Raw genomic sequence first — 57671 nt, forward strand, 5'->3', positions numbered from 1 at the left:
TGTATGACAAGACTGAGATTCAAATTGAAGGATACAAGCAAAGCAAATAAATATAATATGGAAAAGTTAGATGGAGTAATTACCGTTGTAGAAGGTAACGGCCAATATCAGGTGGTTATAGGTAATGACGTTCCTGCTGTTTATAAAGAAATTATCGCAAATCACCCTATTAAGCCTTCAGGTGAAGCTGCGGAAGATGAAAAGGCTGAAAAGACAGGCAATATCATTTCGAGATTCTTTAACACCATGTCAGGCATTATGACCCCGATTGTACCCGCACTGGCCGGTGCTGGTATGCTGAAGGCTCTGCTAGTTATTCTGAGTACGACTTTGGGTATCTTGTCTGCTGACGACAGCACATATAAAATTTTGGCTGCAGCTGGCAATAGCGTATTTTACTTTCTACCGCTGCTGCTCGCACTTTCAACAGCAAGAATGTTCGGAGCCAATATATTTGTTGCTGTGACGATAATGGGAGCATTACTGGAGCCTAACTTTACCAAGTTAATGGAGAATGTGGGAGATGTCACACATTTCTTAAACATACCTGTCGTATTGATGTCCTATTCGTCCACGTTAATTCCAGCTATGCTGTCCATTTGGGTATTCTCGTATTTAGAAAGATTCTTGAAAAAATATATTCCAGTAAATATTCAGTTGTTTGCCGTACCGTTGATCTCCCTTATTATTATGGTGCCTCTAACTGCTGCGGCAATTGGACCTGTTGGAGTATATCTCGGAAATGGCATTGCTACAGGGGTCAACTATTTAAGCAGCACTAATGGTCTTATTATGGGAGCGATAATCGGTGGGGGCTGGACGTTCCTAGTCATGTTTGGGCTTCATTGGGGGCTTGTACCAGCAATGATCAATAATATCAGTCTTTACGGAGTGGATACGATCAAACCTACTGCCGCTGCTGCGACATTTGCTTCCTCTGGGGCTGCCTTGGGAGTATTCTTAAAAGCTAAAGACAAGAAACTGAAAGCGTATGCGTTGTCTGCACTTTTACCATCCCTCCTGGCAGGGGTGACGGAACCCATCGTTTATGGTATCTCCGTTAAACTGAAAAGACCGCTTATTGCCCAGGTGATTGGCGGAGTGATTGGCGGGGCATTTATTGGAGCAATGCATTCAACTGTGCTAGCATATGTATTTCCTGCAGTGACAACCTTACCAGCTTTTGCAACAGACACATTTGTTTACTTCCTTATAGGTATTGCTCTTTCGTTCTCTATAACAGCAATCCTTACGTATATTCTGGGATTTGAAGAGAATATTGATGAGCAGCAGAACATGCAGCAGTCAGAAACTGTATCATCGACGTTTAGCGAAGCAATAGGCAATACTGGTGTGAAATCCCCGATAAGCGGGAAAGTTATACCACTCGCTGAGGTATCTGATTCTGTATTTGCATCAGAAGCAATGGGCGGGGGAGTTGCCATTCTTCCAGAAGATGACAAGGTTTACTCGCCAGTATCGGGCGTAGTCACTTCTATAGCGAAAAGCAAACATGCCATTGGAATCACTTCAGATGAGGGCTTTGAAATATTAATTCATGTTGGACTCAACACAGTGAAATTAAAGGGAGCACCATTCGAAATGCTGGTTCAAGAGAATCAGCGTGTTAGTGAAGGCGAACTGCTGATGAAATTCGACAGAGAAGCTATCGAACAGGCGGGCTTTGAATTGACTACACCAGTAATTATTACAAATCTAAATGCTTTCAGTTCCGTAAATTCAATTGCAAGTAAACATGTATTATTCCGTGAACCATTATTAGTTTTAACAAGATAAGGAATACTTCAGTGGTTAAAAAACAGCTTGAAGTTGTAATTTGTACCAGAAAAATAATTATTGATGGAGGGTCATATGGAACATCTAAATAAAGTGTCATTCCCTGAAAAATTTCTTTGGGGATCTGCTTCAGCTGCGTATCAAATTGAAGGCGCGTGGAATGAAGGGGGGAAAGGCCCCTCGGTATGGGATATCTTTACTAAAAAAGAAGGAAACACATTTAAAGGGTCCAATGGAGATGTAGCTGTCGATCATTTCCACCGTTTCAAAGAAGATGTTGCTCTAATGGCAGAGCAGGGATTAAAAGCCTATCGCTTCTCCGTCGCCTGGAGCCGGATTTATCCATCAGGTAGCGGGACCGTGAATGAACAGGGATTGCAATTTTATGACGAACTGATTAACGAACTTATTGCAAACGGGATCGAGCCTGTGCTGACACTGTATCATTGGGACATCCCTCAAGCCTTAATGGATCAATACGGCGGGTGGGAGTCCCGGAAGGTTATTGAAGATTTTAACAACTACGCGGTGACTTTATTTAAACGATATGGCGACCGGGTGAAATACTGGGTATCTCTAAATGAGCAGAATTATTTTGTCAGTTATGGCTATGAAACAGCGCTACACCCGCCAGGTGTACGTGACCGGAAACGGATGTATGAGGTCAATCACATCGCCAATCTAGCAAATGCAAAAGTAATTCAATCATTCAGATCGATCGTTTTAGACGGTAAAATAGGACCGAGCTTCGCTTATAAGCCTTACTATCCTATTGATTCGAATCCCGACAATATATTGGCCTTTGAGAACAGCGAAGACCTAAACAATTACTTCTGGATGGATATTTACGCTTTAGGCCACTATCCTAAGACTGCGTGGAAATATCTTGAAGAGAATAATCTTGCCCCCACCATTCTAGATGGGGACATGGAGCTGTTGGCTTCAGCTAAACCGGATTTTATGGGAATTAACTATTATCGAACCACCACAGTGGAAAAGAATTCCCTAAATAGTGATATTGATTTTGGTGAGAAAAATACGACCGGAAAAAAGGGTTCAACAAAGCATTCAGGTATTCCTGGAATGTATAAAACAACAAGCAATCCTTTCTTAGAAACAACAAATTGGGATTGGGAAATTGATCCTCAAGGGCTCCGGATTGGAATGCGAAGAATAATGAATCGCTATCAGCTACCGGTATTTATTACGGAAAATGGTCTTGGTGAATTTGATAAGCTGGAAGAAGGCGATGTCATTAAGGATAGCTATCGGATCGATTATCTACGGCAGCATATCTCTGCCATTCAGGATGCTATCGCAGACGGAGTTGAGGTAATTGGTTACTGCTCCTGGTCGTTCACAGATCTTCTCAGCTGGCTGAATGGATACCAGAAACGTTATGGATTTGTATATGTGGACCGGGATGAAACGGATGCCAAGGAGTTACGCCGGATAAAGAAGGAAAGCTATTACTGGTACAAACAAGTAATCGAAACTAATGGAGAAGAACTCTAATTGATTAAGAAGGAGTCGGCTAAATGAATACTACGAATGCTTTTCCAAAACAATTTTTATGGGGAGGGGCAATCGCTGCTAATCAGGCGGAGGGGGCTTGGAACGAAAATGGCAAAGGACCGGCAATAAACGATGCGCTTAGACATGGCATAGTGAATGGTGTTATGGACGATACTATTGATGAATCTGTACACTACCCCAGTCATGAAGCGATAGATTTTTATCACCGCTATAAAGAAGATATCGCTTTATTTGCAGAGATGGGTCTAAAATGTTTTCGAACCTCAATTGCTTGGTCTCGTATCTTTCCTAATGGTGATGATGATCAGCCAAATGAACAGGGCCTGAGATTTTACGACGATCTGTTTGATGAATTGTTAAAGTATGGAATTGAACCGGTAATTACCATTTCGCATTTTGAAACGCCGCTACATTTGGTGCGGGAATACGGTGGCTGGACAAATCGAAAATTAATATCCTTTTTTACAAAGTATTGTGAGGTTGTTCTTACCCGTTATCGTCATAAAGTGAAATATTGGATGGGCTTTAACGAAATCAACCACATGCATACGATTCCTTTGGCTGCCGGTGCACTTGAACTGACAAATGAGGGGACAAAACTTCAGGAGATCTATCAGGCGAGTCATCACATTTTTGTAGCCAGCGCAATTGCCACGAAAATGTGTCATGAAATCATTCCAGGCTCCCAGATGGGATGTATGCTGTCATTAAGCATCATATACCCGAATTCCTGTCATCCAGATGATGTGTTCGATACCTATGAGTTAAGACGACGCTCTCTATTCTACTCGGATGTACTTGTGAGGGGGGCATATCCTTCTTACGCCAACAGAATTTTCGAGGAAAACAAGATTTTCATTAAAATGGAGCCTGGTGATTTAGAACTATTAAAAGAGCATACGGCTGATTATGTCGGCTTCAGTTATTATCGCAGTACTACTCATAAGGCCGGCATGCCGATATTAGGTAATACTGGAGGTATCATGGGGCTCGATAACCCATACTTAGAGAAAACGGCATGGGGCTGGCCAATCGATCCCAAAGGACTGCGTTATGTGTGCAATGAAATTTATGACCGTTACCAAAAGCCGCTGTTTATTGTTGAGAATGGATTTGGGGGCTATGATGAAATCACTAAGGATGGCTCCATCAACGACGATGATCGCATTGAATATTTGAATAAGCATTTGCGGGAATTATATGAAGCTGTCAAAGATGGCTGTGAAGTTATTGGCTATACTTGGTGGGGGCCGGTTGACATTGTCAGTGCGGGAACAGGAGAAATGAATAAACGTTATGGTTTTATATATGTAGACAAAGACAATCAGGGAAAGGGGACTCTGCAAAGACGTAAAAAGAAAAGTTTTCATTGGTATCGCCAAATTATCGAGACGGATGGCAGTATTCTCTTTGATAATTCAGATACCGGTCAGTAAGAGTTCGGCTGTATTGAATGGGAACAAAACCTGATTAGTCCAGTTAAGTGGACTAATCAGGTTTTGTGTTTTATTATTTTTCAGCAAAGGAAGATTCCAATGCGTATAGAGAGAGTGCTCAATAATAATGTCATTACTGTGTTGAATGAACAGCGTAAAGAGTCTGTGATTATGGGTAAAGGGATAGCCTTTAAGAAAAAAGAAGGGGATTTGGTAGACACAGAAAGAATTGAAAAAATGTTTACCTTGGACAATAAAGGACTCTCCGAGAAATTGCAAAATTTGTTGTCTGAAATACCCATGGAACATATGGAGGTCTCGGATAAAATAATTAATTACGCCAAGCTCCATTTGGGCAGAAAAATTCATGACAGTATTTATGTTACGCTTACAGATCATGTCAGTTTTGCTATTCAACGTTCTTTAAAAGGGATAAATATGAAGAATGCGTTGTTATGGGAAATCAAACAATTTTATCAAGAAGAATTTGAAGTCGGATTAGAGGCTCTGAAGATCTTACGTCATGATTATGGAATTGTCTTGCCTGAAGATGAGGCAGCCCAAATTGCCCTGCATCTTGTGAACGCGGAGATGAACGAAAATATCGGCAATATGGTAGATATAACTAAAATTATGCATGATATTCTCAGCATCGTGAAGAAACATTTCAACTTCGAATATGATGAAGATTCTCTAATGTATTTCCGTTTCATAACGCATTTGAAATTCTTTGCTCAAAGATTACTTAAGGACAGGGATATTAGAAGTACAGACAATAGTTTATATTCCATGGTTAAAGAACAATATCAAGAGGCTTTTGCTTGCGTGGAACGCATTAAAATATATATTAGTAAGACATATAACCGGGGAATAACAAAAGATGAGATGCTTTATCTTACAATTCATATACAAAGAGTTGTGAATAATAATTTGAATTAAATGAGACCTGCTATCGGGGATGTGTTATCACGATGAAGTATACCAGACAACTATTTAATATTTTCGCCGTTACATTTATTGGAGAAGTACTCAGATATATTCTACCGTTTCCTATACCGGCTAGTATTTATGGGCTTGTTTTGATGCTGATTTTATTAAAAGTAAAAATAATTCCAGTCGAACAGGTCAAAGAGGCAGGATTTTTTCTTATAGAAATAATGCCTCTAATGTTTATACCGGCAACTGTTGGGCTGCTCATATCCTGGCCGGCTCTAAAGAGCATATTTATACCTGTTATTATTATTACAATATTCTCTACAATTATCGTCATGATCGTTACAGGAAAGACTACTCAATTTATGATCAGAATGGAAAAGAGGAGAAGTAGTGAGAGACCTGCTGAGTAATTCTATCTTCTTTGGGGTTGCTGTTAGTATTTTCGGATATGAAGCAGGCTTATTTCTGAAGAGAAGATTTAATAAAGCGATTTTTAATCCATTATTGATTTCTATTGTATTTGTAATGTTGGTATTAACGATGTTCAGAGTGGATTATGACAGTTACAATAATGGAGCGAAGTATCTAAGCTATTTACTAACCCCAGCAACCGTTTGTTTGGCAATTCCGCTTTATCTCCAATTTAACCTTCTAAGAAAGAATATGAAAGCCATTATTATAGGCATATTGTCCGGGGTGTTTGCAAGTCTCAGCAGTGTCTTTGTAATGTCCTTGCTCTTTAAATTTACACATGAGCAATATGTTACATTGCTGCCAAAATCAATTACTACTGCAATCGGAATCGGATTATCGGAAGAAATGGGCGGTATGGTTACGATTACGGTCGCAGTGATTATTATAACAGGTATACTTGGCTCCATCATTGCAGAGACGATTTGTAGATTCTTCCTGATTGAGGAGCCTATTGCGAAGGGGCTTGCTATTGGTACATCTTCGCATGCTATCGGAACCGTGAAAGCGATAGAACTGGGAGAAATCGAAGGTGCGATGAGTAGCTTGGCAATTGCAGTATCCGGATTGATGACTGTTGTTGCAGCGTCTGTTTTTGCGAATTTTATATAAAGTGAAGAAGCTTTCCGTTCAAGTTTAGTTTAAAGTTTGGGTGCGCCTGCAAACTCCGGAATGGAAAGGCCAACATGCTCAATCTCCAAAAAGGAGGATTAGGCAAAAATTTCAAAGAATCTTGCTACCGTTCCATTTGTGCAGATGCCGGATAATAAACCCGCGAAACCAAATATAAAACAGTGGTAGAAAGGATAGATATTAATGAAAAATAAAAATAATTCTCTTATTGTTGGATCATATTCAGGATTTGATCCATCTCGAATTGGAGTCGCAGGGACAAGTACGGGGGTCTCCGGAGAAGCTTCAATTACTTGTCCGGTAATCAGGTGCACGGAGGTGACCAGGTAGCTGCCGGGATCATAAAAATAGCTTCTTGTCCCAGCAGTACTTTTTTGGTACCTTTAGCAACCACGCACAAGGATGGCTTGTCCGATTTGGAAATTAGAAGATTTGAGCAGACAAATAAATGGTTTCACCCTAACCTACGAGTTGGAGGCGACTAGATTAATTTGCAAATTGATTATTGTCTCTTTATTATTCGTAATACTGTGTTACCTTGTTTTAAAGAAGCTAAAGTGCAGAAATAAAGATACATACGTACTAAGTATGCTCCAAATAAGAGTCGCCATAGATGGCTCTTAATTTTATGGTACGCCCTGCTGAGCGTCAACTCTAGGGTGAAAGTCACTAATCCAATTTGAGGCGGTTGCAGCCAGGTAGGCAAAAAACTTGTAACCGTAGCCGAGCCGTTTGAATTGTTTTCATTCTGAATTCTTCTGTTTACACTTGATAGATATCCCTTTTTAGATCCAAAGGTCTCCTCTAAGTTCACTTGTCTCCCCTAAAATCCTTATTAAAACGAATTGTAAGAATGAGGGATTCCAGCAAATTATCTGACGCTGTAATCCCTTTTTGTGTACCCCGACTTTCTGTAATTCAACCTGCTGCAGGCACTCTTTGCTCTGACAGTGTGAGTTAATGTAACGCTCATAATAGGGAGATAAAAAAAGAAAATAAAATAACAATTGCATATATGTTTACTGGGAATATATTAAAGGTATAAGGTCTAGACCATTTATATTGGGGTGAAGGATATGTCGGTAGGATTCCATTTGTGGTTCGAGAAAGTATCCGCCAAGAAGGTTAGTGAATTCATCCTGGAGCAGCTGGAGGAAGCGATCATTCTGAAGGAACTGCTCAGTGAAGAACAGCTTCCCACCGAGCGGGAGCTGGCCGAAATCTTCAATGCCAGCCGGATTACCGTGCGCGAAGCGCTCTCGGAGCTGGAGAATAGAGGTTTGATCGAGAAGTGTGTGGGAGCGAAGGGCGGCACCTTCGTTCTGCCGGTAACAGCCAACTCCCACAAGCGTACACGAGCGGAGATCAAGCGGGACTGGGATCAGATGCTGAAGGTGTTCGAATACCGGACGATTATTGAGCCTGAGGGCACTTTTCTGGCTGCTGAGCGGATCACCGCAGGCGAGCTTGCGCTTCTTCAGAGCTATCTGGACAAGAGCATGGAGCCGGAATGCACACGGGAATGGTTCCGGGCTCTCGATGTGAAGTTCCACCTGGCAATTGCGAAGGCATCGGGCAATCCGTATTGTGAAGCAGCCGTCCGGCAGATACGCACCAAAATTAACCTGGCGCTGGATCTGATGCTTTACGACGAAGAGATCCGAACGCTGATTTACGGAATACATATGGAGATTCTTGCAGCACTGCAAGCACATGACCGGGAGCTGTCGCGGGACATGATGAAACGCCATATCGGCAATTCGGCAAATGCAATCTATGCCAGATTAGCAGCTGCTGATGAGGGAGGAGACAGTCATTCATGAACATCAGCGAACTACTCGCAGCAGCACGGCCGCTTCAAGAGCAGCTTATTGTGTGGCGAAGGGACTTCCACCGTCATCCCGAGCTTGGGTATGAGGAAGAACGGACTTCAGCCATTGTAGCGGCTCATCTCAGAAGTCTGGGACTGGAAGTGATCACCGGTGTAGGACGCACCGGTGACTCAAAGCCCGTCCGTTCGCAAAAGAAGAGATGTAGAGAATACTCTATATGCCAGACAGAAACCGGGGAGCCTAGAAGCGCTTAGAGCCGAAGTCGAACATTCGAGTAGGCCGTCTGGGGCGAGTACTAAGCAAAAACCGAAGATGCCGAGAGGCTACCAAATCGGGGAGGCTCAAAGGAAAAACGAATATGGAGGAAAATGAGCAACATGCACATCCACTTGGAGGTGTAGAGAACTTGGCAAGATGGAAGTGGTATATCCATCGACAAGATTTAGGCGAGGCCGAACCAGGAGGAGGCATGTTGATCTGAACTGGCTATTTAAGGATGAAGTTTAAATTCATCAAAAATATATACAAACATTTATAGTTGTGAAGCGATCATTAAAGTTATGAAGTTGTCTGATAATAAAAAAGTGTGGAAACAATAAAAAGTCTGAAACCGACATGTTAGATGATTAATGCATCTAGAGGGGAACCCTAGGGAACAAATCGGGGTCCCCTCTTTATTTTGAATGAAAAGTGATTTTTATGAAACCTGATATATGTGCTGGATTTATACAACCCTCTCAAGCAATACCCCAACTTGGTTCGCCATGACATGAGGTGGATGCGGCATTCCGTTTGTAATCCACCATTCTACTATTCCTACGAAAGCTGTTCCCATAAAGGAACCCACAATCAATTCATCCAATCCCTGATTTCTTTCTTCGTTCATATTTACTTCACCTTTATATTCTTCAATAAGAAACTCAAGGAACCGTGCACGAAACGAAGGAGCTCCTTTACTCGCTAACATCGTTGAAAAGAATAAATAATTACGTTCAAAATATTCGAAATAGACCAGATTTGCTTCACTCCACTCCATTTCACATGCATATTGGTTGATGTCCTTCATGTTGTTAATATGTTCTTCGATCAGTTTATCCAGCAGATCAAATTTATCAGTGTAATGAAGATAAATGGTTGCCCGGTGGACATTTGCCCTGTCGGAAATATCCTGGATAGTAATAGCATCAAAATTCTTTTCAGACATCAATTCAATGACGGCTTTTTTTATCGCTTCCTGTGATTTCAGTATTCTTCTATCAATTTTAGACATATTTGATATCACCCAACTCCCTAAGTTAATAGTCAATTCAGTCGAATTTGTAAAATAATCGACAGATACAGATTATTTAACGATTGTAAGATGCTCGATTCTATATATTATTATACACATGTCGTCTAATCGATCAATATCGATTTATATTGTATTTACGAAAGATGGGGTGTAGGGAGAAAATGTCTGTTTAAGATTTTGCACCAAAACTTACCGAACAAACCGATGCTTTTTTTGAGAGATGATTATGAACGTAGATAATGTCGCCACATGACAAAATGGTCTTACGGAAGAAGAAATCATTGAAATGATTATCGAGCTTACTGTTTTTGCCGGTTGGCCGCGAGACTATTAATAAATTTCCTGCCGATTACGATACGGTTGTAGATTTGGGCCAGGAACAGCAAAAGGAGAAGGCACGGCCAGAGCTGAGCGCTCATGTGGAAAACATGGATGATTACAACACCATCTTTATAGGTTTCCCGAACTGGTGGTACGACCTGCCAATGGCAGTGTATACCTTTTTGGAGGCGTACGACTTTTCAGATAAAACCGTGATTCCTTTTACTACCCATGAAGGCAGCCGGTTTTCAAACAATGACCAAACAATAAAAAAACATGTTGACCGCCGCAACCGTAGTGGACGGGCTTGCCGTCAGAGGCGGAGATGCCATCGATGCCGAGCAAGAGGTGAACGAGTGGCTGGACCAGCTTGGAATGACTAACTCAAGTGAATAAGTGGGGGGAACGATGAAGCCCAAATCTATGATTAAAATAGTCATTGATCTGGTCATGAGTGTATTGCTACCCGTTTTGATGGCTTTCATATTGACCGGACAGAAGGCGCATGAATGGATCGGCTCCGCCATGTTTGTAATGTTTATTACCCACAACTTACTGAACTTCAGATGATACAAAAATTTGCAGAAAGGGAAGTATACAGCGTTCCGCATCTTTCAAACCGTGGTGAATCTGTCGGTATTTATATGCATGATCGGTCTGATGGTCAGCGGCATTATGATGTCCCGTTATCCCTTTGCTTTTCTGTCCATTCACGGGGGGATGTCTTTTGCAAGGGAATTGCATATGCTTGCTTCCTATTGGGGGTTTATCTTCATGTCCGTGCATGTCGGATTACATTGGAACATGATTATGATGATGATGCGCAAAGCGGTTAGAATTGCTAGGCCGTCTGCCCGTAAGGTTATACTGCGGGTCATCGCGGCAGGAATTGCCGCATACGGTGTCTATGCCTTTATCTTGCACGATATTGCTTCATATCTTTTTTTGAAAATAATGTTCATTTCCTTTGAATTTGAACAGTACCCGGTATTATTTTTTGCGGACCATTTGGCCATGATGGGGCTTTGCATCTGTGTCGCCTATTATGCAGCAAAAGGCATGCAGCGGATTCCGTCGCCCAAAAGGGGAAAGCTAAAAAAATAGCTTTATCCTCATTTTGTATGGCTTGCTTATATTTTTTTCGGATTGGAAAGAAAAGATTGGTGAATTTAATGAGAAAAATTTTAGCGGTTCCATTTGCAGTACTGTTGATTGTTATGCTTGTAGCCTGCAGTAACGGAAATGGCGTTATTGGCGAGGCCGCACAGTCTACAGCCGGCATACCTTCAGAAACCTCTGAGGGAACTCCGGTACATGATGATAATCCGATGCGTGTGGCCTCAGACGGCGCCTGGATGCAGACAGAAGTCCCTTCCATGGCCACTCGTGTCCTGGAGGGCGGCACTAAAATCAATATGCATTTCGGTTGGCAAAATGGTGATATTGATTTTGCCACGGATGCAAATTATTTTACCATCCTTTTTGAAGATGAAGAGAAATCAGAACAATATGGTTATCAGGTGAACATTGGAAAAATAGACAGTAAATTGTCAGTAATCAGTGAACTGACGGGCAGCTATGATGTGCTGATCGAATTGGCAGATGAAGCGGATTAATCAGTATCACGCGAAAATATAGCTTGAAACGGTTCGTATGGGCTATGATTTCTTAAATCAGGAGGTAAACATGCGTAAAATCTTAGGCTTGCTGTTCTGCCTTTCTATTATATTTATGCTAGCAGCCTGCAGCTCGGCAAATAATAGGCCAAGTTCTGGAGCTGCCGCAGAGCAAGGGGAAGGCCCTAATCTGGACATTCCCCTCCCGGGCAGTAAACCCGCAGAAGCAACAAAGCAGCCCGCTGAATCGGCCAAGCAAAACAACGTGATTGAAACAGAAGATAACGTGACGGAGGAAAACAGCATGATTGCCATCCATATTACTGTAGGCGGAAGCACCTTTACTGCGACATTAAATAACAATGAAACGACGCAGGCGCTAGTCGCGAAATTTCCTTTGACCATCCAAATGGACGAGCTGAACGGGCTGGAAAAACACAATGACTTGGCGGAGGATCTTCCTGCTGCAGCTACCGAACGCCCTGCAACTATTCAAGCCGGTGACATCATGTGCTGGTCCGGAAACACGCTGGTCCTTTTTTATCAAACCTTCTCCAATTCTTATGGGGGGTATGTACCGCTCGGAAGAGTTGACGATCCTTCAAATCTGGCAGCTGCACTCGGTTCAGGAAATGTGCAAGTTACCTGGTCGCTTGCCGAGTAAACCGGCGAGTTTATTTTGAAGTAAAGTTATCTAGAGACAGGAGATGATTTTGTGAGGAAAAATCAAGTATCAAGGCTGATTAGTTTGCTGTTGGGACTTGTTCTGACTATTTGTACGGCGAATCCTGCTTTTGCGGCAGATTATAATGATGTATCGGACAACGCTTGGTATCGCAGCGCGGTAGAATTTGTGACTGAGAAAAATTTGATGGCCGGCACCGGAAAAGGGGATTTCGAGCCGGAAACGCCGATGAGCCGGGCAATGCTTGTCACAGTGCTGCACCGCATCGGAGGTTCTCCGGCAGTAGCGGGCAACGGTGGTTTTTCCGATGTTCCGGGTGGCAGCTACTACGCTTCGGCTGTGGCCTGGGCGCAAGCCAACCGGATTGTTACCGGTACGGGCGTGGGGAGATTTTCACCGCATAGCTTGATTACCCGTGAGCAATTCGCAACGATCCTGTACCGTTACGCCGAAGCGAAGAGTTATGACATCTCTGCGTATACCACTTTGGATGGTTATACCGATGCATCAGAGGTCAGCGCTTATGCGAAGCCAGCCTTGCAGTGGATGGTGGGCATACAGAATATACAGGGTAGCGGCGGCAAGATGTTGCCCGCAGGCTCTGCAACCCGGGCCCAGGCTGCAACCATGCTGACGCGGTTTTTAGCAAACCTGCCAATAGAAGAATCTGCCGAACCGACACCGACTGCTCCGGCACAATCCACAGCACCTGGACAGCTGGCCGTTACTGCTCCGGTACAATCCGAGGAGGGTAAAATGAGCACCATGAATATTACTGTCGGGAATAGGACTTTTAAAGCAAAGATGTATGATAATGAAACAACACGGGCATTGATTACACAGATGCCGATGACCGTGAACATGTCAGAATTGAATGGTCAAGAGAAATACTATCATTTTCCAAGTGGTTTGCCTGTTGAATCAACAGAAGCACCGGCAACCATTCATGCAGGAGAAATCATGGTGTGGTCCTCCAACAGCCTGGTGCTTTTCTACAATACGTTTTCCAATTCATATGGTGGATACACTAAACTCGGATATATTGAAGACATCTCCGGACTCACAGCAGCACTTGGGACGGGGGCTGTTCAAGTTACATTTTCCATCAATGACTAATACAGAAGGAGGGGAAGAATGATATGTTTCCCGTAATGTCTGAAGTATTAGCATAGTTGCTACTCTAATGGGCAAAATCAATCTTAAATACTTTATATGGAAAGGAGTATGTCAAATGAATCCGAAAGACATTCTTGGGCGAGATAAAAATGGCGAGTTAATTTCTTTGAATGATCCGGAGTATTATAAAATTCGCGATCTTATTGTTGAAGCACAGAAAATTACAATGGAATTAAACAACTCATACCATGAAGCGGAAGAAGTCAGGACATTATTTTCGAGGTTAACGGGAGCAGAGGTTGATGCTTCGTTTGGACTTCTTCCCCCTTTTTACACGGATTTCGGCAAAAATATCAGAGTTGGGAAAAATGTGTTTATCAATCACGCTTGTACCTTTATGGACAGAGGCGGTATAACCATCGGAGATAACGTATTAGTTGGGCCTAAAGTTAACCTGATTACAATTAACCACCCATTGGATCCAGCTAAAAGACAATCCACAATATCTACTCCTATTGTTATCAAGAAGAACGCTTGGCTGGGAGCAGGCGCGATGATCATGCCAGGTGTTACGATTGGAGAAAATTCTATCGTATCCGCTGGTGCAGTTGTCACCAAGGATGTTCCACCCAATACGGTTGCAGCAGGTGTTCCTGCGAAAATTATAAAGAAGATTGAATAAAATGAGAGGTTCTACCTGGGAGCCGTACAAACGGGCGGCGTAATCAGACGCGTTGGCGTTCCGCAACCCTTACAGGAGGTCCAGCTCCGATTCGCGCCTATATGGAGAAGTTACTTCCGGATATCCTGAACGGAACGGATGAGCCGGGCCGGGTTTTTGACTTGATGACTGATCTGGATGGCGTTCCGGAAGGCTATATTGTGTAAACTCTCAAACCCAATGAAACTCCCTGCAGCAAGCTGCGGGGAGTTTCATTGGGTTTGTTAAACGACAATAAGGGGGTGAAATCAAGGATGGTGAAAATCCGGGGAATTATATAGCACTGGTAGTTGGTGCTACTCGAAGTGCGGGTCGATCGATTGCAATTGAACTCGTCCGAGCCGGAGCCTTTGTTAATGTCATAGGGAGAAAAGATAATTACGCTCAAAATATTTGAAATAATCCATATTAGCATCTCTCCATGTAATGAAGATATATGGTTGCACGGTCAACATTTGCCCTGTCGGAAATATCCTGTAAGGTAATGCCATCAAAATTTTTCAGACATCAGTCCAATAACGCTTTTTTAATCGCTTCTTGAGATCAGCACTTATTGATCATTTGTACAATAATCGACAAATAACGTTAATTTAACGATTGCAAGCAGCTTGTTTCTATTTATTATTATACATATGTTGTCGCCTAATCGATCAATAAAGATTATATGCAAGGGAGATAGAAATGGTCGTAAATGATGAACTATGCATATCCGCAAGAGTGTATCGATTCTTGGAACAAAGTAACCGTGTCCGGATATTTGCACAAAACAGCGTGGAAGTAGGAGCTTTAAGGTATGGGAATTTAATGCCAACTCTTTAATGTACATTAGCATAAGTGAGGAAGGTTGAGTAACAATGAGTTCATCTGCGAAAATAACAATTCATGCCGGTCATAAGCGATTCCCCGTAAGTAGAAACTTATACGGCCTGTTCTTCGAGGAAATTAATCGATCTGGGGATGGAGGATTATATGCGGAACTGATCCGCAACCGTTCGTTCGAAGATACTTTGATACCTGAACGGTGCCATGTCGATGGTTGTACATTACACACACCTGCTGGATGGAGTGCCCCGTTTGAACATTTGGGCCTGATTCCGGGATGGGATTTGTTCTGTCCTGACGGTACGGATGCAGAGATGGCACTCGACGAGTCAAAACCCTTAAATTCCGCGAATCCTATGTCCCTACGAATAGATATTGTGAACGCTGCGGGGGGACCTGTGGCTGTGACGAATAACGGCTTTTGGGGAATTCCCGTTCAAGCCGGCTGTAGATATGAATTATCCTTCTTTGCAAGAAAAAGCCTTGAATTCGATGGAGTGCTGGAGATTACCCTAAAAGATACTTCTCAATCCTCCGTATACTCGATGCAAAAGATGCAAATCGATTCGTCAGAATGGCAGAAATATGAGTTGTTGATTGAGAGCAACAGCACGGATCCCAACGCAATACTTATCATTTCCGCAAAAGGGGAAGGAACGTTCTGGCTCGAGTTCGTTTCCTTGTTCCCGAAAGATACGTTCAAAGGCCGTAAGAATGGTCTACGAACCGACCTTGTAAACATGCTGCAAGGGCTCAGTCCGAGTTTCCTTCGCTTCCCTGGAGGTTGCTTTGTTGAAGGGTTTTCGATCGAGACTGCGTACAGATGGAAAAAAACGGTCGGCGACCCGACTGAACGGATTTCCCATTGGACACTTTGGAATTACCGCACCACCAATGGACTTGGGTTCCATGAGTATTTGCAAATGGCTGAAGACATGGGGATGGAGCTGATGTTCGTCGTCAATTGCGGATTAACTTGCCAAGGAAGGCCTGGTGAGCTCGTGTCGATGGATGAACTTGAGGAATGGGTGCAGGACATGCTGGATGCAGTTGAATATGCGAATGGCCCGGTAACGAGCAAGTGGGGCGCCATGCGGGCGGAGAACGGTCACCCGGAGCCGTTCGGACTGAAGTATATTGAAATCGGAAACGAAAATTTTGGCCCGGAGTATAATGTGCGTTACAAAGTATTCTACGATGCCCTTAAATCTGCTTACCCGGATATTATTACGATTTGGAACACGCACTGGGAAGTAGGAACGGAGACCAAGGGGTTGCCTGTTGAAATCGTAGACGAACACTTTTACGCTGATAATGAGTTTTATCAGTTATATCATGACATGTACGATCATTATGACCGCAGCGGCCCGAAAATTTATGTAGGCGAATATGCAATGACCGTGAACAATCAAAATGGAACATTGCAAGGCGCGTTAAGTGAAGCGGCATTCATGGTGGGGATGGAGCGAAATCAGGATTTAGTCGTAATGTCCTCATATGCACCCTTGTTTGCGAATATTCATCATACGGTATGGGAACCGAATTTAATCTATTTTGACGGGACGCGGACGTACGGGACACCTTCCTACTATGTCCAGAAGATGTTCGGCCAGAATAGAGGCGACGTAGTGGTTGATTGTCAGGTAGAAACAGAGTGCTTCTTACCGGAAATTCATGGGGGGCTTGGAGTGAGTCTGAGTCAGCTCGGACAGGTCGAGGGCATCTCGGTCATTTCCGGAAAAGATACGTTACTGCTGTTAGATGAGCTTACAAGCAATTCGCTTTCCTGCGAAGTTACCGAAGATGCTCTTTGGATCGGCAAGGCTTATTGGCAAACTTATGAAGTGAAATTGAACGTAACGACGGGCGAAGCCGGGTTTAAACTGCGCTTTCTCGATCGACACAAGAAGGGGAACGAACAAAACTATTTCTTGTGGGAGTTAGACCCCGACGGAGAAAGCCGACTCGTTCGCATTGTTGGGTGGTCGCGTGTGAAACTCGCTCCGAATGCAAAGGTAGACTTCTCGCCCGGAAAGACAAGACAGTTGCACATTGTTGTGGAAGCTAAAAGTATCAGATGTTTCATTGACGGGCAACTCATACACGAGCATGCTTACGGTGCCATTCCTTTCATGACTGCGGTGACGACTCTTGACGAATCTGCGAACGAGCTCATCGTGAAGTTGGTCAATCCATCGCCGTTCGATATTTACACAGAACTAGAGGTAAAAGGGGCGGCGATGGAACGTATCGTAGGCGAGCAATGTATTTTAACCGCCGACGAGCCGGATGCGTTCAATTCGATGGAACAGCCTGCGCGCGTTTTACCGGTTTCTTTGCCGCTCGAGTTGGATGGAAGTCTGTATAATGTTCCTGCGCGCGCTGTAGTGATCTTGAAAATAAAGTTATAGCAATTACGAACAACCAAAACCGTCATTGCAGTTGAACAAGAGGAATGGAACGAAGACAAAAGTCTCCGTGATCGATTTATCCGTGGAAAGCGCTCCCCTCCCAAATGAAGGCGCACCGGCTGAATATTGGCAACTGGATAAGTATGGGTTGATTAGTGAAAGTTCTTATCCCGGTATTGGCCTGCCTAGAAGTGATAATCTGCTGCTGGCGTTCCAGTGTTGGTGTGTGTGAGAGGGGATGTATAAACATGGATTTTCAAAAAGCTTTATCAAGCTAAAGGACACACAAGGGGCTAAGTTCTTGTCCTCCAACAACAATGAAATAAAGTCGGTGGACAAGAACATAATCCCATAAGTGCCTGCGCCCAGCGCGGGTTTTCTGTTTTAAGGGACAAGAACAAGGTACTATTGCTGATTGTTGCCATATCTGAAGCAGATTGCTTCGCGCCACTTCTAATCCAATTTAGCAGCTACACTGTAGATAGTACGAGGATATCGCGACGAGAAGAAGTCGAGGACAACCTACCAATGTATCAGTTCTCAGATAACTAACTTCAGTTGAACGGCAGGATAGCTGAAAAAAAGGGGGTTATTCAGGCTGTTTGTTAGTTTTATATGCTGAATTTTCCCTGAATTTCTTTTAAAAACATTTCGGCAACTGCCGAAAAGACCTGATGCTTTTTCCATACCATATTTAAGCCGGATTCAAGTCTTGGCTCCAGGGGTCTAAAGCAAAGGTTACTATCACTAGACGTATTCACGATTTTATCAAGAGTTATTGCATAACCAATGCTTTCTTCAACCATAATGGCAGCGTTATATGCAAGATTGTAGGTAGCCACGACATTTAATCTATCAAAGTCTTCACCAAACCAATCCGCAAATTCATTTTTAGAGAATGTCTGCTTCATAGCCTGTCGTGAACAAATAAGCGGAACTTTAATTAAATCTGCCGTTCTAATGGTGTCTCTGCAAGCAAGAGGGCTGTCTTTCCTCATAACAACGCCCCAAATATTTTTGGCGGGAATGTTAACATAATTATATTTTGATACATCAGCCGGTTGTATTAAAATACCAAAATCAAGCAATCCTTTGTCAAGTTGTGCAGTTACATCATCTTCGTTTCCGCTGTAAAGATGATACCGGATATTTGGATATCTTAACTGTAAGTCTCTTGCTACCCGTGCAATCAGTTTCATGGCGTCCGTTTCCCCACCGCCTATATAAATATCACCACTTATTGTTTCTTCCATGGATTTAAATTCCGCTTCTATTTTATCGACCATATCAACAATTTCTTCCGCTCTCTTTCTTAGTAGCATTCCTTCATCTGTGAGAATGACACTGTGACTACTGCGGATAAATAGTTTTTTTCCTAACTCTTGTTCAAGATCTTTTAATTGTCTTGACAAAGTTGGCTGTGTAAGATGCAAAAAATCAGCAGCACCCGTAATGCTTCCTTCTCTTGCAACAGTAAGAAAATAACGCAAAACTCTAACTTCCATCTGTACTCCTCCTTTATGAATACTTTACACAATTATGAAATGCCCATCAAGCATATCATGGTATAAGATATAAGTATTATCTATGCACAAAAAAACACGTTAAAATAAAAAGTAAAGGTAATAGGTTTGCTAATTTCGCAGAAAATTCGATGTGGCGAATGTATCTTATAAAAGGAGTATTAGCCATTCTGTATCAATGGCCCGTTTAAAGGAGGATGTAATTTATGGACACATGGTCGAAAGAAGTACTAGAGAAGATTTCTAAAGCTGATGACCTGCATATTTCCCCGTTCCGAGAAGACGGAATAACCTACGGCACCCCGACTTGGATTTGGTCCGTCGTGGTTGACGGCTCAGTTTATGTACGCGCCTACTACGGACAGAACTCCCGTTGGTACCAGGCAGTACTACGACAGAGGGCGGGGCGAATCACTGTGGCTGGCATGACGAAGGATGTCTCTTTTGAACCGATCAAGGGGGAGATCAATGATCACATCGACAATGCGTACCGCGCGAAATACACCGGCGACGCATACCTAAACTCGATGATCAGCTCGCGAGCTCGTTCTGCGACAGTCAAAGTAGAGCCGCGCAAATCTAATTCTGATTAGAACGTGGGTTCGTGGGAATTCCTAATATATATGAATCCAATTGCACGTAGAAAGGAACTGTGAATCTCCTATGTCAAATATTCAAGGGAAAGTTGTCGTTATATTAGGCGCATCAAGTGGGATTGGTGAAGCAACGACCAAGAAACTTGCGGAAGAGGGATCAAAATTAGTCATTGCAGCTCGCCGTGAAGATCGCTTGAAGGCTCTTGTTGAAGCATTGCCGGACGCTGAAATTTCATATGCTGTTGCTGATGTAACAAAAAAAAGAAGTTCAAGCAGTTGTTGATTTGGCAGTCAAAAAATATGGTCGCGTAGATGTGCTATATAATAACGCTGGGATTATGCCAACTGCGTCTCTTTCGGAAGCACGCTTTGATGAATGGCGACAAGTGGTAGATCTCAATATCATGGGTGTATTAAATGGCATTGCTGCGGTATTACCTATTATGAAAAAACAGCAATCCGGTCAAATTATTGCGACTGACTCTATTTTAGGACACGTCGTGAGTCCTGGTTATGCTGTTTACTGTGGAACAAAATTTGCTGTGCGGGCGATCATGGAGGGGCTTCGCCAAGAGGAAAGAGAGAATAATATTCGTTCAACTATTATATCTCCCGGAATGGTGGATACGGAACTTTACACAACGGTCAACGACCCCGCAACTAGCAAGTGGATACAAGAGAACGCGAAAATACCAGGTGTGGGATTGAAACCGAGTGACATTGCCGAAGCGGTAGCATATGCGATTAGCACACCGGATACTGTTGCTGTAAGTGAAATAATGATTCGCCCAACAAAGCAAGTTATTTAATCGCTGCGGGGAATTAAACCCGTAGCGATTAAAATGGTAGAGGAGCCATTGAGAAAAAACATGAAACGCAACAGTGTTATAACCATATTTATAGCTTGCGCAATACTTATCACAGGATGCTTTTACTTTATTTATCAGCAACGAAATTCATCAGAACTTCCTCAAGAATCTGATAATAATCAAACTTCAGAAGTTGAACAAAACCCAGAAGAAATTCCGATTTCTTCTGAAACTGAAAACTCGGCTACACTTCGAATCGTGGTAGGCAATCAAACACTTACCGCTGTCTTATGGGACAATCCTGCTTCAGAGTCACTCCTTGTACAGTTGCCACTAACACTAGAGTTTGAAGACTATGGAGGTCGTGAGCTTATCGCAGAACCACCACAATTGATTACAATGGATGGTATGCCTGAACGAGATTCACCAAAAGCTGGAGATTTGAGTTACTATGCACCGAGCAATGCACTCTCACTAACATATACTGATCTTGGAGAATGGGCGGGTGCTGTACGATTAGGACGGATTGAGGGTGACTTATCTATTTTGAGAGGTAATACTGAATCAGTAATGGTGACAATAGAACGAGTAGAATAGATTTTTCAAAAAAATAAAATCCAAGTGAAATAAGGGAAGTGAAACTAGAATAAAGAATTTTAGTGAATATATGGAGGCAAAATAATGAGATATAAACGATTAATAGCAGGATTGGTTGTTGTGATTGTTGGAGGACTACTTATAAATACACTTATTCAATCTAATCAGCCTAATCAAAATCCTAGCGTAACTGTAAATAATGAAACTCCTGATAACGGAGATAGTGAAAATAACAGCAGCCAAAATGAAGGGACTGAAGGGAGATTCGGTTTGGGAACATACAATACAGAAGAAGTGGTTGAAGAACTTCTATATATAGAAGAAAACACCGAACCAGTTGATAAAGCCTATCGAAAGAAAATTTTTATTACTGGATCAACAGGTGGGTTAGGAGAACTGGCTGCTAAGTATCTTATAGAGAGAGGTCATGAGGTTGTCGTTCATGCTCGAAATGAAAGTCGTGCAGAAGATGTTCGAAGAGACTTACCAGAAGCACTTGGTGTAGTTATTGGGGATTTCTCTGACCTAGAACAAACAAGGCAGTTGGCGGATCAAATTAATGCATTTGGTACGTTCGATGTCATTATTCATAATGCAGGTGTATACGGTGCTCCATCAGAAGAAATGTTAAATGTTAATTCTCTATCCCCGTATATTCTGACTAGTTTAGTAAATAAACCACAGCATCTGATTTACATTTCGTCAGATCAACATTTAGGAGGAAACCTTAAAGTTGAAGAAATCGTAAATGATGCCCCTAATATTAACTACAATGATACTAAACTTCAAATTCTCACTTTAGCAATGACCGTATCTCGTTATTGGCCAGACATTCAAGTGAATGCAATTCAACCAGGATGGGTTCCGACTTTAATGGGATTCCATAATGGTAATACTACTACACCTGATGACTTACGTGCTGGATACATGACTTATGTTTGGCTGGCTGAAGGTATCGAAGAAGGCACGGATGTTACAGGAAAATACTTTTTTCAAAGTAAGGAAGATCCAAGGGTTAATTCAGTTATTTATGATGCAACTGCTCAGGATCAGTTAATTGAAGCATATGAAACTAAGACAGGAACTTCTTTCCCAAGAGATTAAATAGTTAGTTTAGTCTCATTTCGTGCGTTCCTCTCATTTGCTTTAACACACCCAGAAAAACAGTTCCGATCACCGTTATAGGCGGGACATCGGCGACGATCCGGGTTTTGCCTCGGAGCAGCCGATAATCGGCGTAATTTAAATATATTCATCACATGATTGGAGGCTGGAGGGAATGAATTACATGAATACAACAAAGGTTTGGTTTATCACGGGAGCAGGTCGAGGTATGGGTGCCCATTTCGTGAAAGCAGCTTTAAACGCCGGGCACAAGGTTGTGGCTACCGGCCGTAATCCGGATGCGGTGACTAAGGCAATCGGCGAAGCCGAGAATCTATTGGTCGTCCAATTGGACGTTACCCGACCTGCCGATGCAGAGTCTGCAGTCAAGGCGGCAATCGACCGGTTCGGGACTGTCGATGTGCTGGTCAATAATGCCGCACACTTCTATGGAGGCTTCTTCGAGGAACTGACCCCGGACCAAATCGAAGATCAGCTACAGGTGGCTTTGATTGGCCCGATGAACGTTACCCGGGCGGTGTTACCTGGAATGCGCAAGCAGCGTTCCGGCCATATCATCTCGATTTCTTCGGGCGCCGGCATTTCCGGATTCGAATTTAATTCCGCCTATTGTGCTTCGAAATTTGCGCTTGAGGGGTGGATGGAGTCGTTAGCGCCTGAAACAGCTCCATTCAGCATTCATACGACCATTGTCAACCCGGGATTTTTCCGTACGGAACTTCTTACAGAGTCGTCGTCGACTTACGCCAAACCGTCGATCGAGGACTACGCTGACGGCAGGGCTAGCTACATGACATTTTTTAAAAGCCAGAACGGGCAACAGTCCGGCGACCCGAACAAGCTCGCCAAAGCACTCCTCATGATTACAAGCGAAGTTAAGCCGCCGCGACGCTTTATTGCAGGCGCCGACGCGATCGGCATTGCAGAGCAGAAGATTGCCGACCTCCGGTCGCAGATCGATGCCTACCGTGATCTCTCGACGTCTATGGCCTATGAAGACTAATCGAAATCATTTAATTGTCTATATATTGACTTTGGGTGTATTCGGTATCTTGAATACCGAGATGGGCGTGATTGGAATCTTGCCGTTGATTGCGGAACACTACCAGGTCAGCATCTCCACCGCAGGGCTCCTCGTGAGTCTATTTGCGCTTGCGGTTGCCATATCCGGTCCCATTTTGCCTTTGTTGTTTTCACGAATGAACCGCAAGCATGTCATGTTGCTTGTGCTTGGTATTTTTATTGTGGGCAGCCTTGTCTCCGTCTTTACAACAAACTTTACCGTATTATTGATTGTTCGTGTCGTCCCAGCTTTTTTCCATCCTGTTTATTGTTCATTGGCATTTACCGTCGCGGCGGCGTGGGTCCGCAAGGAAGAAGCTTCGAAGGCAGTGGCCAAAGTATTCATTGGCGTGTCTGCAGGGATGGTGCTTGGCGTACCGGTCTCGAGCTTGATTGGCACCTACACTTCGCTTGCCTATGCGATGTTGTTCTTTGCTGCCGTAACGACAGTCGCATTCGTCGCGACCCTCCTGTTCGTACCATCAATGCCTGTTGCAGAAAGGCTCTCTTATGGCACTCAATTGCGTATATTAAGAAGATCCGTTACCTGGCTTTCCATTGCAGGTGTCATCTTCATGAACGGAGCTGTATTCGGAGTGTACAGTTACCTTGCTGAGTATCTGAAAACCGTGACGAATTATGCCTGGAACACAATCAGTTTGATGTTATTCCTATACGGTTCAGCCAATATTGTTGGAAACATGATTGCAGGGAAGCTGCTTGCTAATCATGCATTAAGAACGGTAAAATCTTATCCATTTGCAATGGGAGCAGTTTACATCATGCTTTTTCTCATGGGACAGTTCAGCGTACCGATGGCCTTTATTATTTTGATGTGGGGATTCTTGGGCGGCATAGGAGGCAACATCACTCAATATTGGATTGTGTCTGCAGCGCCGGAGGCTCCCGAATTCGCGAACGGCGTCTTTCTGACATCTGCCAACTTGGGTACAACGATTGGCGCAGCTGTATGCGGAATATTCGTATCGGGAATAAGTACGCAATACGTCGTAATGGGGGGGATTTTGTTCTTAGTATTAAGCATAGCAACGATATATCCAAGGGTTTATTTGTACAGACGAATGGAGGATTCCAATGTTGTAGGATAATCAAATAGCTCTTAGGTAATCCCTTACCTTCTTGTCATTCATATTATCACAGGTGATTCGGATTCATGCCCTAACTAGCCTAATCATGGTTGGACAAGGAGTGGGATGAGCGTAATAGCCCTCTAGGTCCGAGTCCAACGGCAGAAACATTCCCACTTGATTTGCCATGACATGAGGTGGATAAGGCATACCTTTCCTTATCCACCATTCCACTATCCCTACAAAAGCTGTTCCTATAAAGCAACCCATAACATCTTCATTCAATCCGTGATTTCTTTCTTCATTTATATTTACTCCATTTCACATGCATATTCGTTGATTATCAATGTAATGAAGATATATAGTTGCACGGTTAAAATTCGCCCTGTTAGGCTCACAATATTTTCTTAAATAATCAACACTTACTGATGATTTGTATAATAATCGACAAATATCGTTAATTTAACGATTGCAATTAGCTTGATTCTATATAATATTATATACATATGTCGCCTAAACGATCAATATCGATTATATACCGAAAAGATGGAATTGGGAGAAGCCCACATATTATGTTCAAAATTTTTAGTTTTACACGAAAGTAACGTGTTAGCTCTTTACGATCGATTTGGCATCTAATCTTTTCGTCTGGGTAGCAGAATGTAGTTTGGCTGCTTACAGAAAACGGGGAGGTGGTTATTTATAAATGACAAAGTATCCAATTATCATCAGGGAAAACGATAAGTTGCACAGCAAACGGGCGATTAGACATATTGAGATGGGATTCATACACGAGGGAAACAGAGTTACTCGCATTCATACGGTTTGGAAATTGGAACATGGCCCTATCATGGTTCATGAATATACCACAAATAACCAACCTTCGAGCACTATATGCTTTTTCGATACCATTGATGATTACATCGAAGTATTTGAAGATGTTGATTGGATTATGGGAGCTCCCTTGATAATGTAATAGAGGAACTCGTTACCAAGAGTCCTGGAAGGATACAACCATTCAACAATAAATAGAATTCCATCAGCCACAGGTATCATGGTTTAGTCTGTTCGATTCCGTCTTGCAATTAAGCATTTCTCGTTTCGTTTCAAAACAATCACGTGCTAAAATATTGTACTTTTTTTAAGTTGAAAACGATTTACTTTTTTGTTATACTGACCTCACAACAATTAGGATTGTTACTGTGTGTACAGGCAAAACCTAAATTGAGTCAGAGCATTTAGTTCTGAATCGATTTAGGTTTATTTTTTATTAAATGTTAAAGGGCGAATGTTACGAATGATTATCAAACGGATTTTCAATAATAACGTCGTTTTGGTGGAAAAAGAAAACCGCACTGAGATGGTAATCATGGGCAAAGGAGTTGCTTTTCAGAAAAAAGCAGGCGAAGTTCTCGATGAAACCCTGATCGAAAAAACATTCGTACTTGAGACCAGGGAACTTGCGGCAAAGCTGTCGGAGCTGCTCAGCGAGATTCCCACCAGGTATTTGGAATTGACGGACCAAATTGTAACACTTGCTGAACAGCAACTTCAGCATAAGCTGAGCAATAATATCTACTTAACGTTAACAGATCATATCAGCTACTCTATTACCCGGATCGGCGAAGGGATGCAGATCAAGAATGCCCTGCTCTGGGAAATCCAAAGATTCTACAAAAAGGAATTTGCGGTTGGATTGAAGGCACTTCATATCATTGAATCTGTTACTGGGGTAACGCTACCTGAAGATGAGGCGGGATTTATTGCTCTTCATTTTGTGAATGCAGCTCAGGGCGGTCATGAAATGCAAGAAACAATAGCTGTGACCAAAATTGTCAAGGATGTGTTGAACATCGTCAAATATGATTACGGGATCGAGTTCAACGAGGATTCTTTAAGCTATACGCGATTTGTGACGCACCTGAAATATTTTGTGTACCGGTCCTTGCGCAATGAGTTGTTGCATGAAGAAGAAGACTTCCTATTTGAACAGTTGAAGGGGAAATTCCCTAAGACCTACCATACCACCAGAAAGATCCAAGAATACTTGCATAAAAGCCACCACATCGAGCTTACCAAAGAAGAGATGGTCTACTGTATGCTTCATATCCGGCGGGTCACCAGCCGCGAGGAAGCCAAAACTGAAGAGTAGTCAGGATTGTTACTGCTTAGGCAGGCTAAACCTGATCCAATATTGTCAAAGGGGGATTTCTCTCCGCAGGCAATGTTGGTTCGGGTTTTTTCTATTTCTATAAATGTTCTTATCAAGATGTGCTGTTAATTCTAAAAGAGGAGTGAGTAAGATGAACAATCGTGAATTGGCCAATTATATTCTGGAAAATGTGGGTGGAGAGAAGAATGTGTCTTCCGTAATACACTGTACCACACGACTTCGCTTCAGGTTGAATGATGTCTCCTTAGCGCAAAAGGCAGCGCTGCAAAACACAAAGGAAATTATTAGTGTGGTAGAAAGCGGTGGGGAATTTCAGGTGGTCATTGGCAGCCATGTATCTGAGGTATATAAAGAATTACCGGCTATAGGAGCTGTGAAAGCTTCAGGGGCAAAAGCTGATTCCAACAAAGAAAAATGGAGTGCACGAATATTCGGGATTATCTCTGGCACATTTACTCCACTATTGTCAGCCCTGATTGGATCAGGATTGGTAAAAGCCATGCTGGTCGTATTTACAAGTCTGGGGTGGATGTCTACAGAAAGCGGCGCTTACCATATCTGGTCTGCCGCAGGGAATGCCGTCTTCTATTTCATGCCGGTACTGGTTGCGATTACGCTCGCCCTCAAGTTGGGGGCTAACCCGTATGTCAGCGCGATTATTGGTGTAGCGTTGCTGGAGCCGAACTTTACTGGGCTGCTGTCAGCGCAGGGTCCCGTTGACTTTTTGGGTATTCCTGTTCTGACTGCGGACTACTCAGGCCAAATCTTCCCGGTGTTTATCTCAATTGGCATTTATGCCGCGCTGGAACGGTTCCTGCTAAGAATTGTTCCTAAAAATCTGCAGTTGATTATTGTCCCAACGGTATCCATAGCCATTGTCGTGCCATTGACTGCTCTATTACTTGGGCCATTCGGAGTATATGTCGGGGACGGGATCGCTGCAGGAATTGACTTTCTCATGAATACCAGCGGCTTGCTGACCGGAGCCGTGATCGGGGCAAGCTTCACTTTTCTGGTTGTGCTGGGATTGCACTGGGGTTTGTTCCCGGTAGTAATGGCTGACATCGCTTCCACAGGACATACGAAGATCCTGGTTATGACCGCCGCAGCTAATATGGCGCAGATTGGCATTGCACTGGGGATATACTTGAAAACAAAAAATAAAGAACTCAAACAAGCTTCAGGTCCAGCTGCTCTGGCGGGAATCGTGGCAGGTGTTACTGAACCTATCGTTTACGGGCTCGTCTTGCGTTACAGACGGACAATTCCCATGATTATTATTGCGGGAGCTATCGGCGGTGCCATAAGTGGTGCAGCTAATGTAGAGATGACCGGTTTTGTATTTGCAAATATTTTTTCACTAGGCGCGTTCTCACCGCTCGTTCCATTATTGATTTCTTTTATTGTAACGATTGCCATTTCAGCTATTCTTGTCGTAGTCTTCGGCTATGAGAGCAAAACAGATGCCGCACAGACAGAAGAGCTAGCGGATGCTGCTTCGGCGCTTGTACAACAACCCATTTATACAGAAGCAGAGGAAATTGTGGGCAGTCCATTAAGTGGACAGGTTAAGCCGCTAAGTGCAGTGAATGATGAGGTTTTCTCATCAGGAGCAATGGGTAAAGGGATTGCGGTTGAGCCAGGTGAAGGAAAGATATACTCTCCGGTAGATGGTGTTATCTCAAGAATGTTCCCTACGAAGCACGCTGTTCTAATTACTACAGAAGCAGGGGCTGAGCTCCTAATTCATGTCGGAATTAACACTGTGAAACTGAAAGGTGAGCATTATCAGGCCCATGTTATGGAGAATGCAAGGGTCCAAAAAGGGGACCTGCTGTTGGAATTCGATATAGACAAAATTAAAGCGGCAGGCTTTGAGCTTACGACGCCGATCATTGTAACGAATACGGATCAGTTTATAGATGTAGTTGTTTTAAGCATGAACGAAACTATCCAGCCTGGAGCTGATTTAATGTCGATACTTATAAAATAACCATAGTGGGACACACAAAATGGAGGTGGGCTGGTATGCAATATATGAATCCGGTCATTCCGGGCTTTCACCCTGACCCGAGCATATGTAGAGTAGGTGAAGATTACTATCTGGTGTCCAGTTCCTTTCATTATTTTCCGGGCGTGCCCATCTTCCATAGCCGGGACCTTATTCACTGGCAGCAGATCGGGCATTGTCTGGACCGGAAAGAACAAATCAATCTCGCCCGTATTCCCAGCTCCTATGGAATATTCGCACCTACTCTGCGACACATTAAGGGATATTTCTATATGATTACCACGAATGTAAGAAGAATAGAGGGCGGGAATTTCTACGTACGTGCACTCAAACCTAGTGGTCCCTGGTCTGAACCTGTTTGGCTGGATTGGCCCGGAATTGATCCTTCCCTATTCTGTGATGAAGATGGAAAGGTGTATATTACTGGCACCAATGACTTCGAAGGTGAAGAAGCGGGAATCTATCAGGCGGAAATTGATCTGGAATCAGGCAGATTACTGTCGACTCGCCGTTTAATCTGGAAGGGGACGGGAGGGAAGTCTCCTGAAGGCCCCCACCTCTATGTCATTCAAGGGGAATACTATCTTATGATTTCCGAAGGGGGCACGGAATATGGCCATATGGTAACGATTGCCCGCAGTTCGCAGCCATATGGCCCCTTTGAAGCTGACCCGGAGAATCCCATTCTCAGTCACCGCAGCTTAAGCTGTTCGGTTCAGGCTACAGGACATGCTGATCTTGTACAGGCTCATGATGGAAGCTGGTGGGCTGTGTGTCTAGGGATACGCACAGTGTCAAGGAAGCATCATTTGGGGCGAGAGACCTTTCTCGCACCTGTCCAGTGGTCTGAAGAAGGGTGGCCTGTAATCGGGACGAAAGGCAGTATTGACTTACAGATGGCCGCACCAGCCTTTATGTCCGCCGAATCAGCGATACCTGTTACACGTGAACACTTTTCTGAACAGAAGCTGTCAGACAACTGGAATTTCATACGGAATCCATACTCAGCAGATTGGTCACTTACCGAACGTCCAGGCTGGCTGACACTCAGGGGTTCTCGCTTAACTCTAGATGACCCGGATTCCCCGGCGTTTGTAGGCCGTAGACAGCAGCATATGGAGTGCACTGTTTCGTCTCTGATCGAGTTTGATCCTGCTCTTGAAGGCGATGAAGCAGGCTTGACGGTCATCATGGATGAAAGATTTCACTATGAAATCGCTTTGGCATTTAAGAATGGACGAAAGGTTGTCCTGCTGCGCAGAAGACTCGGAACGCTGTCGAACATCGAAGCGGAAGTAGAATACACAAGTCAGAGTATAATCCTGGAAGTCGAGGCTGATCCGAAACTGTATACCTTTGCCTTCTATGTTCCGAACGGGGAAAGAATAATACTTGGACAAGGGGAATGTGGCTTGCTCTCTAGTGAAGTTGCAGGGGGTTTTACAGGAGTATATTTCGGATTATACGCCACTGGTAACGGCAAGAATGCCGGAAGTCCTGCATACATTGATTGGTTTGATTACAATGCAAGATGACTTTCTATAAGTTAAACAGGATCGGCCTCATCCAGTACCGGTAACGGAAGCAAGTCGTGGACGTACAACAGCGTGACGGCTGAATATGAGCTTAGGCTAATATTTAATAAAAGTTATGTTGAAAATTCTACGTGTTATAATACCCGTATGGGTATATCCGTATTTTGCGAAATAGGGGGAACGCGAGGGAAACAGAGTTACTCGCATTCATACGGTTTGGAAATTGGAACATGGTCCTATCATGGTCCATGAATATACCACAAATAACCAACCTTCGAGCACTATATGCTTTTTCGATACCTTTGATGATTACATCGAAGTATTTGAAGATATTGATTGGATTATGGGAGCTCCCTTGATAATGTAATAATGGAACTCTTTACAAAGAGTCTTGGAAGGATACACGACAATTCAACAAAGAATAGAATTCCAGAAGCCACAGGTATCATGGTTTAGTCTGTTCGGTTCCGCCATGCAGTTAAGCATATCTCGTTTCGTTTCAAAAATAATGATCTGCCGGAGGATCTTCCTGCTGCAACTACGGAGCGCCCTTTATATGGCTATAAAAACAACAACCGAAATAACCGGTTGTTGTTTTATTGTTTGATTAATAATTCGGCTGCTGCTAAGGGTAAGGGAAAAACGAACTCTTCCGAGAAGCCGATTTTTCAACGCAAATATGAATCCAAATCTGCGCCACGCATTGCGTTTAGGGTATGTCGCATTTTCTCAAAAAGGACGTCATTTAATTGGACAATTTCAATCTGACCTTAAAAGGATTAATTCATTTTATCAAGTGAAAGAGGGCAAGAGGCACCTGGGGTGCTTCTTGCCCTCTTTTGCAAACGATGCCCTTTTTTGCGTATTTGGCTGACTTTTTGTTGCTCGGAACAGCGTCAATTCCTCCCTTCACATCTCAAAGAGCTTTTTTAACATTTCATTTTCCGCCTCGAGGCGTTTGATCTTGACCTCTGGATCTTCGGGACGTGTTCGGGGTCTGCCTATTCCTGGTCCTTTCGCTTTACCCCGTTTTTCTTCAAGACCCTTTAATCCCTCCACCTTAAAGTGCTTCACCCATCGGCGAACCAAGGAATCATTAATCCCCATTTCACGTGCTACACGTTTATATCCCAACCCCTTTTTGAGGTAGAGGTCTACTGTCTTTTTCTTAAATTTCTCATCGTACGTTTTCCTCATTTCGCCCATAAAAAATCCCCTCCATAGTAGACAGAATAATCGGCTTGCTTTTTTCTGTCTACAATAGGTGGATCATATCAATGTGGGATCGTCCTTTTATTGAACCCCCTCGGGCAGTTTGGCGCAACAAATCCGTATGAATAAGTGCTTAATGATCGAAAATCTTTAAGAAGGGCTGTCCCAAAAGCCAAGAAATGGCTGGGACGCCCCTTGTTTTTAGAGTCGGATAGACACTTGCGCTAGGTGAGGACGCTGCGCGAACGGACCGTTGTTCCAATCGCTGTGCTCTCCAGATTTTTTTCATTCCCCTTAGCGGTGAAAATCCGGAGACCAAGGCGACCGCTACCGCTTTTCCACAATCAGTCCGTCCTTTCCGCTGTTTAAGCGGGGGAACATTCCTACAATTCTTACAAAAATCACAAAAAGAAAACGCCCTTTGGTAAAATGGAAGTGTCGAGCAACCATTTCAAAAAAGGAGCGATTTCTTTGTACATTCAATAGTCCATGGACCAACTTTGCTTGCCAATGGATCTGGAAGAAGATATTCCAGAACATCACCTCGTTCGTGTCGTGAATGCAGCCGTCAACCGGCTGGACGACACCATCTTTGACGCGGCTTATCCCGGCGGCGGCCGCGACAGCTACCATCCTAAAATGCTCACCAAAGTTATTATCTACGCTTACACTCAGCGAATCTATTCGTCCCGCCAAATCGCTAAAGCGGTACGGGAGAACATTCCCTTCATGTGGCTGGCGGGACGACAACGCCCGGATTTCCGCACGCTTAACCGCTTTCGTTCTCAGCGGATGAAGGACGTCCTTGAAACCGTATTTACCGCCGTGCTTCAGTTTCTGGCTGACGAAAAATACGTTTCCCTGGAGCATTACATTGTGGACGGAACCAAAATCGAGGCGAACGCCAATCGTTACACTTTCGTGTGGAGCAAAGCGGTGAGTAAGCATAAGGCCAAACTCCAAGAAAAGGTACAGGTGTTGTTTGCCGACATTGAGGCCGCAGAGAACCAAGAAGAACAGGAACACCGTGGCCAGGACCTGAAGGAACTTGGCTAGTCCACCGAGATCGACAGTAAAAAACTTGAACAAATGACTCAGGCGCTAGAGTCGCAACTGCTGGAGAAGCCCAAGGACAAACCACTGAAAAAAGCCGTTCGGAAGCTTCAGAAGGATTTGCTACCCCGATTACTGAAGTACGAACAGTACCAAAAGCTGCTTGGCGACTGAAACAGTTTTAGCAAGATCGACCCGGATGCGACTTTCATGAGGATGAAGGGAGACCACATGCGAAATGGCCAGCTCAAACCGGGATACAATGTGCAAATCGGGACCGAAAACCAGTTTATTTTAGCCTACAGTTTACACCAAAGACCGACCGACACCCGCTGCTTAGAACCGCATATGGAAAAAGCGCAGCAGATCCTCGGAAAACTGCCAAAGACAGTCATTGCGGATCCGGCTACGGCAGCGAAGAAAACTACGCCTATCTGGAAAAGAAAGAGATTCAGGCAGTGGTTAAGTACGGCAGCTACCACATGGAAAAGAGCAAAGCCTGGAAAGCGAATGTTGGTAAAATCGAGAACTGGACCTACAATACAGCCGAGGATAACTGGACGTGCCCCGCCGGGAAGATGCTGCATTTCCGCAGAGAAAGCAAGGAAATCTCACAGAGTGGATATGAAATTCACAAACGTCATTACCGAAGTCAGAGCTGCGAGGGCTGTCCGCTGAAGGAACGCTGCACGAAGGCAGCCGGAGATCGGGAAGTGGTTGTTAGATTGGAACGACTGCGATACCAAAAGCAGGCTCATGAGATCTTGCGAAGTGAGGAAGGTTACACCCTGGCCGTACGCCGAATGACGGAACCGGAAAGTGTATTTGGACAACTGAAAAATAACCGGGGCTTCCGGCGCTTTCTGCTTCGCGGCATGGAATAAGTAATGCTTGAGGTCGGATGGCTTTCCCTTGCCCACAATCTATTGAAGCAAGCTGCAAATGACCAAAAACAAAGAGCAAAAATTCTCGAGTGACGGGAGAATTGTTGCTCTTTTGACCTTTTTGCCGTTTTGAAAATGAGAAGGATTTGCCTCTACTCGTAGAAAAACTACTTTTGGGACAGCCCCTTACTTTGGAAAAGATTCAACAACAATCAAGAACCACCGATCAACCCTGATAATGAGCATCCAGCGCGAGTTGCACGAGGCCCCCAACTTCAAGCCTCTACACTATTCTTTCTAACAAAACCCCTACTTGTTTTGCCAGTTCTGCTGGTGGACAGAGCATTCCCTTATTGATCCACCATTCGACTATCCCAACATATGCTGTACCCATAAATCTTAGCATGACTTCTCCGGATAACTCATGATTTCTCTCTTCGGATGGATCTACCTCGTCTTTGAATTCTTCAATAATAAATTCAAGAAAATAACTTCGAAATGAAGGGGCGCCTTTGCTCGCCAGCATTGTCGAGAAAAATAAGTAGTTTCGTTCGAAATAGTCAAAGAATGCTTGTGTTGCTGTTCCCAAATCCATCTCACATGCCCAATCGCTAATTTCTCGCAAGGCCTGAATATGTTCCTCGATAAGCTTGTTTAAAAGGTCGAACTTGTCTTGGTAATGGAGATAAATCGTAGCGCGGTGTACATTCGCCTTATCAGAAATATCCTGTATGGTAATGTCATCGAAGCTCTTTTTCGACATAAGTTCGATTACCGCTTTCTTAATGGCATCTTGCGACTTGAGAATTCTTCTGTCTATTTTAGGCATTCTAGATGTATCTACCTTTTCCTGAATAATTGACACATTTAAACGGTATGTCGATTAATCGACGAACCAAGGGGTTTTAACGATTGAATCCAATTGAATTTGGTTTATTATATACACATGTCGATTAATCAATCAACATCGATTAATTTATTATGATACGAGGTGAGTATAGTATAAAAAATCATACGATGAAAATATACATGCTTGCTTTCATCAGTTTTATTTGTGTGTACCTCGGAGTATGTAATCGCAGGTATTTTGGACAACATTTCTCAGTGGGCTCATATTTCAGTGGCTGCGGCTGGACAGTTGATTACTGTATTTGCGGTAGCCAATGCCATCGGATCACCACTATTCGTCATAGCGACAGCAAAATTAGACCGGCGAAAACTTATGATTTTAGCGCTCTGGATCGTTGTGATTATAAGCGTCATGACGATTATGCTCCCTGGTTTTGACTTTCTGATCGTTTCACGAATCGTTCTGGCTATCGGCGCAGGTGTTTTTGTCATTGCCGCCAAAACGATAGCTGCAAAGCTCGCGGCGCCAGGCAAGCAAGCCGGAGCGATCGGCACGGTCATCCTCGGATTCAGTGCAGCCTTAATCGTCGGTGTCCCGATCGGCCGGGTTGTGGCTGCGGCATTCAATAGGAAATTTATTTTTGTGGGCATTGGCATTCTTAGCATATTGGCCGTTTTTGCGGTGTGCCTAATGATCCCGGCTACAGAAGGAGAAGCTGCTGTTCCGCTTCGGAAGCAGATTGCCCTTATGAAAAGCCCGATGATATTGACGGGTTTCGGAATCACTTTTTTCTGGCAATTGGGTTATGCCATTCTTTGTGCCTATATCGTTCCTTTCCTGCTTAATGTCACCATGATGGGAGGGCATTAGATTAGTCTGGCGCTGTTCATCTTCGGCATCGCGACTTTAGTCGGTTCGAAGTTCGGCGGCTTTATGACGGATCGAATCGGGATACCACGATCGCTATTGGGCGGAATGACTCTTCATGTCGTTGCGCTCATCCTGCTCTCAACGCTAGTCCATTCGGCTGTCCTCGCCATGCCTCTTCTTATCGTGTGGGGGTTTTCGGCTTGGTCATCTGGACCGGAGCTCCAATTTAACTTAGTGGAGTTGGCGCCAGAAGCTTCGGGCATCATGCTGAGCTTATACGGCTCGGTTTTGCAACTTAGCATTGCGGCTGCCGGCGGATTAGGCGGCCTCGTAGTCGATCGCTATTCCGTGCATACGGTGAGCTGGACTGCCGCAGTGTCCGTCACGATTGCCGTTATATTAGCAGTCATTAGCTTTGGTCAAAAACGCGAAAGGAGGTTTATGCATGAACAGAGTGAAGAAAAGCAATGAAAAGTACAAGCAGCTTTTTGGAGACGCAGTCCCGGCTGGGTATGAGACAGATCCGGATTTCCAGGACATCCTGCGCCGTTTTATCTTCGGAGATGTTTTTGATCAGGGTTATCTGGATGATAAACGGCGCGAGTTGATCACGCTGGTGGTGCTGACGACGAACCAAACCCTGCCGCAGCTAAAAGCTCATGTCCATGCCGCACTGAACGATGGACTCACGCCTGTGGTGATCAAAGAGGCGGTCTACCAATGTGCGCCGTACCTGGGATTCCCTAAAACGTTGAATGCGCTCCATGAGGTTAACCAAGTTTTCAAAACTGCCGATGTCGCATTGCCGCTCGAGAGCCAGACACAGGTCGAAGAAGACACGCGGTTCGAGCAAGGACTTGCCGTGTAAATCAAGATATTCGGCGATGTCATTCCTAAAATGCGCGAAAATGCGCCGGCAAATCAAAAACACATACAGGACTATCTTTCGTCCTTTTGTTTTGGCGACTTCTATACCCGCAGCGGACTAGATTTGATGACAAGGGAGCTATTGACGCTTTGCATCCTGTGTGCGCTTGGAGGCGCCGATGGACAAGTCAAGGCACATTTACAGGGAAATGTAAATGTAGGCCATGACAAGCAAACCTTGATTGCTGCGATTACCCACTGCCTTCCCTATATAGGCTTTCCGCGCACACTAAATGCATTAGCCTGCGTGAATGAAATCATTCCTGAAGTTTAAGTTTAATAAACCAACCATTCAAAGGAGTCAAAAACATATGTTTAACGAAACGTACGAACTATCTAACGGTGTAGTCATTCCCAAATTAGGACTTGGCACCTGGCTGCTTAACGATGAACAGGCTGAACAGGCTGTACGCGATGCGATATCGATCGGATATCGCCATATCGATACGGCTCAGGCTTATGCGAATGAAGTTAGCGTGGGTAAGGGAATCCGTTCCTGCGGCGTCGACCGAAAAGAACTTTTCATTACGACAAAGGTTGCCGCAGAAGCAAAGAGCTATGATGCAGCCACGCAGTCCATTAATGAGTCTCTAACTAAATTGGGTCTGGATTACATTGATCTATTGATTATTCACAGCCCACAGCCATGGAGCGAGTTCCGTGAGGGGAACCGTTATTTCAATGAAAATAAAGAAGTATGGAAAGCCATGGAGGATGCTTATAAAGCAGGCAAAGTTAAGTCCATCGGTCTTTCTAACTTCCTTCAAGACGATGTGGAGAATATACTTGCGAACTGTGAGATCAAGCCTATGGTCAATCAGATCTTGGCACATGTGAGCAGCACACCATTCAAGTTAATTCAATTTTGCCAGAAGAATGACATCTTGGTCGAAGCATATTCACCAATCGCACACGGTGCAATCCTTGATCATGCAGAGGTTAAGGCAATAGCTGAGAAGTATGGTGTATCTGTTGCTCAGCTTAGCTTGCGATACGATATCCAGCTTGGTCTTGTAGTCATCCCAAAGACGGCAAATCCGGACCATATGAGAAACAATGCAGAGCTTGATTTTGTGATCAGCGTTGAGGACATGAAGACTTTGAAGCAGATCGAGGCTATTCAGAACTACGGCGAGCACAGCTTCTTTCCGGTCTTTGGGGAGAAAAATAAAGTAAATTAATCAGCAGATACTCATTTTGATTGAAAGTGGAGGATGCGAAATGGCTAAACATGAAGAGGTCCAAAATGGCGTGATTTTTTCCGTGGGAGAGAAGAACGAAGCTTTTGCAAAATATTTTGTTGGACAGAGTTACCTGAAATCGTTGGTTGCCGATCCTAAAGTTAATGTTGGCGTTGGGAATGTGACCTTTGAACCCGGCTGCAGAAATAACTGGCATATCCATCGAAATGGGTTTCAGCTTTTATTGATAACTGGTGGTGAAGGCTGGTACCAGGAAGATGGGAAAACTCCCCAATTCCTGAAAGCCGGCGATGTTATTGTTACCCATGATGGCGTGAAACACTGGCATGGCGCTACAAAAGATAGCTGGTTTGAACATATTGCAATTACTGCGGGCACACCAGAATGGTTAGAGCCCGTATCAGATGAGGAATACAACAAACTTTAAGTGAAGAAAGCACCAGGAAACCCAAGCTGCCGTTTCCTGGTGCTTAACAAATTATGTTAGGACTAATATAGCAAAAATGGAGTGGATTAGACAGTATGAGGCAAGTAATCGATCAACAAATGCAAACCGGGGAAAGGGCTCTTTTTAAAAGTAAAGGTCTTAATATCACGAATTCTGTTTTTGCTGATGGCGAGTCTCCCCTAAAGGAAAGTAACGATATTTTGATTCAAAATAGCATTTTTAAATGGAAGTATCCCTTATGGTATTGCAACGACATCCAAATAGACAACACGACCTTTTTGGAAATGGCCCGATCAGGAATTTGGTATACGCATCACATTTCTATTAACGATAGCGTCATCGAGGCACCAAAGACATTTCGGCGTTCGACCGGAATCCGTTTGACGAAAGTCGATTTACCCAATGCACACGAGAGCTTATGGAACTGCTCAGATATACAGTTAAATCATGTAAGCGCAAAGGGCGACTACTTTGGAATGAATAGCAAAAATATCGCCATCGAAAATTTCACATTGGTAGGAAACTATGCTTTCGATGGAGCGAGAAATATGACGATCCGTCATGCGAAACTGATCTCGAAAGACGCATTCTGGAATTGTGAGAATATCACTGTCTATGATTCCTTAATCATCGGAGAATATCTGGGTTGGAATTCAAAAAACATTACATTCATTAATTGTACAATTGAAAGCAATCAGGGAATGTGTTATGTGGATAATCTAGTAATTGAGAGCGGAACGATTCTTAATACCGACCTCGCATTCGAATATTCAACCATTGAGGTGGAAGCCAAGACCGCCATCGACAGCGTAAAGAACCCCATCTCCGGTAAGATTAAAGCAAAAGGTATCGGCGAGATCATTATTGACGACGATGAAATTATTGCCTCAAAAACCAGGTATGAGCTGCAACAAGCAGGTGAACGCTTTGTCATTTAACTTTAATAAGATGACAAACCGTTTAGACACGAATTCGTATAAATGGGATGTTGGCGCTGGAGAACTGCCGATGTGGGTAGCGGATATGGACTTTGAGACCGCGCCAGCTGTCGTTGCCGCCCTGCAAGAGAGATTAAACCACCATATATATGGTTATACAACGGTGCCGGATCATTACTTTGATGCGGTTGTCGGGTGGTGGGAAAGGCGACATCAGTATTCCATTCAAAAAGAATGGGTTATGTTTTCCACGGGTGTCGTGCCGGCAATTTCCTCAATCGTGCGTAAAATGACCAATCCGGGCGACAAAGTTCTCGTACTTTCGCCAGTTTATAATATTTTTTATAACTCTATCAAGAATAATCAACGGGAAGTTCTCGCTAGTGAGTTGGTATACCAGGACCAACGCTATTCAATTGACTTTGATGATGTGGAGAAGAAGCTCTCAGATCCGGGTACAACGCTGATGATTTTCTGCAACCCGCACAATCCAATCGGTAAAGTGTGGAACAGACAAGATCTTGAGAAGCTGGGCAAGCTCTGCGTCAAGTATCAAGTACTTATCCTTTCTGATGAAATTCATTGTGATTTAACGCATCCAGGAAATAAGTATGTTCCATTCGCTTCCGTATCGGAGGAGATCGCTCATAACTGCATCACCTGCGTAGCGCCGACGAAAACATTCAATCTTGCGGGAATCCAAACGTCGAGCATTATTGTTCCAAACCCGGAGATCCGAAAACTCGTGAATCGTGGTATTAATACCGATGAAGTCGCCGAGCCTAATGTTTTTGCGATTGAAGCGGCTATCTCTGCCTACACGGATGGCGAGCCTTGGCTGCAAGGTTTATTAGATTATCTCAGGACGAATAAGCAGTTTCTTGAGCAATTTTTGGCTAGTGAGCTGCCACAACTTCAAGCTATCCCTTCGGAAGCCACCTATTTGGCTTGGATCAATTGCCAGGCCGTAACCGATAACGCAGGTCAATTGTGCAAGTTCATTAGGGAAAAGACAGGGTTGTATGTTTCTGAGGGCGCTATTTATGGCGGGAATGGACATGGATTCATTCGCATGAATTACGCTTGCTCTAAAGAACGACTTATCGATGGATTACAGCGTTTGAAAAAAGGAATCGAATTATTTCAAAAAATGAAACGATTGAGTTAGTAACTATCTGAAGAGGATGAAATGAGAAATGAAGATAAAATTGGCGGTTGGAAACGACGAATATAAAGCCGTTTTGAATGACAGTCCAGCTGCCGCGGATTTTTTGGCTATGCTTCCAATGACACTAACGTTGAAGGATTATGCAGATATGGAAAAGATCAGCGACCTCCGGTTGACGGTTTTTGGCTTCTGGGAGTGTTTATTTGTCTCCTTTCCCGGAAAAGGTACCGGATATTGTCTAAATGAAATTAGTTTCAATAACCTCCATATGTATCAAGGAATCGGGCGAATAGTTGCAATAGCACCCTATTCAGGAGGGTATAAGGTAAACTAAGAATGGCAGGCGGAATGACCAAGGTGTAGCGGAATCACACGGACAATACATCTCAGCGATTTATCGGCATATACAGGTTTTGATCTTGGCCGAGTTGGCACCGTACAGAATCGGAAGCGGCCAGTGCTTATTGTATTTGGTCGTGTTAACGCAAATATTACGGCAAAGGATATAAGTTCTTGTCCTTTAGTGAATTGGTGCCAGAGAAAGCCAAATGATTGCTGGCAATTTGGTATTTAGAGAGTATGTGAAAATAGTCCATATAACGCCAAAAAAACAGCACATAAGATTAATTATGCGCTGTTTCTTGTATGTTGATAGATCGATTTGTGAGTATTTACTTATTAATGATTATTTATAGAAAAATAGAATATATGAAGATTGCTGTTAGGATCAGAACGGTCTTGGTATTTATATTCCTTTGCACCAAAAAAAGATAAAATTATAATTAATATAAAAAAAGTTTTTTATGGGATAACTTAACATTAAGGCGGATAAACCATTAAATTTCGTCTGAATTCTTCATAAAATAGTTGAATATTAGGATTATAAGACTAGTTTTTGTTGAATTTTGGAAGGTTTAACTATGAGAATGTAGAACTACTAATTATAGTGATGTTTTATTCTGAGGAGATGAGAATAGCTATAATGTAATGTAATGTAATGGTTCTGTTAATCAAAAAGTATTTTATTTTAAAGATCAGGTGGGTAAACTATGGATGATAAAGAATTAGAGCAAGGCCTTTTAGATAAAGTAAGCAGATATAGTGAAAAGAATTTGAACGTTATACCTTCTGAAGAAGAAGCTCGTTGTGCGGTAAGGTATCTACTTCATGAAGATCCGGATGATTTAGGGGGCCTTACCGCACTGCGAGGATTTGTATATCAGTACTATGTAGCAATTCATTATATAGTTGAAATGTTGCATGAGGAGAACGTTTGGTGGAGTGAAGTAATCTTTGAATTTTTGGACGATGTTGCTCTCTTAAGTAATGAAAAGATTCGATTTGTGCAGGTGAAGACGGTAAGGGAAGACGGGCAAGATAGACATCTAACAGCCAGCACTTTACTGAAAAGAGATAGCGGGTTAGATAGTTGGCTTGATACACTTTTCTTGAATTTACCAAGTTTTGAATTACGTCTCAATACTATCCCTACAGAGTGCGATATCGCTAAAGAATTCGGAGTGCAATTCGAGATTGCCACGAATGCGTCATATGATAATAAAGGGTTAAAGTGTTATGCCCAAAATGATACCTATCAACTTTCTGATATTGGTAACATTAAAGATGAAAATTTAGCAGCGAATTTAAACAAACCATTTATAAAAACGATAAAAGAAAAAGGAAAAGTTGTTTCTACTGAAACAATTCAATTTCATGAATTAGCTAAACATGATCCAGAATGGTTCTTACAGCGTTTTTATTTGAATCATTTAGGGTGTATGACAAATTTGAAAGAAAAAATTATTGGAAAACTATCAGATTACTGTAAGAGAGGTCTAGGAAGTGCAAATAAACTATTACATACTGAATCACAAGCAAAAAAACGTTTATCTGGAGATGGCCTATTTTATGATTATGTAGCACGTAAAGTTTTCAAGCAATTATTGTTGCGTGTTATTGAACGAACACATAACGATGACCTCCCTGACAAGATGCTCTTAGTATTTAACAAGAATGAAATTACTGAATGGATTCATGATTGGCAACAAAACGCCCTGATGGATATTCAAAGAGATGTTGAACAAGCCGTACAACGGGGGCAATTCGTAAAATGCTTTGAAGAGTTGCGTGAGGAAATTGATGCTTCATGGAATACATCGTTGAAAGTTGATCTAATGAATACAATAGGTTGGATGTATGACAATCTGGAGCATGAAGTTTTAAATGGTAATCCATATGTATATGAACAGTTTTTAAATAGGTTATTTTACTTAAACAATTCCCAATTACCTTCTTTGCAAAGAATGAGTGATGAGTTTTATTTAAAGGAATCGCTAAAATATATGATGATTTGCTTAGCGTTTTATCCTGATCGGAATTTCCTTTTTCATGATGCTCAACTTCTTTTTAAGCAAGGTAAGCAAGGCGATGAAGCCTGGAGTATTTTTACTATGTATAACGCACGCGAGAAAGAAAACTACTCACATGCATTAAGGAAAATTATATCTAGATCTAGAGACTGTATGTTTACTCAAAGTTTACAACAAACTTATTATTGTTTTGTAACAAATGAAGATAAAACACCCTCTGTTTTAGTAGAAAATGATCCATTCGCTGCTTTGATTCCTATAACTCATAACCATGATGCGGATGAAGGTCAAATTATTGATCAACCCCAACACATCAAATTTCAAAAGCAAGACAAAATCAACCTTATTATTAATCGTTTTAATGATCCAGCCAATTTTCGCACATTTTCTGATCATCAAATGAGGGAAGCGTGGCATAAATTAATTAATACAAAAGATGAATAGCAGGGAGATGAAAGCATGAATCCCAATCAATTAAGACAACGCCTTGATCAGGCTCAGTTTCAAAATGATGTAAAGGCTTTACCTTTTGATGATGATGCTGTTTATTCTATGCATCTCAACGCTGACTTAGAAATCTGGATCTCGGAAGATCGTGTAGCTGTTCTAAAAACATATACTAGTAACCATCATTTTCTTTTAAATTGGCGTGAAGATCAGTTTGTTATTTCGCATTTGTTAGATATTTTGCCACCTGTTTATAAAAATAATTTATATTTTCTTCTTGTATTAGATTGGGAATCAGCATTATTACCTGATATGCCAATGGAAATGAACAGGGTGGAAAAAAACTCTAAAATCTGTCGGAAGTATGTACTACATAATCCTGAAGACTTAGAAAGAGTTCCCTTTCTTCAAGGAGATAATTACCGTATGGAAAAAGAATATGATTTTTTGGAAAAATTCAAGAAAGAATTACTTGCCGAACAGAAATTAGATCCTAAAATACGTCGTGTGGTGGAAGGATACTTTCAGTTGGATCAGTTAGAACATGGAGATAAGAAGCTCGAAACAAAACAGTATATCCGACAATTACTTAGAGGTGATGAGGCAAAATGAGAATTTCTCGCCTGATTATTAATAATTTCAGAGTATTCCCAGGAAAGTACGAGTTTGATTTCTCTGATAAGCAGTTGATATTAGTGGGAGGGCCGAATGGACATGGAAAAAGCTCATTGTTCGATTCTATACAATGGTGTCTCACTGGTGAAATAAAGAGGTATCGGGGAACCAGTGAATATCTAAATTTCAATTATTTAATTAATGAGAATGTATTAAACAGTCAAAATGGAAGAATTAATGCTTCTGTTGAAGTTTGGCTTGAAACAGATACAGTTATTCACAAGATAACTCGAACTGTACAAAAGAGTAGAACAGCACAATCTACAAAAGTTAAAGTCAACGGAGAGAACTATGGAGTAAAAGAGGGCAACCTGAAGATATGCGGAATTTTATTTCGAAGTGGAAATGATGAGCTACAGGCAAATATCGAAAAAACTAAACTCCTAGCAAGTTATTTTTCAACTACTCAACTTTTATCCCAGGATCAATTACATGAGTTCATTCTTACCAGTAATCCTCAAGAGCGCTTCACACTTATGGAAAAGGTATTAGGATTGGATAAATATGGAAGTGACTTTGGCAAATACCTACTGGAATCTATACAAGTTATTAAAGAAGAAAAGGGGCGTGTTTCTACTGAGCGTCAAGAAATTAGAGATTCTTGGCTCGAGGTATCAACTCAACTTAATGAAAAGGAAACTCTTCAGAATAAACTGGGAGGAACTACAGAAAAAGAAATAGTTGAACATCTAGCTGATTTACATAATAATATCAAACAATTCGGAGTGAAAACTCCTGACACAATGGCGTCACTTTCCCCAAAACTAAACAAGGATATTTTATTAATATATAGTGCATTGAGAAGAAATGTAACGACTCGTCTGGATGAATTTGATCGAATTCTACTAACATTGCAAAATGCTAAATCACTTTTTGATTTAACAGAGGGACAATTCAACCGCGAGCAACAAGATCTGAAAGATAAGATTCTAGTACTTGATTTAAAGAAAAGTCGTAGAAATACAGGTGTTTTTCTGGGTAGCAAGAACAGAACAGAGTTAGATGCTATGATCCAAAAGAATAGAGATTATGTAGCCAAGCAAAGAGAAATACAAGAGCTAAACGAAAAAATTAAACAAGTTGAAGATAAAATTATAGCAATTGAGCAAAATCCTAACGTACTAGCTGCAAAAGACAGATTCGGTGATATTGATAAATTTATTGATGAATATAATAAACTGAAAAAAAATCTTTGGGAAATGGAAATTAAGAGTAATCTACATGTGCAAAAACGTAATTTGTTAGAACTTGGAAAGAAAATGGATGAGAAAAAACAGCAAAAGGATCAATTGCAAATTCTTCAAGATCAGACTCTAAAGAGCTTGGATGCAATCCGATTAGAGCTTTCTGAACTTACAGGAAAAATTAATTCTGAAAAAGAGAATACCATATCTCAAATGATTCACGATATTCAGCACTCTATTTTAGAACAATTGGAAGATTCTTGTCCAGTTTGTGGTACTAAATTCATAAGTCCTGATAATCTTCACATTGCAGTACGTTCAAAGTGGGAAGAAGCAAGCCAAGAGCTGACAGTTCTTGAACAGGATGTAATGAAATTAACTGGAAAGAAAAATGAGTTAGACAGAAAACTTAATCAAATAGAATTAGATACAAAATTAACAGTTGAACAAATGGACGAAATAAAGAATATACAAGATGAACTTCAAATGCAAATTGAACAACAGAAATCATTAGTTGTCAATTGGAATGAAGAAGACTCAGAAGTTGAAATCCACCGATTAAAACATGCTCTGATGATAGAACTGGATAATTATCTTACTTCCTTTAATTTGGTAAATAGCCTTGATCAAGATCGAACTGATTTATCGAAAAGTATAAACGAACGAAACATTGCTATTAACTGGTGTATCGAACAAGAAAAAGTTGTTGGTAGACGAGCTGATTATCTTAATAATGAAGAACAACTTGTGAATAAAATAAAGAAAATAGATCGATATTTGGTGCAAGCCAATTTCGAATATGAATCCATTATTACTCATCTTAAAGATCAAACAGGCCAACTAATGGCATTAGAACAGAAATGGAATGATCAGGCATCAAAAACTCAGGAGATTAAGATAATGATCCCTGAATTTAATCAATTCGATCCAAAGCTTGAAGATTGGATCGGGAAATTAAAGCAACAAAAAGCTGAATTAGGAATTCTAGACATCACGATGAAACAGGTTCTTGAGAAAGCGGAAGCATTTTTATCAAAAGGAGATTTATCAAAGATAAAGAAAGAAGAGTTTTCCCTAAGGGAACGGGTTAAAGCAAAAGACGAAGAAAACACATACTTTGAAACATTAGAAGTAGATGTGGAAAATTTGAGGACTCGTCATAATGAAATACGTAGCACAATTATGACAGATTATTTAGTTAACTATAGCGAAATAATTGATCAGTTGTTCATGCAAATTAGTCCTCATGCTATTTATAAGCACGTACATTTAATACCTAGGGATGGTAAGTTATATGTATTAATGAGTGAAAGCAGTAGTAAGAGTGCAAGCTGGACTGAATTATCGGAAGATGAATTAGCAAAGAAGTTCAACGCTAGTTTGACATTTAGCTCCGCACAAGCCAATGTGCTGGCCATATGCATATTTCTTTCTTTGGCTTTATCGCAACAATGGACGCCACTTGAAATGATCGGAATTGATGATCCTTTTCAGAATATGGATGATATCAACGTGTTCTCATTCATTGATGTAATTAGCCAAGTGGTTACACAAAAACAAGTTTTAATCAGCAGCCACAATGAAGATTTTGTAAGCCTAATAAAAAATAAATCAGGATTAGAATCGGAAAAAATTGGCTATGTTCATTTCCAATCTTATAGTAGGGGAAATATTGATTTGGAAACGAATTGTAGGGTGGCTGAGATTGAGAAATGATTTTTACATGTCAAAGACTTTTCAGGGATTTTTTTGAGGGGAAATTAATTCTGTGGTGTTAGGTCACGCGCATTAATCAAGTGTTTCTGGGATGGAGGCTTCTTATCCCAGAAACATGTCAAATTATATATAAAGGTTAATCCTGATACTTATTTTAATGAATTTTGTTATAGCAATATAAGTTTACTCTAATAGTTATAATTAAAAATTTCTTTCAGTTGATAATGGCTAGATTTAGACTAGGAGGTTAAATCCTTGGCAAACATCAATGTTAATCGTGGTAGATTTATTAGTCAAACATCTGAAATAATTGGCTACAAATCGGGGTTAGCACTTACTTTATCAGAGTTTTCCGAGATAATTCCAAAGCGTTTTATTGCTTTATGGGAAGGCTCGCGGAATGAAAGTATCCGCTTCAGGGCTGAAGAATATGAGGAGCTAATTGCACATTTGCTCTATGAATTAGGAAACACCAGAACCCCAGATTTCTTACCACATACATCATTGTCAGTACATTACCTTCGTAAAGAGCCAGAAAAGCTTGAACTTTATATGGAAATATCTAAGGCATGGACTGATTTTCTAACTCAATTCTTAAAGAATCCAGAAAATCATAAAACTAAAATTATTGATCCCGAACCCTTTATAGTTGAAATGAAAGTCGAATATGGGTGGGATGGCTTTGAAATCGCTTGTAAGCTTGCGTTCTCTACGAGCGATCAGTTACACCGAAGTCCTTGGGCTAAGGTCCGTCATGTTGAGTGGAGTGACACAACAGCACTTCAATCACTTTTTAAAAGCCGATCTCTTGAAACTCAGCACGGTGTATATTTCGATCAGCGTTTTATTGATTATTTATCTCAGCACTCAGAAAGAATAGGTCAAATTCATTGGCGTAAATTTGAAGGATTGACTTGTGAGTTTTTTGAAAAACAAGGTTATTTCGTGGAAATAGGACCTGGATCAAATGACGGAGGAATTGACGCACGAGCGTGGCGTAAAGATCCAAAAGGCGGGTCTTCGCCGACCTTTTTAATCCAGTGTAAGCGTCGAAAAGAAAAGATTGATCAAATGGTTATCAAGGCACTTTATTATGATGTTGAAGTTGAGAATGCAGAAGCAGGTTTAATTGTTACTTCAAATATGCTATCTCCTAGTGCGGAGCAGTTACTTACCGCTAGGGAGCATCCGATCGAAAAAGCTGATCGGGAGACGCTTAAGAAATGGCTTCATATTATGCGTACACCATGGAAAGGTACATTTATGTACTAGAGTATACGTTTACTAGGATAAATCTCAGAGATCCGACAATAGTAAATGATAGGTTAACAGTACTTTAATAATTATTTAGGAAAATCTACTAAGAACATTTGAATGATGTATATTATAAATAATACCTGAATATACTTGATAATAGATCTATCTAATAGAGGAAGCTGCTGCTTGAACAAAGATTGTATGCTCGTTACAGAGTTGCAGTCTTTTTTTTTTGCAGCTTAGATCACAAAAACTTACTGTAAAATTGTCTGACGAGAGAAACTAATTTTGAAAGAAGGTTAAGTAAATTAACACGAAAAGTTGTTCATCTTTATTCAACCGAAATGAATTGATTTTTTGAAAATCCTGTTAATATTCATTATATTATCTGAAGCAAGCGAAATATGAGACAGCTATTCAAAATAAAACCGAACATGGTAAACTAAAGGAAAATATAGGGAGTGGTATTAATGATTTCTATAGATACGCAACTAGAAAAGTATATACAAGATTCCAAGAAAAGAGAGAGAATTAAATCTTATTTAGATAGAAAATTTGATAGAATCTTATAAGGAAGACAATAAAAATGAAAAGATGCCAGCCTTAATCGCACCAAGTATTTTAATAGCTGCTATTGCTCCGAATTTAAATTATTTATTGAAGCATTTTTATGAGTTGAAAAATTATCAAAACAATGAAGGCCAAATCTTTATTTTTATAGTGGTCATTATTATTTCTATTCTTATTGTTGGAGCTATTAGCTACTGGAAACAAATTTTTCATGACATGAGTGAGTTTTTTATATACAAAAAAATTATCCTGAGAAAAAATTTAAATGTTATTTTAAATGATATTTTGCTAACTCTGAACGAATGATTATAGGTAGGTACTGATATAAAAGATTATAATGAATCTACCTAACTATAGATATATAAATTAAAGCTCTTAATAATAGCGGATAAATATCAATATAACCAAATTTAATGCTAAGGAGTATTTATAATGGTTGATCAGGCTGGTAAGAAAAAATGCTTGATCTGTGGTGCAGACAGCTCAAATGAAAGAATAGTGTACATGCATTTAACACCTAAACAATTTAGAGAGAGAAATGATAGAAGTGATTTAGTAACAATTTGTCTCAACTGTGATCGTGCTCTTGACTTTGGTTTAAGAGAGAGTGCATTCACAAATTTTCTTTTTGAATTAATCTCAATGAGCGAAAAATATGATCAAGTAGAATATGATTATAAAGTTAGTAAAATTGACAATCTTATTGTTGATCTATTTCTAAAGTCTGATGAGAAAATTAGTATATTGGATTGTAAATCGGTGATGACTTTGTCTAAAACCCAAAACAATGAAATTATTAACTTTTTTGATACGCTGAGTAATAAGATTCAATTAAATGAACGAGTACTTGCAATACCTACAAGAATTCCTTTAGAAGCTAAAAATAATTACGAAAATCAACAGATTCAAGTCTGGGATATAGATTATATAGCAACTAATTTTAGTAGAGAGTTATATCGAATGCCCGATAGTATAATAAAATCTTATTTTCTTGTATTTAGTAATGTACACGTATCTTCATTTGAACAAAGGCTAATCACAGATTTAGAGCAGTGTAAGCCTGGGAAAGATGATTGGTCAAAATATCAAAGATTAATTGGTAAAGTTTTAGAGGAGTACTTTTGCCCTCCACTTAGTAAGCCAATTTGTGAATCCAGAGATGCAACTAATTCAAATAGAAGAGATTACATCTTGCCTAATTATTCTAATGAAGGTTTTTGGAAATTTATCAGGGATAAATACAATGCAGACTACATTGTTATAGATGCAAAAAACTATTCTAAAAAAGTAAGTAAAAAAGATATTTTACAAATTGCAAATTATCTTAAGCCTTTTGGTGCAGGTTTATTTGGAATTATCTTTTCAAGAAATGGTGGAGATAGTAACGGTTGTTTTCATACTGCTAGAGAGCAGTGGATGCTACATGGGAAAATGATAATTATACTAGATGATTATGATATGAAATCAATTTTAAAATCGCCTAATAAGAGAGGTGTAGAAGAAGTTATAAGTGCTAAAATTCAAGATTTTAGACTTAGAATGTAATGTGTTACCCTTAGTTTTAATCATTTCTCGAGTTATTTAACAAACAGTACGGAGTTTGTAAACTTTTTCGTTAATTGATATAAAAATAGTGATTAGTCAAAGTCAAAAATGCAATTCAGTTGCTGCACAGAGTATCTAGAACCCAATGTTATCTAATGACTTGGGGTTATTGATGAGAGTTGGGAGGATGTGATCTCTTCCCAACCTGTTCTGGTATGGAAATGAGTAATCGTTGAGTCAGAGGTTCACAGCTCAGTAATGTAAGAAGCAAGCAGTTTTTCGTACAATTTCATATTAGAAATCGGATCAAATAAATCATGAGAAGTGTCTCTAAAAACAATGCGGGCATCAATTGTTTCAAGCATATAAGTCTTCAGATCATGAGGAACAAACATTCCACATGGCTGCACGGGAAGGTTTCTACACCGTTCTATAGCTCGATAAAATCGTGCCAAATCATAAGGCATTGCAGATCCGCACAAAAGCTGAATGTCCGCCGCAGAAAAACTCTCTTGAATGCGTTCACCCAGCACTCCACAATCCATAACAATGACGTTGTATCTTTGGTTCAATTCCTCTGTCATGTAAAGATCATTACATTTCAGACTATAAGCATTACCTGTCTTTTCTGGTTCATATAAATGAATAATATGAGCCAAATGGTTATTTGAATTAGCCTCCACATAACATGCCGTTCCACCGTGAGCATTGATCCAACAAACTAAATTCATTGCAGTTATCGTTGTTCCCACACGCCGATCAGAACCAGCGATGGCAACTTTTAAGTTGGTGCATTTAAAATGATACTGTATTTGCTCAGGAATAAGTAAAGTTGACTGGTTTTCTTTATCAACCTGAGGTGGTGCTGCGGGTTTGAACCGCTGCATACCATCATCCGAAAAACACTCTTTTAATTCTTCATGGAGTTGCTCAATTTCTGAACCCGTTACAATTTCAAAGATGCCGATTCGGATTAATTTTTGAACCAGGGAGCTGCTGGCTGGCAGCCCCTCAGCTATGATAATTACGCGCATTCCATAAATCGTCTGATACGAGAGAAGTGCTTGAACCAAATCCTCGTCAGATTCGCTTATTGCTATCCGATCCAGTACAACAAAGTTGGCATGAGAGAAATTCCGCATGTCCTTTACGACAAAGGACAGAAGACTAAAATTTCCGGTTAGCTTCTTAATGGGAAACTCCTGCTCCAAGAAATCAAGTAAATTGACACGAGCCTCGCTTGTTAAATATAAGATCATACATTACCCCTCATTTCAACAGTAAGAGAATGACTCCAACGATCACCAGACCGATGTAAAAGAATAGCTCAATAATCTGTTTGTGTTTATTCATCGTTAACGTCCTCCCGCGGAGCCCATATAAGCAAATTTATAATCGGGAATCTCAAAATGGGCATGGATACGCTTGGAGCCAATCATCAGCAGAGCATGTTCGCGCTTCTTGCTGGCCAGCAGTTCTTCCTCAGCATCCGTCAGATTGTAGATTTCTTTAGTCTCCTGAAGATTCTTGCCATCTGTCCCCATCAGTATCTTAATGCAGGGGATGTCCAGAAGAGCTTGCCCGTACATCTTAATTTCTGGAGCGAGAAAATCAACGACACTGTGCGAAACGATAGCTAGAGCAGCCTCATATTTCCGGGCACGCTTTTCGACGTTGCGAAGGAATACCAAGCTTTGAGGAACCTTCGGGTCGATCATCAAATAGGTTTCGTCGCAAATCAGCAGAACTCGTTCCATCCGATCCTGCGACATTTGCTCCCAACACCAGGAAAGTAGATTAAAATATTGGGTTCGTTTGATGTTTTCACTGGTGTTTTGTAGGGAATGCGTATCTAAGCAAATGCAGCGGCTACGGGTCTGGATGGTACTGTGACCATTCCAGAGGAAAGAGTCTCCACCATTAGCGATGTCAAACAGTAAAAGCACTAGCTCCTTGTAAATCTGATCGCCTAAAGCTTGCTCTTTCAATTGAATGAGAGTGTACAAATCGCTGAAGGTAGGGAAATCGGTGTTGTGAAGCGTAGTAATATTGGTTGTCCAGGTTATGTTAAATTGGTTATAAAGTTCGATTAGGCATTGCTTGAGCACAGCGAGCTGCATCATATTCAAATCGGGGAGGTACAAATTGAAGAAAATCTCCAAGTTTTTAAGATGCAGAGCCATGTCGGACATGCCATTTCCTTCATCTTTGTAGAGGGGGTGTTCTTCACCATCCTCATCCCGCGGAGCTGGCCGGATCTGAAGCGGATTAATTTTGCCTAGGGAACCGCCCCCAGCATTAATCCAGTCCCCGCCTAGCTGCTGACAAAGCTCCTTGTACTCTGATTCCGGATCGATAAAGATGATCTTGGTGCCTTTCATATATTCGCTCAGTGCAACATGTTTTACAGCAGTGGACTTACCAACTCCAGCTACACCCATAACGACAATGTTAGAATTGGTGCGATCGCCACCGCGTTTCCAGGGATCGATGATAATGAGGCCACCACTGGAGTCTTTAGCCAGATAATAGCCGGTGCCATCATTAAACCCGCTACTGGCGAACGGAAATCCCCCAACGAAGGTGCTCATGGGCATGATCTTGTTCAAGATATTTTCAATGGTTTCCTGCGCCGGATACATGGGGGATAGCTGCTGCAAACTCTCTTTCTGCAAATGGGCCAGAGTACGAATCTTACAGCGCATTAGGCTGAAGGTATTCTCAACTCGCCGGCAAGTCCGAGAAAATAGCTTGTCATCATTAGCAAAGGGCATGACCAGTACATTCATGAGCCCGACGGTTTCTCCGTTTTGGTCAATTTGAAGCATAATGCTTTCTCCATCTATTGCAGCTTTTTCTGCTCGTTGTCGGGTGAGCGCATCTTTGGCGTTATCCGCTGTGCTGCGGTTTTGAGTAATGGATTTGGAAATAGATGATATTAGTGCGCTATTGTCGATGGGTTGAAATCCGATGGAAACCATGGTGGAAGGTAAATTAGTGAGAGCGGATAGCCAACCTACATTAGCCTTTGGCGGGTATTGAATGACACCGTACAGCTTCGCAGCTTGCTCGCCAATGATCAAGCTGTTACGCGAAAACTCCAACCCCATAGGTGTTATTACATTAAGTAGCGAAATGTTCACGCTCGCATCTTTTTGTTCATGCCACATTTGCTGTCCTCCTTCAACCGATAATCCAGAACGGGCCACCTGCGGAAGCGTTCTTCCGGGCTTCATTCAAGATGATCGAGAAATCCCATGCTTGTTGGCTACGTTTACGGCTGGCTGGATCAGCAACCAATATTTTTCCATCTGAGGTGACACCTCGCAGCACCATGAAATGACCTGATGATGTAAAGTGACCTTTGCTCATAATGGCGACTACAAGCTTTCCTTGAGCTAAGGCATCTATTACCTTTTGTGCTTCGTTGATAGAGGAACCAGTTACATTGAGGCCAAAATGTTTGGCACCATCGGGAATCAAGCTGTGGTAGCTGCCAACTCCTTCAGCCAAGTAGCCATGTTCGTAAGCCCATTTCGACATCGTCACGGGATCGACGGTGTTCCCCGTCAAAGTAGAAACTACGATAGACAATGAAGTTGGCCCGCAGCCAGCAACGCCAATGGTGTCATGAGGACCATAGGGCAGATTCGCCCAGCGTGTATCGAGTTGATTGAAGTAAACAACTTCTCGGCTTCCATCTTGAAAAGTGACGCCTTCATATTGCTGTCCAAGGCTTTCTACATATCCATCGTCAGAGGCCTGGAGTGCTTGAGTGAAGCCGTAGTCCACTCTTAGTTCATCAACCACCGGAGTTTCTTTCGTGTTCAGCATGAGTTTGAGTGACTCAATGGGTGAGGTGAGAATCTGGAGTACCAAAGATACGAGGAGTAGAAAGGCAATGATGGGAGCAACGATGAGCAGGACTATTCGTTTACGCGATTCTTTATCGGCCGCAATTCTTGCCGAAAGTTTAAGTAATAGTTTAGCTGTAGCCGGATCCAAAGTTTAAACCTCCTTTAACACTGGAATGTTCGCGCTGAAGATTGAGTCTTCTAAATGAATGAAAGAAGGATTGTTGACTAAATTGCACAGTTGAACAATTTCATGCTGCTTTAATACATGAGCTTGTACTTGTCCGTCTTCAAAATGCTGAACAAGCCGTTTGGCCTTCTCCAACAAATCCCGTTCTCCGTTTTCTTGCTGCTGCCATAGAATCAAATAAAATTGCCGCTCCACCACTTCTCCGGACAAAGCCAAGGTGTTCATTTCTGCAATTTCTTGCCGCAAAAGCTCTTTTTGTTTGGAGTCTGCAGTGGGGATTGCCGTGACAAGTTCAGAGATAAGTGGGGAAATATCTACTGGGCGACTAACCGCCAAAAACTTGAAGGGAAAGCGGATGGAGGATAATTCGGCTGTTAGTTTATTGATAAGGAGCTTTTTCTCAGAGTTACTGAGTAAATCCAGGCTGATAGGGAAAATGCGAAGATAGCAGAGAAGCCAACCATCTTGGGTATACAGAAAGTTGTCTTGGATATCTTGGACGTTTACGAATTGCTGGGCTGTCTGTTCACTTGAGTTGAGGGGAGTTTTGGAGCCAGGCTTGCTTGTTTTTAAGTAAAATAAAACAGCTCCTCCACCGATTAGGCAGAGAAGCAGCATGACAATAGGGAGCAGCATTAATGCGGCACCATCTTTCTATTTAGGATTCTCCGGGGCAACATGCCAATCCGAGAACAAATTTCCGGAGATGGTGATGGATTTTTGCAGTTGGATCGTAAGCATTCCTTCGGGCGTCCAAGCGTCTAGAATTCGAGTCATTGGTGTATAGGACCCGTTAGGGAACCAGATGGGGGTAAAATGTACGCGGCTTTGATAAGTGGAATATTCGTTAGGCTTAAGCCAGAAGCTGGCGCTATATCCTGAGGTCTTTATATCATGCAACCGCCAGTAGTTTTGGTAAGCATATTCGGGGAAATAGGAAACGGCATGTTGTGCTCCTGTAATGTGACTGCTTGGAGCATTAGAAGATAGAGCGGTAGTAGTGTTGATTTCAATTCCGTATCCTGATTTCATTTGATTCGATAAGAGAGAAGGAGACTTTGGATCAGGCAAGAGGGATTGAGTTCCGTAGAGGGTGGACATATAGCTTGCGCGTGTATAATCCCACCATCCGTCGTCCCGCCAATGCCCATTATCTTGCCAGTAGCCGGTATCTTTTCCCGTGGTGTACCAATGACAGTTGGATATCCATACCCAATACTCATGCCAGCTGGCGGACCACACTCCCCAAGATGCTGATGTTCGATTGGAGTAAGATGGAACACTGGGTGGAACATAGCTGGTATTTTGATCGGTTGCTTTGGGGTCAGGTGGTGGATTTTGATTTATATAGACAATGGAGGCCGTAATTGTACTTTCGCTAAGGCAGCCATTAGAGGATGTAATATGGATGGTAGTAGTTTGCGCTTTACTTGGGGTTCTCCATTTTACCCAAACGACCTGGCTATCCCCATCTGGAATAACGATATTCGTTACTGTGTAATTGCTGCCCATAATACTGAAGGTAACACTGGCAGGAGCTTTGGGGTTAATCTGAGTGCTTGTGGAAAGATGTACGGAAGTGATGACATCAGTGTCAGTGCGGTACTGCAAGCGGGTTTCGGTGGGAGGGGGAGTGGTCGAAGCGTCTTTAAAGCGCACTATCCCAAGTCCAAGAGAACTTATGATTTGATCGTTGCTCACGCGACTGTCCGTAGGACCGTCCCAGGCTGGAAAGCCAAGATCTGGTGTTTCAAGGAAGATTGCCAGAGGAAGATTTTGATGCGTCAGGCTGACCATTTTAGAGCGTAAACCACCACTAAGGATTTGATCGTACAAGGCAGCTTCATGTGCAGTCATGGCCATTTTTACACCTTGAAAAGTGATGTAGGCAATCGGTTCAAGAAGCAGTTTGTAGTTACCATTAGTCAGAGTGTCGTAATCGACATGACTGGCTTCCGCAATATATTGAACAACCAGCTCGTCTGTAAAATAACTTTTAATTTCTTCAATGCTGGTCTGCCCGCTTTTCGACTTGATAATGAAGGGAAGCTCTTTCTGGGGGTGAACATAGGTATAGACACCGGTGTTTGGTGTTAAATGCGCTCCGTGAGTATACTGTAATTTGCTGACTTTGCCAAAATGCAGAATTGCATTCGGCGGTGTTCGATTTGTGAAATCAACCGGTGAAGTGACAGTGGTTTGGTCACTGTCTCGAATGATTGTTACTCGCACTCCTTCATCATGAGTATTCCAAAAATTCTGATCACTACCGCTGCCCATGCCTCCTCCACCATGATCAATATTGCCATCTCCTGTTCCGTCAGCGTAACCGGAGTATGGAAATATGCACAGAAGAACTGCGATGATGAGGAGAACTGATTTTATTTTTTTCAAAGAATAAACCTCCTCCAAAATAAAACGAGCGTAGCAATTTGCTACGCCCAAATTAATGTGTATAGTGTTTAGTCCATCGAGCCAACTTTGTTGCCGGTTAGTTCATCGCCTTCACTGCCTACGCTTGTTCCTTGACTCCCGCCGCCTTGATCCTTGACCCAACCAAATCCAGGAACATAAACTTGTCCTTTGTCGTTCTTGTCTCCTGCTGTGGGAGTAGTTGCCGTTTCCTTATTCGGTTCAGTTTGCTTCTCGTCATACTTAGGAGGGGCCGCAGAGGACGTTACTTTTTCAGGTTCCTTAACTTTTGGTTTTGGCGGTTCTGTAGGTTTAGAGGTTACTTTAGGCTGGGAGATGGGAACTTCAACCTTCGTTACTTCTTTTTCAGGCTGGAGGATAGGGGCTTCAGAAGGCGAGGGTTGGAGGCTAATTTCGGGTACAGCAACTGGTGATGAACTTGGTTGTTCCGAAGAGATGACAGGGGCCTTTGTTACGTCAGGTGCTTCTATTGCAGGAGACGGTGAAGCAACTGAAACCGTATTACTAAGAGTAGCTACATTCTTATTATCATCTGGATGGGAAGAGTCACTCCACAAGTATACTCCGATGGCTACAATAACCAGGCCGCTGGCTATCAATAAAACTCTTTTCTTCTTCAAAATTCTACATCTCCTTTATAAAAAAGATTAATTTGGAGGGGGAGATACTATCTCTATATTACTGTATAAAAATGTAAATTCCAATAGAAACAGCGTAACGGTTTTTATTTTTTTATGAAATAATACTTTACTTACTAAACTTAGGGCGGTAAACGGCTTGAATTGGCAAGTCTGCTTTCATAGAGGGCAAATGCCCCCAGCCAAAAGAAAGTGGAACTTCCAGATGAATAACGGCCTGTGTAGTGAATTGTTGGATACTCTGAGTGGAGGCGGGAGCAAAGGTTGGGTTTTGTATTGTGACCTTTAGATCGGAAATAGTGTATTCAACCTCTCCCCCTGTCCGCTTTACATATTGATTTCCTTCTTGGACTAATCCTAGAGTTTTTACAAGCCGAGTGTAGATGTCACCTGTAGAAACCTTGATTGCCCATCCACCCGAGGAACGAATGTATCCTCCTGAGTAACTTTGTCGAAGACTTGGATAGACATTGCTATAGTTTTCTGTTGCAACGGAAATAATGGCACTTTGAACTGCATCGCGTACTCCGGAGGCTATAATGCTAAGTCTCAAGAATTCGTACACAGCGCAAGAGAGAAGCAACACGACTAATACAACAGCTACAATTAAGGGGAATCCGCTACCGAACCGATTTTTCAGAAGGTTCTTCATTTCCAGTACACCTCGCTTTTGCCGGCGCCTTTCGCCGTGAGCTCAATTGGAAAGGAACCAAAATCGCCGAACAACCCGATATTAACGGTGGTATTCAGCGTCACCGTAAACTCCTGATTAATCTGAATCTGCCCGGTTTTGCTCCAGGAGATCGTAGGGTGCAGCCCGGTTTGCGCCTGTAGTTCTGTGGCCCGCTGCGCAGTTTCCTGTCCGACTCTACCTGAAATCTCAGCCTCGCGCGCTAGCTCTGCCGCAAAAGTATCTAATTGATATTTTGTTACAAAGACGGGGATAACTTTTACCACCAACGCTACACAGAGCATGACGGCCATGACCAATACGACAACATCCACATATCCCTCGCCACGTTTATTGATGAGGTGCTTCATGGCCAGCTTCCTTTCTCATAAGGTGAGCGAATGACTAAAAAAGAGTGCCGACAGCCT

At 42.1% G+C, this 57671-nt stretch carries 54 protein-coding genes and 3 pseudogenes (2 of these 57 running past the window's edge); 41 read left to right on the top strand and 16 right to left on the bottom strand.

The features are described 5' to 3' along the window. The 6 genes from NSU14_RS05450 to NSU14_RS05475 form a co-directional block, all read left to right on the top strand. A protein-coding gene (locus tag NSU14_RS05450) for a beta-glucoside-specific PTS transporter subunit IIABC (RefSeq protein ID WP_336101002.1) crosses the window boundary here: on the top strand, positions 1 to 1797 show its 3' portion. The gene continues 78 nt to the left of window position 1, outside the view; the window shows 1797 of its 1875 coding nt (coding positions 79-1875); the start codon falls outside the window, past its left edge; its stop codon occupies positions 1795 to 1797. Between the two features lie 75 nt (positions 1798 to 1872). Continuing rightward, a complete protein-coding gene (locus NSU14_RS05455; protein WP_336101001.1) occupies positions 1873 to 3312 on the top strand; it encodes a glycoside hydrolase family 1 protein in 1440 nt (479 codons plus the stop codon). A gap of 23 nt (positions 3313 to 3335) precedes the next feature. Beyond that, complete coding sequence (locus NSU14_RS05460) at positions 3336 to 4769, top strand: glycoside hydrolase family 1 protein (RefSeq protein ID WP_336101000.1); 1434 nt, start codon at positions 3336 to 3338, stop codon at positions 4767 to 4769. A gap of 99 nt (positions 4770 to 4868) precedes the next feature. Beyond that, on the top strand, positions 4869 to 5708 hold the full coding sequence (gene licT, locus NSU14_RS05465) for a BglG family transcription antiterminator LicT (protein ID WP_336100999.1): 840 nt from the start codon (positions 4869 to 4871) through the stop codon (positions 5706 to 5708). Positions 5709 to 5740: 32 nt separating this feature from the next. Continuing rightward, positions 5741 to 6115 (top strand): CidA/LrgA family protein, encoded by a 375-nt coding sequence (locus NSU14_RS05470; protein WP_336100998.1) that lies wholly within the window; start codon positions 5741 to 5743, stop codon positions 6113 to 6115. Beyond that, positions 6096 to 6788 (top strand): LrgB family protein, encoded by a 693-nt coding sequence (locus NSU14_RS05475; RefSeq protein ID WP_336100997.1) that lies wholly within the window; start codon positions 6096 to 6098, stop codon positions 6786 to 6788. The genes NSU14_RS05470 and NSU14_RS05475 overlap by 20 nt, the downstream gene beginning before the upstream one ends. 98 nt (positions 6789 to 6886) lie before the next feature. Here NSU14_RS05475 and NSU14_RS05480 read toward each other — a convergent pair whose 3' ends face one another. After that, positions 6887 to 7135: a hypothetical protein gene (locus NSU14_RS05480; protein ID WP_336101039.1), complete on the bottom strand. Its 249-nt coding sequence runs from the start codon at positions 7133 to 7135 to the stop codon at positions 6887 to 6889. A gap of 750 nt (positions 7136 to 7885) precedes the next feature. Here NSU14_RS05480 and NSU14_RS05485 point away from each other — a divergent pair. Further along, positions 7886 to 8632: a FadR/GntR family transcriptional regulator gene (locus NSU14_RS05485; protein WP_336100996.1), complete on the top strand. Its 747-nt coding sequence runs from the start codon at positions 7886 to 7888 to the stop codon at positions 8630 to 8632. Beyond that, entirely contained in the window at positions 8629 to 8895 is a 267-nt protein-coding gene (locus tag NSU14_RS05490; RefSeq protein WP_336100995.1) for a hypothetical protein, read from the top strand. Before NSU14_RS05485 ends, NSU14_RS05490 begins: the two co-directional genes overlap by 4 nt. A 470-nt stretch (positions 8896 to 9365) precedes the next feature. Here the strand turns inward: NSU14_RS05490 and NSU14_RS05495 are convergent, their stop codons facing one another. Continuing rightward, a complete protein-coding gene (locus NSU14_RS05495; RefSeq protein ID WP_336100994.1) occupies positions 9366 to 9911 on the bottom strand; it encodes a TetR/AcrR family transcriptional regulator in 546 nt (181 codons plus the stop codon). Positions 9912 to 10360: 449 nt separating this feature from the next. Here NSU14_RS05495 and NSU14_RS35925 point away from each other — a divergent pair. The 7 genes and pseudogenes from NSU14_RS35925 to NSU14_RS05525 all read left to right on the top strand — a co-directional run. Continuing rightward, positions 10361 to 10474: pseudogene (locus NSU14_RS35925) on the top strand (flavodoxin); the annotation flags it as partial. A 187-nt stretch (positions 10475 to 10661) separates the two neighbouring features. After that, complete coding sequence (locus tag NSU14_RS05500; RefSeq protein WP_340943372.1) at positions 10662 to 10823, top strand: hypothetical protein; 162 nt, start codon at positions 10662 to 10664, stop codon at positions 10821 to 10823. 51 nt (positions 10824 to 10874) lie between these two features. Then, complete coding sequence (locus tag NSU14_RS05505; protein WP_336101038.1) at positions 10875 to 11357, top strand: DUF4405 domain-containing protein; 483 nt, start codon at positions 10875 to 10877, stop codon at positions 11355 to 11357. Between the two features lie 68 nt (positions 11358 to 11425). Continuing rightward, positions 11426 to 11869, top strand: coding sequence for a hypothetical protein (locus NSU14_RS05510; RefSeq protein WP_336100993.1), 444 nt, complete (start codon positions 11426 to 11428; stop codon positions 11867 to 11869). A 70-nt stretch (positions 11870 to 11939) separates the two neighbouring features. Continuing rightward, positions 11940 to 12533 (top strand): cyclophilin-like fold protein, encoded by a 594-nt coding sequence (locus tag NSU14_RS05515; RefSeq protein WP_336100992.1) that lies wholly within the window; start codon positions 11940 to 11942, stop codon positions 12531 to 12533. Positions 12534 to 12584: 51 nt separating this feature from the next. Beyond that, positions 12585 to 13670: a cyclophilin-like fold protein gene (locus tag NSU14_RS05520; RefSeq protein WP_336100991.1), complete on the top strand. Its 1086-nt coding sequence runs from the start codon at positions 12585 to 12587 to the stop codon at positions 13668 to 13670. Positions 13671 to 13785: 115 nt separating this feature from the next. Then, positions 13786 to 14352, top strand: a complete 567-nt coding sequence (locus NSU14_RS05525; protein ID WP_336100990.1) for a sugar O-acetyltransferase — start codon at positions 13786 to 13788, stop codon at positions 14350 to 14352. 447 nt (positions 14353 to 14799) lie between these two features. On the opposite strand, the gene NSU14_RS05530 is transcribed toward NSU14_RS05525, so the two are convergent. After that, complete coding sequence (locus tag NSU14_RS05530; RefSeq protein ID WP_340948891.1) at positions 14800 to 14895, bottom strand: TetR family transcriptional regulator; 96 nt, start codon at positions 14893 to 14895, stop codon at positions 14800 to 14802. Between the two features lie 350 nt (positions 14896 to 15245). Between NSU14_RS05530 and NSU14_RS05535 the strand changes: the two genes are divergently transcribed. Beyond that, on the top strand, positions 15246 to 17624 hold the full coding sequence (locus NSU14_RS05535) for an alpha-L-arabinofuranosidase C-terminal domain-containing protein (RefSeq protein ID WP_336100989.1): 2379 nt from the start codon (positions 15246 to 15248) through the stop codon (positions 17622 to 17624). Positions 17625 to 18235: 611 nt separating this feature from the next. Here NSU14_RS05535 and NSU14_RS05540 read toward each other — a convergent pair. Next, positions 18236 to 19129 (bottom strand): LysR family transcriptional regulator, encoded by an 894-nt coding sequence (locus NSU14_RS05540; RefSeq protein WP_336100988.1) that lies wholly within the window; start codon positions 19127 to 19129, stop codon positions 18236 to 18238. Positions 19130 to 19353: 224 nt separating this feature from the next. Here NSU14_RS05540 and NSU14_RS05545 point away from each other — a divergent pair, with 224 nt between their 5' ends. From NSU14_RS05545 to NSU14_RS05570, 6 genes and pseudogenes are all read left to right on the top strand, one after another. Next, positions 19354 to 19740: a DUF2255 family protein gene (locus NSU14_RS05545; RefSeq protein ID WP_336100987.1), complete on the top strand. Its 387-nt coding sequence runs from the start codon at positions 19354 to 19356 to the stop codon at positions 19738 to 19740. A 70-nt stretch (positions 19741 to 19810) separates the two neighbouring features. After that, positions 19811 to 20552 (top strand): annotated as a pseudogene (locus NSU14_RS05550) (SDR family oxidoreductase). Positions 20553 to 20612: 60 nt separating this feature from the next. Next, positions 20613 to 21149 carry a cyclophilin-like fold protein gene (locus tag NSU14_RS05555; protein WP_336100985.1) on the top strand — a complete coding sequence of 179 codons (537 nt, stop codon included), beginning with the start codon at positions 20613 to 20615 and terminating at the stop codon, positions 21147 to 21149. 84 nt (positions 21150 to 21233) lie between these two features. Next, positions 21234 to 22253, top strand: a complete 1020-nt coding sequence (locus NSU14_RS05560; RefSeq protein WP_336100983.1) for an SDR family NAD(P)-dependent oxidoreductase — start codon at positions 21234 to 21236, stop codon at positions 22251 to 22253. 175 nt (positions 22254 to 22428) lie between these two features. Next, a complete protein-coding gene (locus NSU14_RS05565; RefSeq protein ID WP_336100981.1) occupies positions 22429 to 23277 on the top strand; it encodes an SDR family NAD(P)-dependent oxidoreductase in 849 nt (282 codons plus the stop codon). After that, positions 23267 to 24445 carry an MFS transporter gene (locus NSU14_RS05570; protein ID WP_336100980.1) on the top strand — a complete coding sequence of 393 codons (1179 nt, stop codon included), beginning with the start codon at positions 23267 to 23269 and terminating at the stop codon, positions 24443 to 24445. The genes NSU14_RS05565 and NSU14_RS05570 overlap by 11 nt, the downstream gene beginning before the upstream one ends. Positions 24446 to 24508: 63 nt before the next feature. On the opposite strand, the gene NSU14_RS35930 is transcribed toward NSU14_RS05570, so the two are convergent. Further along, positions 24509 to 24709, bottom strand: coding sequence for a TetR-like C-terminal domain-containing protein (locus NSU14_RS35930; RefSeq protein WP_418793862.1), 201 nt, complete (start codon positions 24707 to 24709; stop codon positions 24509 to 24511). A 1012-nt stretch (positions 24710 to 25721) separates the two neighbouring features. On the opposite strand from NSU14_RS35930, the gene licT (NSU14_RS05580) reads away from it, so the two are divergent. The 3 genes from licT (NSU14_RS05580) (at position 25722) to NSU14_RS05590 (ending at position 30143) form a co-directional block, all read left to right on the top strand. Then, entirely contained in the window at positions 25722 to 26576 is an 855-nt protein-coding gene (licT, locus tag NSU14_RS05580) for a BglG family transcription antiterminator LicT (RefSeq protein ID WP_336100976.1), read from the top strand. 151 nt (positions 26577 to 26727) lie between these two features. After that, positions 26728 to 28590: a beta-glucoside-specific PTS transporter subunit IIABC gene (locus tag NSU14_RS05585; protein ID WP_336100975.1), complete on the top strand. Its 1863-nt coding sequence runs from the start codon at positions 26728 to 26730 to the stop codon at positions 28588 to 28590. Positions 28591 to 28625: 35 nt separating this feature from the next. Further along, the gene (locus tag NSU14_RS05590) at positions 28626 to 30143 is read left to right on the top strand and encodes a glycoside hydrolase family 43 protein (protein WP_336100974.1); all 1518 of its coding nucleotides are present in this window, start codon (positions 28626 to 28628) and stop codon (positions 30141 to 30143) included. A gap of 909 nt (positions 30144 to 31052) precedes the next feature. Here NSU14_RS05590 and NSU14_RS05595 read toward each other — a convergent pair. Next, positions 31053 to 31349: a transposase gene (locus NSU14_RS05595; RefSeq protein ID WP_336100973.1), complete on the bottom strand. Its 297-nt coding sequence runs from the start codon at positions 31347 to 31349 to the stop codon at positions 31053 to 31055. A gap of 495 nt (positions 31350 to 31844) precedes the next feature. Between NSU14_RS05595 and NSU14_RS35935 the strand changes: the two are divergent. Continuing rightward, a pseudogene (locus NSU14_RS35935) lies at positions 31845 to 33385 on the top strand (IS1182 family transposase). A gap of 190 nt (positions 33386 to 33575) precedes the next feature. Here NSU14_RS35935 and NSU14_RS05610 read toward each other — a convergent pair. Further along, positions 33576 to 34121: a TetR/AcrR family transcriptional regulator gene (locus NSU14_RS05610; RefSeq protein WP_336100969.1), complete on the bottom strand. Its 546-nt coding sequence runs from the start codon at positions 34119 to 34121 to the stop codon at positions 33576 to 33578. A 204-nt stretch (positions 34122 to 34325) separates the two neighbouring features. Here NSU14_RS05610 and NSU14_RS05615 point away from each other — a divergent pair, with 204 nt between their 5' ends. The 15 genes from NSU14_RS05615 to NSU14_RS05685 all read left to right on the top strand — a co-directional run bounded on the left by NSU14_RS05615 (position 34326) and on the right by NSU14_RS05685 (position 49458). Then, the gene (locus tag NSU14_RS05615) at positions 34326 to 35012 is read left to right on the top strand and encodes an MFS transporter (protein WP_340943389.1); all 687 of its coding nucleotides are present in this window, start codon (positions 34326 to 34328) and stop codon (positions 35010 to 35012) included. A gap of 27 nt (positions 35013 to 35039) precedes the next feature. Then, positions 35040 to 35483, top strand: coding sequence for an MFS transporter (locus tag NSU14_RS05620; RefSeq protein WP_340948894.1), 444 nt, complete (start codon positions 35040 to 35042; stop codon positions 35481 to 35483). Beyond that, positions 35458 to 35880 carry a carboxymuconolactone decarboxylase family protein gene (locus tag NSU14_RS05625; protein WP_336100965.1) on the top strand — a complete coding sequence of 141 codons (423 nt, stop codon included), beginning with the start codon at positions 35458 to 35460 and terminating at the stop codon, positions 35878 to 35880. The genes NSU14_RS05620 and NSU14_RS05625 overlap by 26 nt, the downstream gene beginning before the upstream one ends. Positions 35881 to 35910: 30 nt before the next feature. After that, complete coding sequence (locus NSU14_RS05630) at positions 35911 to 36213, top strand: carboxymuconolactone decarboxylase family protein (RefSeq protein WP_336100964.1); 303 nt, start codon at positions 35911 to 35913, stop codon at positions 36211 to 36213. 37 nt (positions 36214 to 36250) lie between these two features. Further along, the gene (locus NSU14_RS05635) at positions 36251 to 37120 is read left to right on the top strand and encodes an aldo/keto reductase (RefSeq protein ID WP_336100963.1); all 870 of its coding nucleotides are present in this window, start codon (positions 36251 to 36253) and stop codon (positions 37118 to 37120) included. 40 nt (positions 37121 to 37160) lie between these two features. Next, complete coding sequence (locus NSU14_RS05640) at positions 37161 to 37568, top strand: cupin domain-containing protein (protein WP_336100961.1); 408 nt, start codon at positions 37161 to 37163, stop codon at positions 37566 to 37568. Positions 37569 to 37663: 95 nt separating this feature from the next. Then, complete coding sequence (locus tag NSU14_RS05645) at positions 37664 to 38527, top strand: DUF3737 family protein (protein WP_336100959.1); 864 nt, start codon at positions 37664 to 37666, stop codon at positions 38525 to 38527. A 10-nt stretch (positions 38528 to 38537) separates the two neighbouring features. After that, complete coding sequence (locus NSU14_RS05650) at positions 38538 to 39695, top strand: MalY/PatB family protein (protein ID WP_340943393.1); 1158 nt, start codon at positions 38538 to 38540, stop codon at positions 39693 to 39695. Between the two features lie 28 nt (positions 39696 to 39723). Beyond that, positions 39724 to 40029 (top strand): cyclophilin-like fold protein, encoded by a 306-nt coding sequence (locus NSU14_RS05655; RefSeq protein WP_336100958.1) that lies wholly within the window; start codon positions 39724 to 39726, stop codon positions 40027 to 40029. 715 nt (positions 40030 to 40744) lie between these two features. Next, positions 40745 to 42508, top strand: coding sequence for a dsDNA nuclease domain-containing protein (locus NSU14_RS05660; protein ID WP_336100956.1), 1764 nt, complete (start codon positions 40745 to 40747; stop codon positions 42506 to 42508). Positions 42509 to 42523: 15 nt separating this feature from the next. After that, positions 42524 to 43123, top strand: a complete 600-nt coding sequence (locus NSU14_RS05665; protein WP_336100954.1) for an ABC-three component system middle component 1 — start codon at positions 42524 to 42526, stop codon at positions 43121 to 43123. After that, the gene (locus NSU14_RS05670) at positions 43120 to 46086 is read left to right on the top strand and encodes an SMC family ATPase (RefSeq protein WP_340943396.1); all 2967 of its coding nucleotides are present in this window, start codon (positions 43120 to 43122) and stop codon (positions 46084 to 46086) included. Before NSU14_RS05665 ends, NSU14_RS05670 begins: the two co-directional genes overlap by 4 nt. A 255-nt stretch (positions 46087 to 46341) precedes the next feature. Further along, positions 46342 to 47358 (top strand): restriction endonuclease, encoded by a 1017-nt coding sequence (locus NSU14_RS05675; protein WP_336103780.1) that lies wholly within the window; start codon positions 46342 to 46344, stop codon positions 47356 to 47358. A 540-nt stretch (positions 47359 to 47898) separates the two neighbouring features. Next, positions 47899 to 48219, top strand: coding sequence for a hypothetical protein (locus tag NSU14_RS05680; protein ID WP_340943399.1), 321 nt, complete (start codon positions 47899 to 47901; stop codon positions 48217 to 48219). A 126-nt stretch (positions 48220 to 48345) separates the two neighbouring features. Further along, positions 48346 to 49458: a hypothetical protein gene (locus tag NSU14_RS05685; protein WP_336101943.1), complete on the top strand. Its 1113-nt coding sequence runs from the start codon at positions 48346 to 48348 to the stop codon at positions 49456 to 49458. 245 nt (positions 49459 to 49703) lie between these two features. Here the strand turns inward: NSU14_RS05685 and NSU14_RS05690 are convergent, their stop codons facing one another. The 9 genes from NSU14_RS05690 to NSU14_RS05730 all read right to left on the bottom strand — a co-directional run. Continuing rightward, a complete protein-coding gene (locus NSU14_RS05690) occupies positions 49704 to 50717 on the bottom strand; it encodes a hypothetical protein (protein WP_336101944.1) in 1014 nt (337 codons plus the stop codon). 96 nt (positions 50718 to 50813) lie between these two features. Next, complete coding sequence (locus tag NSU14_RS05695) at positions 50814 to 52694, bottom strand: VirB4 family type IV secretion system protein (protein ID WP_340943403.1); 1881 nt, start codon at positions 52692 to 52694, stop codon at positions 50814 to 50816. Next, complete coding sequence (locus NSU14_RS05700; protein ID WP_336101946.1) at positions 52642 to 53463, bottom strand: C39 family peptidase; 822 nt, start codon at positions 53461 to 53463, stop codon at positions 52642 to 52644. The genes NSU14_RS05695 and NSU14_RS05700 overlap by 53 nt, the downstream gene beginning before the upstream one ends. Before the next feature lie 3 nt (positions 53464 to 53466). Continuing rightward, positions 53467 to 54138, bottom strand: coding sequence for a hypothetical protein (locus NSU14_RS05705; RefSeq protein ID WP_336101947.1), 672 nt, complete (start codon positions 54136 to 54138; stop codon positions 53467 to 53469). 18 nt (positions 54139 to 54156) lie between these two features. Then, positions 54157 to 55896, bottom strand: a complete 1740-nt coding sequence (locus NSU14_RS05710; protein WP_340943405.1) for a hypothetical protein — start codon at positions 55894 to 55896, stop codon at positions 54157 to 54159. Between the two features lie 68 nt (positions 55897 to 55964). Continuing rightward, positions 55965 to 56555, bottom strand: a complete 591-nt coding sequence (locus tag NSU14_RS05715) for a DUF6550 family protein (protein WP_336101949.1) — start codon at positions 56553 to 56555, stop codon at positions 55965 to 55967. A gap of 127 nt (positions 56556 to 56682) precedes the next feature. Further along, positions 56683 to 57225 (bottom strand): hypothetical protein, encoded by a 543-nt coding sequence (locus tag NSU14_RS05720; protein WP_336101950.1) that lies wholly within the window; start codon positions 57223 to 57225, stop codon positions 56683 to 56685. After that, positions 57222 to 57614 carry a DUF4320 family protein gene (locus NSU14_RS05725; protein WP_336101951.1) on the bottom strand — a complete coding sequence of 131 codons (393 nt, stop codon included), beginning with the start codon at positions 57612 to 57614 and terminating at the stop codon, positions 57222 to 57224. The genes NSU14_RS05720 and NSU14_RS05725 overlap by 4 nt, the downstream gene beginning before the upstream one ends. 34 nt (positions 57615 to 57648) lie before the next feature. Beyond that, positions 57649 to 57671, bottom strand: the 3' end of a protein-coding gene (locus NSU14_RS05730; RefSeq protein WP_336101952.1) for a secretion protein F. 850 nt of this gene lie beyond the right edge of the window; the window shows 23 of its 873 coding nt (coding positions 851-873); the start codon falls outside the window, past its right edge; it ends in the stop codon at positions 57649 to 57651.

Origin of the sequence: Paenibacillus sp. FSL R10-2771 (assembly GCF_038000205.1) — a bacterium.
Lineage (GTDB): Bacteria > Bacillota > Bacilli > Paenibacillales > Paenibacillaceae > Paenibacillus_AQ > Paenibacillus_AQ phytohabitans.

Excerpts from the sequence above, each read along its gene's own strand:
- NSU14_RS05720 (WP_336101950.1), bottom strand. The coding sequence starts at position 57,225 with ATGAAGAACCTTCTGAAAAATCGGTTCGGTAGCGGATTCCCCTTAATT.
- NSU14_RS05650 (WP_340943393.1), top strand. The coding sequence starts at position 38,538 with ATGACAAACCGTTTAGACACGAATTCGTATAAATGGGATGTTGGCGCT.
- NSU14_RS05695 (WP_340943403.1), bottom strand. The coding sequence starts at position 52,694 with ATGAAGCCCGGAAGAACGCTTCCGCAGGTGGCCCGTTCTGGATTATCG.
- NSU14_RS05705 (WP_336101947.1), bottom strand. The coding sequence starts at position 54,138 with ATGCTGCTCCCTATTGTCATGCTGCTTCTCTGCCTAATCGGTGGAGGA.
- NSU14_RS05645 (WP_336100959.1), top strand. The coding sequence starts at position 37,664 with ATGAGGCAAGTAATCGATCAACAAATGCAAACCGGGGAAAGGGCTCTT.
- NSU14_RS05510 (WP_336100993.1), top strand. The coding sequence starts at position 11,426 with ATGAGAAAAATTTTAGCGGTTCCATTTGCAGTACTGTTGATTGTTATG.
- NSU14_RS05725 (WP_336101951.1), bottom strand. The coding sequence starts at position 57,614 with ATGAAGCACCTCATCAATAAACGTGGCGAGGGATATGTGGATGTTGTC.
- NSU14_RS05565 (WP_336100981.1), top strand. The coding sequence starts at position 22,429 with ATGAATTACATGAATACAACAAAGGTTTGGTTTATCACGGGAGCAGGT.
- NSU14_RS05560 (WP_336100983.1), top strand. The coding sequence starts at position 21,234 with ATGAGATATAAACGATTAATAGCAGGATTGGTTGTTGTGATTGTTGGA.
- NSU14_RS05485 (WP_336100996.1), top strand. The coding sequence starts at position 7,886 with ATGTCGGTAGGATTCCATTTGTGGTTCGAGAAAGTATCCGCCAAGAAG.
- NSU14_RS05590 (WP_336100974.1), top strand. The coding sequence starts at position 28,626 with ATGCAATATATGAATCCGGTCATTCCGGGCTTTCACCCTGACCCGAGC.
- NSU14_RS05635 (WP_336100963.1), top strand. The coding sequence starts at position 36,251 with ATGTTTAACGAAACGTACGAACTATCTAACGGTGTAGTCATTCCCAAA.
- NSU14_RS05585 (WP_336100975.1), top strand. The coding sequence starts at position 26,728 with ATGAACAATCGTGAATTGGCCAATTATATTCTGGAAAATGTGGGTGGA.
- NSU14_RS05495 (WP_336100994.1), bottom strand. The coding sequence starts at position 9,911 with ATGTCTAAAATTGATAGAAGAATACTGAAATCACAGGAAGCGATAAAA.
- NSU14_RS05665 (WP_336100954.1), top strand. The coding sequence starts at position 42,524 with ATGAATCCCAATCAATTAAGACAACGCCTTGATCAGGCTCAGTTTCAA.
- NSU14_RS05490 (WP_336100995.1), top strand. The coding sequence starts at position 8,629 with ATGAACATCAGCGAACTACTCGCAGCAGCACGGCCGCTTCAAGAGCAG.
- licT (WP_336100999.1), top strand. The coding sequence starts at position 4,869 with ATGCGTATAGAGAGAGTGCTCAATAATAATGTCATTACTGTGTTGAAT.
- NSU14_RS05670 (WP_340943396.1), top strand. The coding sequence starts at position 43,120 with ATGAGAATTTCTCGCCTGATTATTAATAATTTCAGAGTATTCCCAGGA.
- NSU14_RS05525 (WP_336100990.1), top strand. The coding sequence starts at position 13,786 with ATGAATCCGAAAGACATTCTTGGGCGAGATAAAAATGGCGAGTTAATT.
- NSU14_RS05625 (WP_336100965.1), top strand. The coding sequence starts at position 35,458 with ATGAACAGAGTGAAGAAAAGCAATGAAAAGTACAAGCAGCTTTTTGGA.
- NSU14_RS05540 (WP_336100988.1), bottom strand. The coding sequence starts at position 19,129 with ATGGAAGTTAGAGTTTTGCGTTATTTTCTTACTGTTGCAAGAGAAGGA.
- NSU14_RS05515 (WP_336100992.1), top strand. The coding sequence starts at position 11,940 with ATGCGTAAAATCTTAGGCTTGCTGTTCTGCCTTTCTATTATATTTATG.
- NSU14_RS05545 (WP_336100987.1), top strand. The coding sequence starts at position 19,354 with ATGGACACATGGTCGAAAGAAGTACTAGAGAAGATTTCTAAAGCTGAT.
- NSU14_RS05535 (WP_336100989.1), top strand. The coding sequence starts at position 15,246 with ATGAGTTCATCTGCGAAAATAACAATTCATGCCGGTCATAAGCGATTC.
- NSU14_RS05610 (WP_336100969.1), bottom strand. The coding sequence starts at position 34,121 with ATGCCTAAAATAGACAGAAGAATTCTCAAGTCGCAAGATGCCATTAAG.
- NSU14_RS05460 (WP_336101000.1), top strand. The coding sequence starts at position 3,336 with ATGAATACTACGAATGCTTTTCCAAAACAATTTTTATGGGGAGGGGCA.
- NSU14_RS05640 (WP_336100961.1), top strand. The coding sequence starts at position 37,161 with ATGGCTAAACATGAAGAGGTCCAAAATGGCGTGATTTTTTCCGTGGGA.
- NSU14_RS05660 (WP_336100956.1), top strand. The coding sequence starts at position 40,745 with ATGGATGATAAAGAATTAGAGCAAGGCCTTTTAGATAAAGTAAGCAGA.
- licT (WP_336100976.1), top strand. The coding sequence starts at position 25,722 with ATGATTATCAAACGGATTTTCAATAATAACGTCGTTTTGGTGGAAAAA.
- NSU14_RS05690 (WP_336101944.1), bottom strand. The coding sequence starts at position 50,717 with ATGATCTTATATTTAACAAGCGAGGCTCGTGTCAATTTACTTGATTTC.
- NSU14_RS05655 (WP_336100958.1), top strand. The coding sequence starts at position 39,724 with ATGAAGATAAAATTGGCGGTTGGAAACGACGAATATAAAGCCGTTTTG.
- NSU14_RS05685 (WP_336101943.1), top strand. The coding sequence starts at position 48,346 with ATGGTTGATCAGGCTGGTAAGAAAAAATGCTTGATCTGTGGTGCAGAC.
- NSU14_RS05455 (WP_336101001.1), top strand. The coding sequence starts at position 1,873 with ATGGAACATCTAAATAAAGTGTCATTCCCTGAAAAATTTCTTTGGGGA.
- NSU14_RS05555 (WP_336100985.1), top strand. The coding sequence starts at position 20,613 with ATGAAACGCAACAGTGTTATAACCATATTTATAGCTTGCGCAATACTT.
- NSU14_RS05570 (WP_336100980.1), top strand. The coding sequence starts at position 23,267 with ATGAAGACTAATCGAAATCATTTAATTGTCTATATATTGACTTTGGGT.
- NSU14_RS05630 (WP_336100964.1), top strand. The coding sequence starts at position 35,911 with ATGCGCGAAAATGCGCCGGCAAATCAAAAACACATACAGGACTATCTT.
- NSU14_RS05500 (WP_340943372.1), top strand. The coding sequence starts at position 10,662 with ATGAAGCCCAAATCTATGATTAAAATAGTCATTGATCTGGTCATGAGT.
- NSU14_RS05470 (WP_336100998.1), top strand. The coding sequence starts at position 5,741 with ATGAAGTATACCAGACAACTATTTAATATTTTCGCCGTTACATTTATT.
- NSU14_RS05595 (WP_336100973.1), bottom strand. The coding sequence starts at position 31,349 with ATGGGCGAAATGAGGAAAACGTACGATGAGAAATTTAAGAAAAAGACA.